General features: G+C 69.4%; 51 protein-coding genes and 1 riboswitch (2 of these 52 running past the window's edge). Of the genes, 15 read left to right on the top strand and 36 right to left on the bottom strand.

The genetic code is table 11. The annotated features are described in order from the left end of the window. Together HRC28_RS10670 and HRC28_RS10660 are read right to left on the bottom strand one after the other, a co-directional pair. Positions 1-1,224: the 5' portion of a trypsin-like peptidase domain-containing protein gene (locus HRC28_RS10670; RefSeq protein WP_237111788.1), read on the bottom strand. It extends 195 nt beyond the left edge of the window; only the first 1,224 of its 1,419 coding nucleotides appear in the window; it begins with the start codon at positions 1,222-1,224; the stop codon falls past the left edge of the window. A gap of 423 nt (positions 1,225-1,647) precedes the next feature. Then, the gene (locus HRC28_RS10660) at positions 1,648-2,976 is read right to left on the bottom strand and encodes a serine/threonine protein kinase (RefSeq protein WP_182380056.1); all 1,329 of its coding nucleotides are present in this window, start codon (positions 2,974-2,976) and stop codon (positions 1,648-1,650) included. A 181-nt stretch (positions 2,977-3,157) separates the two neighbouring features. Here HRC28_RS10660 and HRC28_RS10655 point away from each other — a divergent pair, with 181 nt between their 5' ends. Next, on the top strand, positions 3,158-3,859 hold the full coding sequence (locus HRC28_RS10655) for a VWA domain-containing protein (protein ID WP_182380055.1): 702 nt from the start codon (positions 3,158-3,160) through the stop codon (positions 3,857-3,859). Further along, on the top strand, positions 3,856-4,731 hold the full coding sequence (locus HRC28_RS10650; RefSeq protein WP_182380054.1) for a protein phosphatase 2C domain-containing protein: 876 nt from the start codon (positions 3,856-3,858) through the stop codon (positions 4,729-4,731). Before HRC28_RS10655 ends, HRC28_RS10650 begins: the two co-directional genes overlap by 4 nt. An 11-nt stretch (positions 4,732-4,742) precedes the next feature. On the opposite strand, the gene HRC28_RS10645 is transcribed toward HRC28_RS10650, so the two are convergent. Continuing rightward, complete coding sequence (locus HRC28_RS10645; RefSeq protein WP_182380053.1) at positions 4,743-6,341, bottom strand: hypothetical protein; 1,599 nt, start codon at positions 6,339-6,341, stop codon at positions 4,743-4,745. 17 nt (positions 6,342-6,358) lie between these two features. Beyond that, positions 6,359-7,171 carry a protein kinase gene (locus HRC28_RS10640; RefSeq protein WP_182380052.1) on the bottom strand — a complete coding sequence of 271 codons (813 nt, stop codon included), beginning with the start codon at positions 7,169-7,171 and terminating at the stop codon, positions 6,359-6,361. Positions 7,172-7,350: 179 nt separating this feature from the next. On the opposite strand from HRC28_RS10640, the gene HRC28_RS10635 reads away from it, so the two are divergent. The 3 genes from HRC28_RS10635 to HRC28_RS10625 are packed head-to-tail and all read left to right on the top strand — an operon-like array spanning position 7,351 to position 10,809. Next, the gene (locus HRC28_RS10635; RefSeq protein ID WP_202033295.1) at positions 7,351-8,967 is read left to right on the top strand and encodes a hypothetical protein; all 1,617 of its coding nucleotides are present in this window, start codon (positions 7,351-7,353) and stop codon (positions 8,965-8,967) included. Between the two features lie 46 nt (positions 8,968-9,013). After that, positions 9,014-9,439, top strand: coding sequence for a hypothetical protein (locus HRC28_RS10630; protein WP_182380051.1), 426 nt, complete (start codon positions 9,014-9,016; stop codon positions 9,437-9,439). Beyond that, positions 9,439-10,809 carry an FHA domain-containing protein gene (locus tag HRC28_RS10625; RefSeq protein ID WP_182380050.1) on the top strand — a complete coding sequence of 457 codons (1,371 nt, stop codon included), beginning with the start codon at positions 9,439-9,441 and terminating at the stop codon, positions 10,807-10,809. Before HRC28_RS10630 ends, HRC28_RS10625 begins: the two co-directional genes overlap by 1 nt. A 41-nt stretch (positions 10,810-10,850) precedes the next feature. On the opposite strand, the gene HRC28_RS10620 is transcribed toward HRC28_RS10625, so the two are convergent. Both HRC28_RS10620 and HRC28_RS10615 read right to left on the bottom strand, forming a co-directional pair. Next, positions 10,851-12,920, bottom strand: a complete 2,070-nt coding sequence (locus tag HRC28_RS10620; protein WP_182380049.1) for a cation:proton antiporter — start codon at positions 12,918-12,920, stop codon at positions 10,851-10,853. Between the two features lie 92 nt (positions 12,921-13,012). Further along, entirely contained in the window at positions 13,013-17,959 is a 4,947-nt protein-coding gene (locus HRC28_RS10615) for an NAD-glutamate dehydrogenase (RefSeq protein WP_182380048.1), read from the bottom strand. A gap of 91 nt (positions 17,960-18,050) precedes the next feature. Between HRC28_RS10615 and HRC28_RS10610 the strand changes: the two genes are divergently transcribed. After that, positions 18,051-18,533: a DUF2505 domain-containing protein gene (locus tag HRC28_RS10610; protein ID WP_182380047.1), complete on the top strand. Its 483-nt coding sequence runs from the start codon at positions 18,051-18,053 to the stop codon at positions 18,531-18,533. 1 nt (position 18,534) lies between these two features. Beyond that, a complete protein-coding gene (locus HRC28_RS10605; RefSeq protein ID WP_182380046.1) occupies positions 18,535-19,017 on the top strand; it encodes a DUF2505 domain-containing protein in 483 nt (160 codons plus the stop codon). Here the strand turns inward: HRC28_RS10605 and HRC28_RS10600 are convergent. After that, complete coding sequence (locus tag HRC28_RS10600) at positions 19,007-19,180, bottom strand: hypothetical protein (protein WP_182380045.1); 174 nt, start codon at positions 19,178-19,180, stop codon at positions 19,007-19,009. The two genes, HRC28_RS10605 and HRC28_RS10600, sit on opposite strands and share 11 nt — an antisense overlap. Positions 19,181-19,183: 3 nt before the next feature. Continuing rightward, the gene (locus HRC28_RS10595) at positions 19,184-20,656 is read right to left on the bottom strand and encodes a wax ester/triacylglycerol synthase family O-acyltransferase (RefSeq protein ID WP_182380044.1); all 1,473 of its coding nucleotides are present in this window, start codon (positions 20,654-20,656) and stop codon (positions 19,184-19,186) included. 149 nt (positions 20,657-20,805) lie between these two features. Between HRC28_RS10595 and HRC28_RS10590 the strand changes: the two genes are divergently transcribed. Next, positions 20,806-21,162 carry a hypothetical protein gene (locus tag HRC28_RS10590; protein WP_182380043.1) on the top strand — a complete coding sequence of 119 codons (357 nt, stop codon included), beginning with the start codon at positions 20,806-20,808 and terminating at the stop codon, positions 21,160-21,162. Then, a complete protein-coding gene (locus tag HRC28_RS10585) occupies positions 21,159-22,493 on the top strand; it encodes a hypothetical protein (protein ID WP_182380042.1) in 1,335 nt (444 codons plus the stop codon). Before HRC28_RS10590 ends, HRC28_RS10585 begins: the two co-directional genes overlap by 4 nt. Positions 22,494-22,891: 398 nt before the next feature. Here HRC28_RS10585 and HRC28_RS10580 read toward each other — a convergent pair whose 3' ends face one another. Beyond that, positions 22,892-23,353 (bottom strand): DUF4279 domain-containing protein, encoded by a 462-nt coding sequence (locus HRC28_RS10580; protein ID WP_202033294.1) that lies wholly within the window; start codon positions 23,351-23,353, stop codon positions 22,892-22,894. A 256-nt stretch (positions 23,354-23,609) separates the two neighbouring features. Here HRC28_RS10580 and HRC28_RS10575 point away from each other — a divergent pair, with 256 nt between their 5' ends. Further along, positions 23,610-24,023 (top strand): PaaI family thioesterase, encoded by a 414-nt coding sequence (locus HRC28_RS10575; RefSeq protein ID WP_182380040.1) that lies wholly within the window; start codon positions 23,610-23,612, stop codon positions 24,021-24,023. Here HRC28_RS10575 and rodA read toward each other — a convergent pair. The 8 genes from rodA to HRC28_RS25140 all read right to left on the bottom strand — a co-directional run bounded on the left by rodA (position 24,020) and on the right by HRC28_RS25140 (position 32,246). Beyond that, positions 24,020-25,258, bottom strand: coding sequence for a rod shape-determining protein RodA (gene rodA / locus HRC28_RS10570; protein WP_182380039.1), 1,239 nt, complete (start codon positions 25,256-25,258; stop codon positions 24,020-24,022). The genes HRC28_RS10575 and rodA overlap by 4 nt on opposite strands. Before the next feature lie 2 nt (positions 25,259-25,260). Further along, entirely contained in the window at positions 25,261-27,390 is a 2,130-nt protein-coding gene (gene mrdA, locus HRC28_RS10565; protein ID WP_182380038.1) for a penicillin-binding protein 2, read from the bottom strand. Further along, positions 27,390-27,983: a rod shape-determining protein MreD gene (mreD, locus tag HRC28_RS10560; RefSeq protein WP_182380037.1), complete on the bottom strand. Its 594-nt coding sequence runs from the start codon at positions 27,981-27,983 to the stop codon at positions 27,390-27,392. The genes mrdA and mreD overlap by 1 nt, the downstream gene beginning before the upstream one ends. Then, positions 27,980-28,936, bottom strand: a complete 957-nt coding sequence (gene mreC / locus HRC28_RS10555; protein WP_182380036.1) for a rod shape-determining protein MreC — start codon at positions 28,934-28,936, stop codon at positions 27,980-27,982. Before mreC ends, mreD begins: the two co-directional genes overlap by 4 nt. After that, positions 28,936-29,967, bottom strand: coding sequence for a rod shape-determining protein (locus tag HRC28_RS10550; RefSeq protein WP_272902675.1), 1,032 nt, complete (start codon positions 29,965-29,967; stop codon positions 28,936-28,938). Before HRC28_RS10550 ends, mreC begins: the two co-directional genes overlap by 1 nt. 216 nt (positions 29,968-30,183) lie before the next feature. Beyond that, complete coding sequence (gene ndk / locus HRC28_RS10545; RefSeq protein WP_182380035.1) at positions 30,184-30,591, bottom strand: nucleoside-diphosphate kinase; 408 nt, start codon at positions 30,589-30,591, stop codon at positions 30,184-30,186. Positions 30,592-30,646: 55 nt separating this feature from the next. Beyond that, entirely contained in the window at positions 30,647-31,483 is an 837-nt protein-coding gene (locus HRC28_RS10540) for an oxygenase MpaB family protein (protein ID WP_202033293.1), read from the bottom strand. Between the two features lie 4 nt (positions 31,484-31,487). Further along, positions 31,488-32,246, bottom strand: coding sequence for a MerR family transcriptional regulator (locus HRC28_RS25140; RefSeq protein ID WP_202033292.1), 759 nt, complete (start codon positions 32,244-32,246; stop codon positions 31,488-31,490). Between the two features lie 182 nt (positions 32,247-32,428). Between HRC28_RS25140 and HRC28_RS10530 the strand changes: the two genes are divergently transcribed. Next, positions 32,429-34,351, top strand: a complete 1,923-nt coding sequence (locus HRC28_RS10530) for a long-chain fatty acid--CoA ligase (RefSeq protein WP_182380034.1) — start codon at positions 32,429-32,431, stop codon at positions 34,349-34,351. On the opposite strand, the gene HRC28_RS10525 is transcribed toward HRC28_RS10530, so the two are convergent. Beyond that, positions 34,342-35,547, bottom strand: coding sequence for a crosslink repair DNA glycosylase YcaQ family protein (locus tag HRC28_RS10525; RefSeq protein WP_182380033.1), 1,206 nt, complete (start codon positions 35,545-35,547; stop codon positions 34,342-34,344). The two genes, HRC28_RS10530 and HRC28_RS10525, sit on opposite strands and share 10 nt — an antisense overlap. Positions 35,548-35,652: 105 nt before the next feature. On the opposite strand from HRC28_RS10525, the gene HRC28_RS10520 reads away from it, so the two are divergent. Then, a complete protein-coding gene (locus tag HRC28_RS10520) occupies positions 35,653-35,955 on the top strand; it encodes a helix-turn-helix transcriptional regulator (RefSeq protein WP_182380032.1) in 303 nt (100 codons plus the stop codon). Here HRC28_RS10520 and HRC28_RS10515 read toward each other — a convergent pair. The 9 genes from HRC28_RS10515 to ahcY form a co-directional block, all read right to left on the bottom strand. Continuing rightward, positions 35,915-36,529, bottom strand: a complete 615-nt coding sequence (locus tag HRC28_RS10515) for an ATP-dependent Clp protease proteolytic subunit (RefSeq protein WP_182380031.1) — start codon at positions 36,527-36,529, stop codon at positions 35,915-35,917. The two genes, HRC28_RS10520 and HRC28_RS10515, sit on opposite strands and share 41 nt — an antisense overlap. Continuing rightward, entirely contained in the window at positions 36,526-37,149 is a 624-nt protein-coding gene (locus HRC28_RS10510; RefSeq protein WP_182380030.1) for an ATP-dependent Clp protease proteolytic subunit, read from the bottom strand. Before HRC28_RS10510 ends, HRC28_RS10515 begins: the two co-directional genes overlap by 4 nt. A 75-nt stretch (positions 37,150-37,224) precedes the next feature. After that, entirely contained in the window at positions 37,225-37,884 is a 660-nt protein-coding gene (locus HRC28_RS10505) for a response regulator transcription factor (RefSeq protein ID WP_237111787.1), read from the bottom strand. Positions 37,885-38,032: 148 nt separating this feature from the next. Next, positions 38,033-38,659, bottom strand: coding sequence for a ribosome-associated translation inhibitor RaiA (raiA, locus tag HRC28_RS10500; RefSeq protein WP_182380029.1), 627 nt, complete (start codon positions 38,657-38,659; stop codon positions 38,033-38,035). A gap of 449 nt (positions 38,660-39,108) precedes the next feature. Continuing rightward, positions 39,109-39,840, bottom strand: coding sequence for a phosphoribosyltransferase family protein (locus tag HRC28_RS10495; protein WP_237111786.1), 732 nt, complete (start codon positions 39,838-39,840; stop codon positions 39,109-39,111). A gap of 77 nt (positions 39,841-39,917) precedes the next feature. After that, positions 39,918-41,666 (bottom strand): LpqB family beta-propeller domain-containing protein, encoded by a 1,749-nt coding sequence (locus HRC28_RS10490; RefSeq protein WP_182380028.1) that lies wholly within the window; start codon positions 41,664-41,666, stop codon positions 39,918-39,920. After that, positions 41,663-43,357 carry an MtrAB system histidine kinase MtrB gene (gene mtrB / locus HRC28_RS10485; RefSeq protein WP_182380027.1) on the bottom strand — a complete coding sequence of 565 codons (1,695 nt, stop codon included), beginning with the start codon at positions 43,355-43,357 and terminating at the stop codon, positions 41,663-41,665. Before mtrB ends, HRC28_RS10490 begins: the two co-directional genes overlap by 4 nt. Positions 43,358-43,367: 10 nt before the next feature. Then, complete coding sequence (gene mtrA, locus HRC28_RS10480; protein ID WP_182380026.1) at positions 43,368-44,078, bottom strand: MtrAB system response regulator MtrA; 711 nt, start codon at positions 44,076-44,078, stop codon at positions 43,368-43,370. Positions 44,079-44,228: 150 nt separating this feature from the next. After that, complete coding sequence (gene ahcY, locus HRC28_RS10475; protein ID WP_182380025.1) at positions 44,229-45,680, bottom strand: adenosylhomocysteinase; 1,452 nt, start codon at positions 45,678-45,680, stop codon at positions 44,229-44,231. 171 nt (positions 45,681-45,851) lie between these two features. Then, positions 45,852-46,021, top strand: a riboswitch (FMN riboswitch). Between the two features lie 52 nt (positions 46,022-46,073). Here ahcY and HRC28_RS10470 point away from each other — a divergent pair. Beyond that, on the top strand, positions 46,074-46,511 hold the full coding sequence (locus HRC28_RS10470) for a 6,7-dimethyl-8-ribityllumazine synthase (protein ID WP_182380024.1): 438 nt from the start codon (positions 46,074-46,076) through the stop codon (positions 46,509-46,511). Between the two features lie 261 nt (positions 46,512-46,772). Continuing rightward, positions 46,773-48,092 (top strand): HNH endonuclease signature motif containing protein, encoded by a 1,320-nt coding sequence (locus tag HRC28_RS10465; protein WP_182380023.1) that lies wholly within the window; start codon positions 46,773-46,775, stop codon positions 48,090-48,092. A 54-nt stretch (positions 48,093-48,146) separates the two neighbouring features. On the opposite strand, the gene HRC28_RS10460 is transcribed toward HRC28_RS10465, so the two are convergent. The 7 genes from HRC28_RS10460 to HRC28_RS10430 form a co-directional block, all read right to left on the bottom strand. Continuing rightward, complete coding sequence (locus HRC28_RS10460) at positions 48,147-48,518, bottom strand: hypothetical protein (protein WP_182380022.1); 372 nt, start codon at positions 48,516-48,518, stop codon at positions 48,147-48,149. 29 nt (positions 48,519-48,547) lie between these two features. Then, entirely contained in the window at positions 48,548-49,549 is a 1,002-nt protein-coding gene (locus HRC28_RS10455; protein ID WP_182380021.1) for a DUF808 domain-containing protein, read from the bottom strand. A gap of 50 nt (positions 49,550-49,599) precedes the next feature. Continuing rightward, positions 49,600-50,673, bottom strand: a complete 1,074-nt coding sequence (locus HRC28_RS10450; protein WP_182380020.1) for an acyltransferase family protein — start codon at positions 50,671-50,673, stop codon at positions 49,600-49,602. A gap of 83 nt (positions 50,674-50,756) precedes the next feature. After that, positions 50,757-51,782 carry an SIS domain-containing protein gene (locus HRC28_RS10445; protein ID WP_182380019.1) on the bottom strand — a complete coding sequence of 342 codons (1,026 nt, stop codon included), beginning with the start codon at positions 51,780-51,782 and terminating at the stop codon, positions 50,757-50,759. Between the two features lie 15 nt (positions 51,783-51,797). Beyond that, on the bottom strand, positions 51,798-51,977 hold the full coding sequence (locus HRC28_RS10440) for a Trm112 family protein (protein WP_182380572.1): 180 nt from the start codon (positions 51,975-51,977) through the stop codon (positions 51,798-51,800). 11 nt (positions 51,978-51,988) lie between these two features. Continuing rightward, complete coding sequence (locus tag HRC28_RS10435) at positions 51,989-53,404, bottom strand: phosphomannomutase/phosphoglucomutase (RefSeq protein ID WP_182380018.1); 1,416 nt, start codon at positions 53,402-53,404, stop codon at positions 51,989-51,991. Between the two features lie 58 nt (positions 53,405-53,462). After that, the gene (locus HRC28_RS10430; protein WP_237111850.1) at positions 53,463-53,834 is read right to left on the bottom strand and encodes a DUF3499 domain-containing protein; all 372 of its coding nucleotides are present in this window, start codon (positions 53,832-53,834) and stop codon (positions 53,463-53,465) included. A 60-nt stretch (positions 53,835-53,894) separates the two neighbouring features. On the opposite strand from HRC28_RS10430, the gene HRC28_RS10425 reads away from it, so the two are divergent. Next, positions 53,895-54,368 (top strand): metallopeptidase family protein, encoded by a 474-nt coding sequence (locus tag HRC28_RS10425; protein ID WP_182380016.1) that lies wholly within the window; start codon positions 53,895-53,897, stop codon positions 54,366-54,368. Positions 54,369-54,381: 13 nt separating this feature from the next. Here HRC28_RS10425 and HRC28_RS10420 read toward each other — a convergent pair whose 3' ends face one another. Further along, on the bottom strand, positions 54,382-55,842 hold the full coding sequence (locus HRC28_RS10420) for a DUF5719 family protein (RefSeq protein ID WP_182380015.1): 1,461 nt from the start codon (positions 55,840-55,842) through the stop codon (positions 54,382-54,384). Next, a protein-coding gene (locus HRC28_RS10415; protein WP_182380014.1) for a glycosyltransferase family 2 protein crosses the window boundary here: on the bottom strand, positions 55,835-57,671 show its 3' portion. Its footprint extends 1,049 nt past the window's final position; the window shows 1,837 of its 2,886 coding nt (coding positions 1,050-2,886); its start codon lies beyond the right edge, outside the window — the gene reads right to left on this strand; its stop codon occupies positions 55,835-55,837. The genes HRC28_RS10420 and HRC28_RS10415 overlap by 8 nt, the downstream gene beginning before the upstream one ends.

Here is a 57,671-nt window from a genome sequence, read left to right as displayed (position 1 = left end):
CGGCCCCAGGTCCGGGTCGTTGAGCACGGTCGAGATGACGCCCGTGGTCACGGTGATGGACTCGCCGGCACCGGCAACGGCCGGGAAGCCCAGGACCGTCACGTCGTCGCCCGCTCGCAGTTCGCCGGAACTGCCGATCGGCACGGCCGGCAGGTCGAGCTTGCCGTCGAGGTCGCTGCCGTCGGCGTTCGCGTAGATCTGGATGACCGCGACGTCGAGGTGGCCATCGGCCTCCACAACCCGGGCGCGGTACGCCGCGGGGGCGTTCGTGTCGGTCATGCCGTCAGTCAGGGAGACTAGCAGGAACTCGGGATTCGCGATCTCCTCGCCGGAGTACTGGTCGTTGAGACCGTCGGCCTCCGGCTCAGCGACGTGCGCGTTGGTGAGGATCAGGCCGTCCTTGCGGATGATGGAGCCCGACCCGTGGTACTCGCCCGTGCTGCTCGGGTCCGACAGGAGATGAGTCTCTGCCGAGATCTTCACCGTGGCGGCCTTGGCCGCGTCGAGTTCCTCCCCGGTCAGCACCCCCATCGAGTTGGAGCCCCCGGACGGCGAGCCTCCGTCAGCAGAGTTGTCACCGTCGTCGTCGCGGCCGACGAGAAGCGCGATACCGAGCACCCCGGCAATCAGGACCAGGACGGCGGCGGCCGCTCCACCGATCACCAGGCGCTTGCCCCAGCGGCGTCGGGCGATCCGCTTCTCCTCCTCCGCCGAGGACAGGATCGGGACGAGAGTGAGTTCGGGGCCGGCCACGGGGTGACCGAGCCGCAGGGTGATCCGCTCGTCGAACTTGCGGGTCGTGACCCGGCGGCCCTCGGCGAAGGTCCCCTCGTTGGACAGGTTGGTGTAGGTCCAGCCGCCCGGGAAGGGATCGATCCGGCCGTGCACCCGCGAGCACGCGGGGTCGCTGATCACGACCGTCGAGTCGCTGCGACGCCCCACCGTGATCTGGGTCGGGTGGCGGAAGCGGTGCTCGCGCCCCTCGGCCACCAGCAGCAGGTCCGGGCCGGTGCGCTGGGCGGGCGGTCCTGCATGACCCTGCGGGCCGACCTGGGGACGCGGGGCAGCCGCCAGGATCTGGGTGGCGTCGTTGCCCGGGATCGCAGCCGGCAGACCCGGCGCGCCCGGCGGACGCGCGCCCGGCGGTGCGACCCGCGTCGACGGGTCGGGGGGTGGCGCCGACGACATCGGCGGCATGGTGAGCTCGTCGGGCAGGCTCGGCATCGGCGGGATACGCGACGGGGTCCGGGCGCGGGCATCGGCGGAGGCGGGGGTGCGGCCAGCGGAGGGGCCATCGGTGGGACGGGCGCCGGGGCCGCAAGGGCCGCTGGCGCGTCGTACTGCTCGGCCGGGATGATCGTCAGCGATGCGCCGGCGGCCGGTGGGCCGCAGCGCACCGAGATCCGCCGCTCGATCGGATAGTCGGTCACCCGCTCGTCATCGACGTAGGTGCCGAACTGGCTGTCGTTGTCGACCAGGACCCACCCGAAGTCCGAGGACTGCAGTTCGGCGTGCTGGCGCGACACCGAACCGGCGGTGAGGACGACATCGGCCTCGATGGCCCGGCCAATGCGATAGACGGGCTTGCCTTCGAGACGAAGGACTCGTCCGTCGACCTCGACCACGAGAGCAGACATGGCCGTCACCCTATGCGGTCGCCCCGGGCGTCGACCCGCTCGGTCGACGCACCTGAACGGTGGAGTTGCGGATCTGGATCCGGGCGCCGTTGACCAGTTCGATCGTCCGGTCCGGCTCGAGCAGGAAGTTCTGGCCACCCGGGTAGGAGACCGGCCACGAGAAGTCCGACGCGTTGTGCAGGCCCCAGCGATCCCTGGCCTCCGGGTGCTGGCGCACCTGGGCGAGCACGGTCGGATGGTCGATCCCCGAGGTGAGGTGGTCGGACCGGACCGTGGTCTGGGGGCCGACGGCCACCGTGCGGCGACCGATCTGCAGGACGTACGGCGGCCGGACCTCGGTCTGGTCCTGCCAGCAGGTGACGCTGTCGTCCTCGGGGCTCCAGAAGTTCGTGGTGCCGCAGGTCGGGCACGCCAGCAGGCCGTCACGCAGCCGGTCCATCGCCTTGATCCACTGGCCCTCGGTGACCCGGGCGCCCGCGTGGTCGAGCCCTTCGGCGAAGGCCTGGATGAACAGGTCACGGAGGAACTGCGGGTAGATGTTCCAGTACTGCTGGACGATCTGCGCCGGCCGGTTCTCGGCCCGGTCCGGATGCATGCAGAACAGCGGCTCGGTCCCGAAGTGCGTCATCAGCCAATGGGCGTCGCGCATGCCCGCATCGGTGCGCGCACCTTCGAGTGGGTGACCGAGGAACAGCGCGTAGAACAGCAGTACGGCGAGTGAGTGCCGGTCGGTGTCGGTGTTCGGGAGGGTGCGGTACGTCGTGTCACGCACGACCTCCGGTGCCATGAAGTACGGCGTCCCGAGGACCCGACCGGTGCCGTTGTCGATGCCGACGTTGTCGTTGTCGCAGATCAGGACGTCACCGTTGGACGGGTCGAAGAAGACATTGCCGAAGGAGATGTCGCGGTAGCAGAGGCCGCGCGCGTGCAGTCGCAGGAAGCTGTAACTCAGCTGGCGACACAGCTCGATGATCGAGGAGAAGGAGACGTCGAGGGGGTTCCCGTCGCGGTCCGCGTTGAGCAACAGGAAGCTCAACTCGAGGAAGCGCTGGTGCCGCAGGTGCATGACGTAGCCAAAGCTCGGCTCCGTCCCGACCCGGGCCATGCTGAGCGGCCAGAGGAAGCGCTGGTGCGGCGAGCCGATCTCGACCAACTGCTGCATTTCGTCGTACTGCTGCGAGGTCGCGCTCTCGGGTTTGTACCACTTGAGGGCGAGTGGCTCGCCGGTCTCGCGACGGACCTCGAAGACGTAGCCCTGTCCGCCCTGGCCGAGAAGTGAGGTCACCCGGGCGCGTCCCAATGGGCCGAGATCGACCTCGACGCCCTCTGCCAGCACCATGGGTGTGCCCGACCTCCGTAATCGCTCTGCTCGACCTGCGTGACAATGTATAGCCTCAACAGATTCGGGCACCTTGAAACACAGCCCGGCCGACCTGTTCAGCGTTAGCGTTGTTCGAAACGCCCCGGCAGGGCCAACCCGACCACACCGACCACCCCGACCCATCGGAAGGAGGGCCCCGATGAGCGACAGGCTCGGCGGTGCGCTCGCGCGCAAGCCGCTGCACTTCATCTTCGTTCTCGACGTCTCGGGCTCCATGATGCGGGGCGGCCGTATCCAGGCGCTCAACAACGCGATCACCGAGGTCCTCCCCCACCTGAAGGACGAGGCGCGCGCCAACCCGCACGCCGAACTGCTGGTCCGGGTCCTCGCGTTCGCCAACGAGCCGCAGTGGATCATCGAGGAGCCCACCCAGGTCGACCAGATCCACTGGAAGCGCCTCGAGGCGGTGCCGCGTGGTTTCACCGAACTGGGCAGTGCCCTGCAGACCCTGGCCGGCGCACTCGAGCACCTCGACGAGAGCAACAGTGCCTTCCCACCGGCGATCATCCTCGTGTCTGACGGACGGCCCACCCAGAGCAGCGGCGTGACCTTCGCCGAAGGCCTGCAGGCGTTGTTGAACAACCGTTGGGGTGCCACCGCTGTCCGGTTGGCCCTCGGCGTCGGCCGCGACGCCGACATGCACTCGTTGCGCCGCTTCATCGGCGACGAGGACGTCCCGTTGCTGCGGGCCGACAACCCCGAGCAACTCGTCGAATACATCGTGTGGGCCTCGAAGGCCGCCAGCAAGGTCGCCTCCCGGCCGGTCGTCGGACCGGGCACCGGTGTCACCGCCGCGCCTCCGAGCCCGATCGGTGACCCGATCTGGAGCACCCTCGGATGACCCACCGCTGGACAACGCTGTCCGGCACCACGATCGGTTCGGTCCACGTTCGCGATCAGTTGCCGCTCCAGGACTCGGTCCTGACGTGGACTGACCACGAGAACGGCCAGGCCGTGATCGCTGTCGCGGACGGGCACGGACACAAGTTGCACTTCCGCAGCGACATCGGCTCCGCGCTCGCGGTCCTGTGCGCGGTCGAGGAGTTGCGGCGCACGCTGACCGCCGTCGCCGCACTTGGCGACGGTGTCGACCACGCCGTTGTCGAGGACCTGCTCAGCACCGCCGGTGCCGCCCTCGTGGCGAACTGGGTGGGCAAGGTCGAGCATCACATCGCGGCCCACCCGTACTCCGCGGCCGACGACGCGCTCGGCGCGAGCGCCGATCCCTTGCGGGCCTACGGCTCCACGGTGCTCGCCACGGCTGCCGTGGGCGACCTGGTCGTGTTCCTCCAGATCGGCGACGGCGACTCCGTCCTGGTGTCCGCCAACGGAGAAGCGTCCCGGCCGTTGCCGGAGGACCCCGACCTCGACGGCCTGCACACCAGTTCGCTGTGCCAGGCCCGACCGGTCGACGCGCTGCGCGTCGCGGTCGTGGACGCACGGGTCGACGACGTCGCGCTGGTCTTCCTGTGCACCGACGGGTTCGGGCGCTCACGCGTCGACGCCGACGGCTGGTGGCGCCAGACCGGTGAGCAGCTGCTCGAGTTCAGTCGCAGCCGCGGCCTGGTCTGGGTGCGCGAGCAGCTCCCTGAATGGCTCGCGGAACCCGCCCTCATCGGCGGCGACGACACGACGATGGCGCTCCTGGTGCGCACCGACGTCGGAGGGATCAGCCGACCGGACCTGGCCGACACGATTCCCGTGCCGGAGTGATCAGTCGCTGATCACTCGCTGGGCCACCAGTCCTCGAGCTTCTTCAGGTCGCCGTCGAAGCTCCAGGCCACGCCGTAGCAATAGCAGTCGGACAGGTTGTAGTCCCAGTACAGCGTGGCTGTGTCGCCTTCGCCGTTCCGATAGGCGTAGTAGGCACCCTCGGCCTTGCCCTCGCCGAACTTCCAGGTGCCACCGCCGCCCTGCTTGCCGCCTCCCTTGGCGGCCTCTTCGAACTTCCCCTTGTAGTACTTGCGGTCCAGGCTCAGCGCCTTCCGCGTGGTGTACCGCCCCACCGTGACGACGATCCCGTCGATCGCCGTGCAGGAACTCTCCTCGGAGGCTCCGACGAAGAAGGTCCGCTGCCGGGTGCACGTCGAGACGTCCATGTTGATGTTGATGAAGTCACGCAGCACCGGGTGCTGGGGGTTCGTCGGCTCCGAGACACGTGGCGACGTCGCCTTGTAGTTCGTCGTCACGGTGTCGATCTTGACGCTGCCCTCGCCCGTGATCGTGGCCGACTGGAGCGCCGAGGTGCTGTCCCAGTAGACGATCGCTGGGGCCGAACTACCGCCCCGCTCCGGGTCGAACTCGTAGAGCGCCGTCGTACCGTTGTCGGCCGTCAGCGTCCCGGCTCGGTAGTCCAGTCGCGCCTTGCGTGCAGCGGTCAGCGACGCCTCGTCGAGGTACGTGATCAGCTTCAACTTGCCGGAACTGACGACACAGTCGACGACCTCGGCCTGGCCGGTGGTCGGGGTGCCGCCGACGCAGTCGCTCGTCCCCGCGCTGATGGTGGAGGCCAGTGCGTTGTAACGCCCGTCGAGCGCCGCCGCATCGACGTCCACCTCGGGGGTCTCGGAGGTCTCTGCCGACTGGCCGCCGTTGCCCTTGCTGGACTTGTCGTCGCCGCCACCGGCGATGACCAGCCCGGTGATCCCGCCACCCACCACGACGACGCCTGCGACGGCCGCCGCGATCCAGATCACGGGGCTCTTCTTCTTCGTGGGCTGCTGGCCGAAGCCGGGGGCCGGCGGGTAGCCGCCCGCGACGCCGTACGCCGGGGCGCCGTACGGCGCTCCCTGGGGCGCGGACTGGTAGCCGGGCATCACCGTCGGCGGGCCCTGCTGGCCCGGCTGGCCCGGTTGGCCCGGCTGGCCTGACTGGGGTGGCCAGGTGGTCGCCGGCGACTGGAACGGCGCCGGCGGGGACTGGAGGGGCGGACCGGAGGGCGGCGGCGCCTGCGGAAGGTGGGACGACGGCGGTCGCTGCGAGCGGTAGCGCAGGATCACGTCCGGCGGGACCTTGCCGATGGCGTACCCGAGGACGGCCGCAGCCCAGCTGGACGCCGCCTGGTCGTCGCCGCCGCGATCGCGGGCCAGACGCTGGCCGGCGGCCTCAACCGCACGGACCGGGTCGGCACCGCCGTCGATCATCGCCGACAGCGGGGTCAGGACATCGAAGCGAATCGCGTCGACGAGCAGGTTGATGTCGCCGGTGCTGGCCTGGTCCTCCTCGAGGACGTCGTCCAGGACACCGCGGAACCCGTTCGCGTCGGCGAAGATCGATGTGCCGTGGGCAGCAACGAGTTCCCGGATCGCTTCGTGCAACTCCATGCCGTGGACCTCAGCCCTCAGACCGCGGAACCGAGTTCGCTGGCGAGGCCCGATGCACTCGCGGCAACCTCGGCAGCGGTACGCGGGCGGGCCGCGACGTCGGCGTTGAGGCACGACTCGATCAGGGTGCGGGCGGCGGACGGCAGCGAATCCGAGAGCGTCGGCTGCGAAGCCAGGATCGAACGTACGAGCAGGAGCGGCTCGGTGCCCTTCAGGTCGCCGTAGACACCCTTGCCGGTGATCGCGAAGTGCAGGGAGGCGCCCAGCGACCAGATGTCACTGGCGCGCGAGGCCTGCGCCCCGAGCATGATCGCGGGGTCCGTGAACTCCAGGCCGATCTGGCCCAGGCCCGTGGTGACCATGCCCGGCGAGAGCAACTGCGAGAGCCCGAGGTCGGCGAGCCGGCCGCCGTCGTCGGCGAGCAGGATGTTCGCGGGCTTGATGTCGCGGTGCGCGATCCCGCGCTCGTGCAGGGCATGCGCGGCCAGCGCGGCGTCGCGGACGGCCGCGACACGACGACCGGTGCTGATCTCCACGTGCGGGTTCTCGAGCGAACCGTGCGGGAGGTACTCCATCGCGTAGTAGAACGCTCCGCCGTGGCGGCCGGCGTCGTAGACGGCGACCAGACGGTCGGAATCCGCGACGCTGAAGTGCTTGAGCTCGCGGGTGGCGCGCCGGAACGCATCGTCCGAGGTCGGGCCGGCGATCACCTTGACCACGACTTCCCCAGCACCGATGCCCAGACGCGCTGGAGCCTTCGAGAGGTAGTTCGTGCCGTAGTTCGACTCGCCCAAGGGGCGCACGAACTCGTAATCAGCGATTCCCTGCACTCGATCCTCCATGACTGGTCGGGCAGGCCGCGGCGCGACCGGACTCCAGCATGGCACGATGCCACGGGACCTTCACCCCGAAACCCCCCACAGCGACGCGGAAGTGCAAGGATTCAGCAAGCGCCGCATCGGGTAGCGGGTGTAGCGTTCCGCACGCATTCAGCGATCTAGGAGGCACGTTGATCGAGCCCTCTGCAGCATCCGTGGTCCCCACGACTGACCCCTCGACCTATCTACCGGCGCAGGCCATCACGGGCGACCTGACCGACCAGATGCTCGAGACGGACTTCTGGACCGACGACCTGGTGGCAGCGGCAGGCATCCCGATCGTCGACGTCCCCTTCGTGACCGTCGGTTCGGGCATCGGCAGCTTCGTGACCGTCGACTACCTGCGCATCGCCGGCGTCCCGACGTCGCAGATCCGGGTCCTCGGCACGCTCGACAAGCCGTGGCAGACCTACGAGTACCTCACCCGGGTCTCCCAGGTCCCGCGACCCGAGCGCCTGCGGTCGGACTCGGCGTCCCGTCCCGACAACATCTGGGGCTTCCCGTCGTACGGCTTCGCCGAAGGCGTGCGGAAGTTCAACATCAAGGTCCTGTGGCAGCTGTTCAGCGAGCCGATCTTCGCGGACTACTACACGCCCAAGGCCGGCAACGTCTTCGAGCAGCTCGAGCGCGAGTCCAACCGCATCGGGTACGACGAGATGCTGGTCAAGGGCCTGGTCCGCATCGTGCGCCGGCGGTACGGCGGCGGGTACTTCACGATCCTGACGCCCCCCGAAGGCGCGTCGGCCACCAAGCGCGTGGCCTTCCGGTCGCAGTACGTCCACGTCGCCGTGGGCTACCCGGGACTGAAGTTCCTGCCCGAACTCCAGCGCTATCGCACCGAGAACAACGACTACCGCCACATCGTCAACGCCTACGAGGCGCACGAGCACGTCTACGAGCGGCTCATGCAGGTCCCGAGCACCGTGGTGGTGCGAGGCGGCGGCATCGTCGCGTCGCGCGTGCTGCAGCGACTGATGGACGACCGGCTGCTGCACGGTGCGCAGACCAACATCGTCCACCTGTTCCGGACCTACATCAACGGCCCCAACGACGGTTACGGCAACGAGGGCGACGCGCGTCCCGGCGGCGGCAAGCCCCGGATGTTCATGCGCCGCCGTGGCGGCGACGGGTGGGCCTACCAGGGCTTCAACTACCCCAAGTCGGTGTGGGGCGGGCAGCTCAAGGCCCAGGTCCGCAAGCTTGAGGGCGAGGAACGGGCCGAGCTCTACAAGCGGATGGGTGGCACCAACACCCCGTGGCGCAAGCTGTGGCAGAAGCAGATGAACCAGGGCCGTCGCGAAGGCTGGTACACCCCGGTCGTGGGTGCGGTCGAGGACATGCAGCCGAGCGGAGAGCGGATCGTGAACCACGTCCGCACCGCCCAGGGCACCGTCCCGATCGAAGCCGACTTCGTCATCGACTGCACCGGGCTGGAAGCCGACATCGCCGAGCACCGGCTGCTGAAGGACCTGCTCGAGCACGGCGGCGTCACGCGCAACCCCGTCGGCCGGCTCAACGTCGACCGCTCGTTCGAGCTGATCGGCACGGCCTCCGGGTCCGGCGCGATGTACGCCTCCGGCTCCTCGACGCTGGGTGGCTACTTCCCGGGCGTCGACACATTCCTCGGCCTGCAGGTCGCCGCCCAGGAGATCCAGGCCGACCTGCGCAAGCGTGGCTTCGGCAAACGGATCGGGCCGGTGCGCTCGACCCTGCAATGGTGGAAGTGGCTGGCAGGGAGCGCCCCGTGAGCGAAGCTGCCCACCCGACCCTCCAACTCAGCAAGGGAGTGCGCTGATGTTGCCCACCCTCAACGGCCGGCTGCAGACCCGCATCTTCATGCTCGTCGTGTTCGGCAGCCTGATCACCCTGGTGCTCACGCCGATCCTGCCCGGCGACCCGGACTACAAGACCACCTTCATCATCCTCGCGACGGTGCTGGTGCTCGGGATCGTGTGGGAGTTGATCTACCACGTCATCCAGCAGTTCCGGTGGGAGAAGGACTGGCCGACGATGTTCGGCCTCATCACCGCGCTCAACGAAGGCGCGCTGGTCTGGCTGCTGCTCGATCTGGAACTGGTCCCCGGCATCGACGGTGTGCCTGACTTCTGGGCCTTCCTCATCGACTTCTCGGTCATCTGGTTCGTGGTCTGGATCTGGACCAACGGGCCCATGCGCGTTCCGTTCATCCGGTGGCGCTTCTTCGGTGGAAGGATCATTTGATGCCCATTCCCGCCACATCTGCAGAGGACTGGTCGAGCGCGACCGTCGTCCCCGGTTCCGGCGAAGGCACCCTCGCCCGGATCGGACCGGTCGTCCTCCTCGTGGGCTCCGACCAGCCCACGGTGGTCAAGCCCTACCTCGAACACGCCCAGATCGTGGCGGCCAACGGCGGCCAGGGCCGCCAACTGGTCCGGGGCTACGCCCTCATGCTGTCGACCGCGGTGGAGCAGTCCCCCGGCTTCGCAGCGCTCGCGCCGCACGCCACTGGCCTGGCCGTGTTCGTCGACGGCGACGTCACGGTCACGATCAACGACCAGACCATCTCCGGCGCCGACTCGCTCGCGTGGGTCGAGCGACTGATCCCGTGGCCGATTGAGTCGGTGACCGTCACGCTGCCCGGCGCTGCCACGCCGACGGACGGATCGACGTACCGCCTCGACGGCGGCGTGATCCCCGCGGGCTCCTTCACCATGCCCAGTGGCGCCGGCGACGCGATGATGGTCGTCGCCCCGCCCGTCGTGACCGACGAGCCGATGATGGCTGCGGCCGAGCCGGCCATGAGTGATGACGCCAGCCACGCTGGCCACGATCATGGCCCCGATCATGGCCACGGGCACGGCCACCCGGAGACCCCGGTCTCCGACGCCGCGGCCGCGATGGTGGTCCCGCTCGCAACTCCGCCGGCTGCCCCGGCCCCGCCCGCGCCGCCTGCACCGCCGGCACCGGTTGCCCCCGCCGCACCGCCCGCAGGTCGCCCGCTGCCGCCCGTCCCCGCCGACGAGCACGTCAACTTCCAGTCCGTGCTGATCAGCGACGTCGACGACGACATGGACGACTTCGAGCCGCTCCCGATCGTCGAGAACGCCGCCCAGGTCATGGAGGACAGTCCCAGCGAGCAGGTCCGGGGCGTCTACTGCAAGAACCGCCACTTCAACGACCCGCGCGTGCTGTTCTGCGCCGTGTGCGGCATCAACATGGTGCAGCAGACCCCGGTCCTGGTGAATGGCTCACGGCCGCCGCTGGGCGTGATCGTGCTCGACGACGGCTCCGTCTTCCAGCTCGACACCCCGTACCTCCTCGGCCGGGATCCGAGCGGCGACGAGCGCATCCACGGTGGCGACTTCCGGCCGTTGCCGATCATTGACCAGTCCAACCAGGTTTCCCGGGTGCACGCGCGCCTGGAGATGCGCGGCTGGGACGTCGTACTGATCGACAACAACTCGACCAACGGCACCTTCGTCCACGTCCCCAAGACGCCGGACTGGGTGCGGATGCAGCCCGGTGCCGAACAGATTCTGGTCCAGGGCACGCGCGTGCGCATCGGTCACCGGACGCTGGCCTTCAACACCCACGCCGGCGCCTCGGCTTAACTGCGCGAGACGCGTCTCCGCTCCGGCGGGGGCAGCAGTGGTCAGGCCGACGCCACCGTGGCGCCCAGCGGTACGACGGCGAAGTCCACCGGAGCGGCGTCGAGCTCGGCACGCACCCGGATACCGGGCGTGCCCGACGCCGTGAACGAGCCGAGCTCGGTCGGTGCGGCGGCGAGCGGGCCCGCGTCGACATCCGGCTCGGCCAGCCGGACCCCACGCTCGGCAAGGGCGTCGCGGACGCCCGCCTGCCGGCGACCACCGCCACCGCGCACGTCGAGTGTCGTGCCGCGCGAGACGGCGATGCGTGCACCGAGAACGACGGCTGCCTCACCGTTGACGTCGCCGGACCAGTGCACGATGACCGGAGCGTCGACGTCCTGGGCCGGGGTGCCGGCAGGCACCACCGCGACCGGCGAGTCGTTGGCGGCCACAACGCCGTCCAGTGACGGGTCGTCGGACCACGCGACGAGGCCCTGCGGCTTGAGCACGGCGACGAGTTCGACGAGGTCCTGCTCGACGTCGGCGCTGGCGTGGGCGATCACGCGCACCGGGATGCCGATCTCCTCTCCGCGACGCACCAGCACCTGCTGACGCTCCATGGCCGAGGCCATTTCGGCCAGCTCCAGCGACAGTCCGCTGCCCACTTCGAGTGCGCGTCCCTGCGGCTGCAGGTCGGCGACGACGATCTCGGCCGGCTGTGCGCCGGCGAGCTGGGCGGCTGCGATCTCGATGAGGACGGAGTCGTCCTGATCGGTGCGGGACAGCACCAGGATGCGATCGACGGCTTCGGCGCCCAGCGCCGCGCGCTCGGCTTCGGCGATGTCACGCGCCACCCGGCGCTGCGGGTAGGTGAAGCCGAGCAAGGGCCCCGTCATCACCGTGGTCACCAGCGCCATGATCACCATCATCGTGAAGAGTTCCTTGCTGAGGAGGTCCTTCTCGAGGCCGACGTTGAGGATGATCAGCTCAGTCAGGCCGCGGGTGTTCATCAGGAGGCCGAGCGAACTGGCCTGCCAGTGCGGCACCTTCTGGAGCCGCGCGCCGACGTAGGCGCCGACGTACTTGCCGACGATGGCCACGGTGAGGATCGCGAACATCGGAAGGATGTGCTCGGTCCCGAGGCCGCGGATGTCGACCTTGAGGCCGGAGATCAGGAAGAAGACGGGCAGCAGCAACAGGACGCTGATCTGTTCGAGTCGGACCAGCACTTCGTGCCGCATGGCGGCTGCCTGCTCGTGCGGCATGATCGCACCGAAGAGGAAGGCGCCGAAGATGTAGTGGATACCGATGACGTCGGTCGTGGCGGCGAACAGCACGAGGCCGACCAGCACCACGGACATGATCGTCGGAGTCAACTCCCCCGCCTTCTGGTAGGCCGTGGTCAGCCGCTTCAGGGCCGGGCGCACCAGGAAGATCGCGAACAGCACGAACGGGACCGCAAGGTAGATCGCCCACTGCGGCAGATGGGCGTGCTCGCCCTCGACTCCTGCGATCGCCAGCACGACTGCCAGCAGGGTCCAGGCGATGATGTCGTCAGTCGCAGCGCACGCGAGCGCAAGGCCGCCGGTCTCGGTGCGGTGCATCCGGCGATCCGTCAGGATCCGCGCGAGCACCGGGAACGCGGTGATCGACATCGCCGCGCCCATGAAGAGGGCGAACGGCCAGAAGTCCGCCTTGTCGGGCTTGAGGGCCTCCGTCGCGGCGGTGGTGACGAAGATGTGAGCCAGCGCGATGCCCAGCGTGAACGGCAGGAGGATCGAGCAGACCGACACCGACCCGGCGACCTTCTCGCGGCCCTTGATCAACTTGAGGTCGAGTTCGAGGCCGACCACGAACATGAACAGAACCAACCCGACCCGGGCCAGGACGTCGAGGAATCCACGCTGGTCCATCGGGAAGAGCTGTTCGCTCAGCTCCATCCCCAGCAGGCTGGGGCCGAGGAGCACGCCGGCACCGATCTCGCCGACCACCGGCGGCACGCCGATCCGGGCGACGGCCTTGCCGGCCAGTCGCGCCACCACGATGATCAGCGCCAACTGCGCCAGGATCACGGCGAAGTCGAGGGCAGGCCCCTTCGCGGGCTCGGCCAGCAACACGGTGACGTCGTACAAGGGAAAGCCTCCTGGGTCCCGGGGGATGCGCGGTCAGACTATGGGCTTGTCCCCCGAAAGTGCAGGGCTGCACCCCTTGCACACAGGAAATCTCAGGCCAGCAGGCCGCGCACCACGCGCAGGCCGACCGACACCTTGGCGATGTCACTCGGCTCGTCCGTGCAGACCGCGGTGAGCGACGTGATCGCCCGCTCCACGACGCCGCCCGTCTCGGCCTCCCACGCCGCGACCCGGCGGTCGGCGGCCTCGTGCGGGTCGGCAGCTTCGTCGTCGACCGAGTCGGCGGTCGCGGCGAGCACCTTCCCGGTGAGCTGGGCGTGGACGGCATGCAGGTCGTCGCGCAGTGCAGCCCGCGCCATGGTCTGCCACTGGTCGGCCCGCGGCAGGTGGACGATCTGCTGCTGCAGCGCCACCACCCCGAGCCGCTCGCCGAGGACGAAGTGCACCCGGGCCACGTCGGCCGGGTCCAGGCCGTCGCGGACCGCGATCTCGACGACATTGAGCAACGCATACGCGACGTCGTACGACGCCACGCGGGCCGCGAGCTCGGCCGGCACCTGCTGGGTCTCCAGTGCGCGCCGTCGAGCTTCGTAGGCAGCGAGTTCGGCGCCGGTCAGCAGGTTCGGCAGTTCGAGCATCGTGGCCTGGACCGGTGCGGCGAACATGTCGACGGTCGCCTGGCTGTCGAGGGGCGGTCGCCGGTTGGTGAGCAACCAGCGCGAAGCACGCTCGACCAGGGTGCGCATGTCCACACGCATCCGGGTCTGGACCGCGGCGTCGAGCACGTTGTCGAACTCCTCGAGCTCCTTGCGCAAGGGCAGTGACCCGTAGATCTCGCGCGCAACGAAGTTGGCCCGGGTCAGCTCGGCAGCACTTGCGCCGGTCTCCCCCGCCAGACGAGGCCAGTAGGTCATGCCGGCACCGTTGACCAGGTCGTTGACGACCTGGGTCACGATGATCTCCCGGCGCAGCGGATGCGCCCCGACCTGCTCCCGGAAGCCCTTCTGCACGGGCTCGGGGAAGTAGGACTCGAGGTCGAGGGTGAGGTACGGGTCCTCCGGCAGGTCGGAAGCCAGCAACTCCTCTGCGAGCACGATCTTCGTGTAGGCCATCAGCACCGACAGCTCGGGCTGGGTCAGCGCACCCTGGGCCTCCAGTCGGCGCTTCACCTCGCGGGTGGCGGGCAATGCCTCCAGGTCACGGTCGAGCAGGCCCTCGGTTTCCAGGTGGTGCATCCACTGCTCGTGGACGTGCAGCAAGGAAGGTGCATTGCGCGCCGCGTTGGCCAGCGCGAGGTTCTGGTCGTAGTTGTCGCGCAGCACGAGAACAGCGACCTCGTCGGTCATCGATGCGAGCAACTCGTTGCGCTGCTTGCCGGTGAGGTCACCCTCGAGCACGATCCGGTCGAGCAGGATCTTCAGGTTCACCTCACGGTCGGAGGTGTCGACCCCGGCCGAGTTGTCGATGAAGTCCGTGTTGATCCGGCCGCCGTCGACGGCGTACTCGATCCGGCCGCGCTGGGTGCAGCCCAGGTTGCCGCCCTCCCCCACGCACCGCACGCGCAACTGCCCACCGTCGACGCGGATGGCGTCGTTGGCCTTGTCGCCCGCGTCGGCGTTGGTCTCGGTGGACGCCTTGACGTAGGTGCCGATGCCGCCGTTCCAGAGAAGGTCGACCGGCGCGAGCAGGATCGCCTTCATCAACTCGGCGGGCGTCATCTTCTCGACGTGGCCGGCGATCCCCAGGGCTGCGCGGATGTGGTTGCTGATCGGAATCGACTTCGCACTGCGCGAGAAGATCCCGCCACCCTCGGAGATCAGCGACTTGTCGTAGTCCTGCCAGCTCGACCGTGGCAGCGCGAAGAGCCGCTGCCGTTCGGCGAACGACGTTGCTGCGTCGGGCTCGGGGTCGATGAAGATGTCGCGGTGGTCGAACGCGGCCACCAGGCGGATGTGCTCCGAGCAGAGCATCCCGTTGCCGAACACGTCGCCGGACATGTCGCCCACACCGACGACGGTGATGTCCTCGGTCTGGCAGTCGACGCCCATCTCGCGGAAGTGGCGTCGTACGGACACCCAGGCACCCTTGGCCGTGATGCCCATCGCCTTGTGGTCGTAGCCCACCGAGCCGCCACTCGCGAAGGCGTCGCCCAGCCAGAAGCCGTACTCCTTCGAGACGCCGTTGGCGATGTCGGAGAAGGTCGCGGTCCCCTTGTCGGCAGCGACGACGAGGTACGAATCGTCAGTGTCGTGGCGCACCACCCGCGGCGGCGGCACGGTCTCACCACCGACGAGGTTGTCGGTGAGGTCGAGCAGGCCGCGGATGAAGGTCTTGTAGCAGGCCACGCCTTCAGCCAGCCACGCTTCGCGATCGCTCGAGTCCGGCAACTGCTTGGCGTAGAAACCACCCTTCGCGCCGACCGGCACGATCACGGTGTTCTTGACCATCTGCGCCTTGACCAGACCGAGGACCTCGGTGCGGAAGTCGTCGCGCCGGTCGGACCAGCGCAGGCCACCACGGGCCACCGCACCGAAGCGCAGGTGCACACCTTCGACGCGGGGCGAGTAGACGAAGATCTCGAACTTCGGGCGCGGCGACGGCAGGTCGGGAATGGCCGACGGCTCGAGCTTCAGTGAGAGATAGGGCTTGGGCGTCGGGCTCGGCGTCGCCGCTCCCGGGTCGCCGGCTGACTGGAAGTAGTTGGTCCGCAACGTGGCCTGGATGTGCGTGAGGTAGGAGCGCAGGATCCGGTCGTGGTCGAGACTGACCACCTCGTCCAGGGCGGTGCGCACCTTCGTCACGAGGCCGGCCTCGCGCTCGGCGCGACCGTCGTCGGCGCCCGGATCGAACCGGGTCTCGAAGAGCAGCACCAGCAGCCGAGCCAGGTCGACGTTGTCGACGAGCGCCTGCTCGATCGAGTCGACCGCGAACGGGCTGTTGCCCTGCTTCATGTACTTCGCATAGGCGCGCAGCAGCATCGCCTGGCGCCACGACAGCCGCGCGCGCAGGACCAACCGGTTGAACCCGTCGGTCTCCGTGTAGCCGTCCCACATGGCACGCAGTGCGTCGGCGAAGAGTTCGCGGGCGTGGTCGGGCAGCGCGCCGGCGTACCGCAGGCCGAAGTCGTAGACGTGGGTACGACGATCGAGGCCGCCCAGCGAGTACGGCCGCTCGTCGACGACCTCCACCCCCATCGAGGACAGCATGGGCAGGACGCCGCTCAGCGACAGCGGTTCCCCGACCCGGAACACCTTCAGTCGGGCTTCCCCCTCATCGGCGTCGACGTCGGCGTACAGCGACTGGTCGATACCAGTGTCACCGGTGATGCCCTCCAGGCGACCGAGGTCGACGGCGGCGGTGCGGGGGTTGAAGTCCTCCTTGTACGCCTCGGGGAAGGCGTCGACGTACCGGCGGCCCAGCAGGCCGCCCGTCTCCTCGCCGTACTCGGCGATGACGGCCTGGAGGAAGTCCTCCTGCCAGGACCGCGACGCCTCGACCAGACGACGTTCGAGGTCGGTGGTGTCGATGTCGTCGGGAATCAACTCACCCTTGGGAAGGTGGACGACGAAGTGGACCCTCGCTGTGGTCGACTCGTTGATGCTGACGTTGAACTCAATGTTGTCCGGACCGATCCGGCCCTTGCCGATCTGTTCGATGAGGATCTTCACGAACTTGTGGCGGACGCCGGTGTTGTAGCGGTCGCGCGGGAGGTAGACCAGCACCGACAGGTAGCGCGCGTAGGTGTCGCGCCGGATGAACAGGCGCACCGCTCGCCGCTCGCGCGCCTGGCTGGCGGCCTCGACGATCGGGGTCAGTTCTTCGACCGGTGTGTGGAACAGTTCGTCGCGCGGATAGGTCTCCAGCGTGTCGAGCAAGGCCGAACCGTCGTGGCTGCGCGCGTCCTGGCCGCTGCGACGCAACACTTCGGCTGCCTTCTCGCGCAGCAACGGGATCCGCAGCAGCGACTCCGTGTAGGCAGCACTCGACAGCAGTCCGAGGAAACGTCGCTCGCCGACCACCTCGCCATCGGCGCCGAAGGTCTTGACGCTGACGTAGTCCAGGTACGCCGGTCGGTGGACTGTCGAACGGGAGTTGGCCTTGGCCAGCACCAGCACCGTCTTCTCGCGGGCCTTGGCCTTGACGGCGTCGGGCAGGCGCCCGAAGGCGACGGAGGTGTCGCCCTCCTCCGCCTTCTCGCGCAAGATGCCCAGTCCGGTGCCGGGCACGGGACGCAACACGTCCTCCTCGCCATCGCCACTCTCGGCGGGCTCCTTGGCCAGGACGTACTCGCGATAGCCGAGGAAGGTGAAGTGTTCATCGGCCAGCCACGACAACAGTTCGGCGGCCTGTCGGACCTCGTCCGGGTCGACCGGAGGGGCCTCGTCGGCCAGGGCGGCGACGATGCTCGCCACCTGCGCCTGCATCTTCGGCCAGTCCTCCACCGAGGCCTGGACATCGAGGAGTACCCGGCGGCACCCCTCGGCCACCTTCTCGTCCTCGCCTCCGCCACCGAGGCGGCCGATCTCGACGTGCATCCACGACTCGCGGGTCGCGCCGTCGGGCGGAGACACCGAGCCAGGGGTCACGGGTTCGGCCGAGAGCAGGTGCCCCGCCTCGTCCCGTCGTACGTCGAAGGTCGGGTGCACCACGGCCCGGATGTCACGAAGGTGCTGACCGAGCTCCATGGTCAGCGAGTCGACCAGGAACGGCATGTCGTCGAACACGACCTCGACGACCGAATGCCCGGCCGCGGACCAGCCGTGTTCGGCCACGGTGGGCGTGAAGACCCGCACCTTCGGCGTACCCGGTGTGCGCTCGAGCGCCAGGTGGTGGTGCGAGGCGAACGCACCGTAGATGTCGACGTCGCTGCGCGACGCGAGTTCCTCGGTGTCGATGTGCCGGTAGTACGCCGGCAACAGCACCGGAAGCGCATCACGAGGTGGACCCCCGCCGCCCTTCGGTGGTCCGGCCGCGGCAGCGGCCTGCTCGAAAATACGGTCTCGGTCTGCCCCGGAAGCGGAAGCCTTCAGCGTCGTCATTGACACCGTCTCAACGTAGGCCGTCGGACGTGACCACGACAACATCGCGCGGTGACCCGTGAGTAACGATCCGGTGCGCCATGATGACGCCATGAAGTTTCACCGTGAGCTCGCGTACCAGGCCGGGGCGGAAGAAGTGTTCGCCATGCTGGCCGATCCTGCGTTCCGCAAGAAGGTCGCTGCTGCCCAGGACGTCGTGTCGATCGAGGTGACCAGCACGCCGAAGGGCGACGGGATGAGCATCCTGATCGACCAGGTGCAGAACACCGCCGGCCTGCCCGCGCTGGCCAAGAAGATCACTGGCGAGACCACGCAGGCCATCGTGCGCGAGGAGTGGGCCGATGCCACCTCCGGGACGTACGAGATCGTGGCGCCGGGCAAGCCGACGAAGGCGCTGGGCACCGTGACGCTGACCGAGGACGGCGGGATCACCCGCCACGTGTTCGATCTCGAGGTCACCGTCAAGGTTCCGCTGATCGCGGGCAAGCTGGAGAAGCTGATGGCCGACAACATCGACGCAGGCATGACCCTGGAGCACTCCGTGGGCGTGGCCTGGCTGAAGGGAAACCGCTGACATGGCGACACGACTGCTCCACACGATGGTCTACGACGCACCGGCCGACGCCGTCGCGGCGATGCTGTCCGACGCCTCCTTCCGTGAGGAGGTGTGCACCAACCAGCGCGCGACGGCGTTCAACGTCAAGGTCGACGGCGACGTCAACAGCAAGGACGTCCGGATCGAGATGACCCAGCCGACCGACCGGATCCCGTCGTTCGCGAAGAAGATCGTCGGCAACGAGACCACGATCGTCCAGACCGAGAAGTGGTCGAGCCCGACACAGGGCGACATCCACGTGACGATCCCGGGCAAGCCCGGCGAAATGATCGGGACGGCCACGCTCGTCGAGGTCGACGGCGTGACCACCGAGACGGTCGACCTTCAGGTCACCGTCAAGATTCCGCTGGTCGGCGGCAAGATCGAGGAACTCCTGGCCAAGCTGCTCGGCAGCGCCATGCGGGCCGAGGAGCGGACCGGCAAGGCCTGGCTCAGCCGGTAGTCCGGTCGGCGGCTTCGTCTCGCCTCTCCTCGGCGCGCTCAGCGCGCCGACGGAAGGCGATCACGATCCCGAGCACGACGAACGGACCGAAGGCGAGCACGATCGTCAACGCCTGTTCCATCGGGTGCAGCGTCCCGAGGTGCTGCGCAACCAGGGCACCCACGGGTCAGTCCCGCCCCTTGGCGCCGGGCTTCGGGACCGAACGCACGCCACGGCGACCACGGGGTGCCCGCTGCCGGGTCGGCGACGACAGGTCGAGCAACTCGTCGAGTGCCTCACGGATGCACACGCCGAGCAGGTCGACGTCGGGGATCCAGTCCCGGTCCGCCGTGAGGCCGTAGTAGACCCCGCCGTCGTACGACGTCACGCCGATGGCGAGCGGGTGGCCGGCCACCAGCGGCGGCACGGGGTAGCTGGCGAGCATCCGCGCGCCGGCTGCGAACAGCGGCGCCTGCGGGCCGGGCACGTTGGTGACCGACAACTGGTAGCCACGACGCAACTCGGTAGCGGCGACCCGGGAGCCGATCGCGTGGAAGGTCGTCGGCGCGAAGCCGGCGATCCCGGCGAGCCGGTTGGCGGCGACGCTGCGGCCGGTGTCCTTGTGGGCCTGGAACGAGTAGGAGACCTGGTGCAGTCGCACGACGGGGCTCTGCTCGCCGATCGGCAGGTCCACGAAGTGCGCGGCAATCTGGCTGCCCAATGAGGTGGCCTCGAGTTCCTCGTCGATGACCGAGACCGGCACGACCGCGCGGATCTGGCGCATGCCACCGAGGGACTCGGCGCGCGTCATCAGCCAGGAACGCAGGGCACCGGTGAGGGTCGCGAGGATGACGTCATTGATGGTGCCGCCGTGGACCTCACGGATCCGCCGGTAGTCGGAGAAGCGGGTCTCGACGGTGACGATGCGTCGCTGCTGCGACAGCGGACCGTTGATGACACCGCGGTTCTTCGGGCGACGCCCGGTCGCGGCACCGAGGAACGCGCGCGCCGGCGCCGAGCGACGGTCGGCCGTGCGCGCCACGGCGCGGGAGCCGGTACGCACGGTGTCGAGGAGCGCGGTCGTGTCGAGCAGGTTGTCGCGCACAGCACCGGCGAGGAGCTTGCCCGGCTTCGGTGCCCGCTTCGGGGTCCAGTCGTCCGGATCGAGCGCCCGCGCCTCGGGCTGCAGGTCGAGCAGCAGCTGGCCGAGGTCGACGGTGTGGACGCCGTCAACGAGCGCCTGGTGCGTCTTGGAGAGCAGCGCGACCTTGCCGCCCTCGAGTCCCTCGACGAAGTAGATCTCCCACAGCGGACGGGTGCGGTCCAGGGGCCGCGACACGATCCGCGAAGCGAGCTCGAGCAGCTGCTCGGAGGTACCGGGGCGCGGCAGTGCCGAACGTCGTACGTGAAAACCGAGGTCGAAACTCTCGTCATCGATCCAGACCGGGTTGGCCACGTGGCCGGGGACGCTCTGGAGACGCTGGCGATAGCGCGGAACGAACGCGATCCGGTCACGGATCAGGCGCACCAGACGGGCGTGGTCGAAGGCGTCCTCACCCTCGCCCGGATCGAAGATCTCGATCGTGACGTTGTGCAGCGGCGTCTCCGGCGTCTCCTCAGCAAGGAACGTCAGGTCGCGCGGTCGCACCCGATCCACCACGGTCGTTTCTCCAGCCTCTGTGTGGACCCACCAGCGCTACGACGTCCGGCCCCATTCCGGACGCGTTGGGGTCACCGTGAGATTCTGACAGAGAACCCGGAGCAGGACCTGCTCGGTCCACGATCGACGCTCCCTCACGAGGAGGATCCATGCGGCTGCGAACCGCCAGCACGGCCATCGCGACCATCACCCTGCTCGCCGGCCTGACGGCCTGCGGCGAGGACGACAAGACGAAGACCGACGAGGTCGTCGTCGTCGACATCACCCAGAAGGACGGCACGATCGAGCCCAGCGGTGACCGGGTCGACGTGAGCGCCGGTCAGCCGATCGACCTCGTCGTCACGTCCGACGACGCAGGGACCCTGCACGTGCACTCCGATCCCGAGCAGGAGTTCGCCTATCAGGCGGGCACGGAGACGTTCGAGATCCAGATCGACCGCCCGGGCGTGGTGGCGGTCGAGTCGCATGAACTGGACCAGGTCATCGTCCAGCTCGAAGTCCGTTGATCAGCTCGCCCGAGGCGCACGGCATCGGCGGACAGGCCGACCTGCCGATCTCGCTGGAACTCGCCGTCTCCGGCGCGGTCGCCGCCCTCGTCGTCTCGTTCACCGTGCTGATCGTCGCCTGGCGGCGGCCCCGGTACGACGACACCGGCCGCATCGGAAAGCCCGGACGTGCCGCGCTGCCGGTCCTGGACCAGATCACCTCGTCGTCGTACTTCCGGGTGGGGCTGCGGGTCCTCGGACTCCTCATCGCGGCGTTCACCGTCGCGTGCGCGGTCGGCGGCCAGAACACCCTGACCAATCCGTTCTTCGGCATCGTCTACGTCTGGTGGTGGGTGGGCCTGGTCATCGCCTCTGCCCTGCTCGGCCCGGTCTGGCGCGCCATCAGCCCGGTGCGGACGATCAACGCCGGCATCGCCAAGCTGGCCGGGAGCGATCCCGACGTCGGACTGTTCACCTATCCCGAGCGACTCGGCAACTGGCCGGCGGCACTCGGCCTCTACGCCTTCGTGTGGATGGAACTGGCCTACCGCTATCCGACCGAACTCGGCTCGGTCCGCCTCTGGTGTGCCTTGTACGTCGGCGCGATGCTCGTCGGCGGTGCCGTCTTCGGCAACCGCTTCTACGAGCGCGCCGATCCGTTCGAGGTCTACTCCTCGCTGATCGCCAAGCTGTCGCCGTGGGCGCGCGTGGACGGTCGTCTGGTGCTGCGCAGTCCGCTGGCCAACCTGTCCACGATCGAGCCGCGCCCGGGCATGGTGGCGGTCGTGGCGGTGCTCTTCGGCAGCACGGCCTTCGACTCCTTCCGGGAGTCGTCGTTCTGGGTGAAGACCTACCAGGACGCGAGCGTCAGCAAGGTGCTGCTCGACAACCTCGCGCTGCTCGGCTTCTGCCTGACCGCCGGTGTGCTGTTCGCGATCGCCTGCGCCCTGACGTCCTCGAAGGGCGAAGTGGGCCGGCGTGACCTGCCCTGCCACTACGCCCACTCGATCGTGCCGATCATCTTCGCCTACATCCTGGCGCACTACCTGACCCTGTTCATCGACGTCGGCACGCAGACGCTGGCGCGGGCCAGCGACCCGTTCGGCAAGGGCTGGGACATCCTCGGCACCGCGAGCATCGAGCCGTCGTACTGGTTCTCATACCACCCGTCCGTGCTCGCCAGCATCAAGGTGGCCGCGGTCGTGATCGGTCACGTGGTGGCGGCGATCGCTGCGCATGACCGGGCCCTGACGCTGCTGCCGAAGCGTGAGCAGGTCACCGGGCAACTGCCCCTGTTGTTCGTCATGGTCGGCTTCACGGCCGGAGGGTTGTTCCTGCTGTTCAGCGCCTGAGCGAGTCGGCCCGTCGGTCGAGGAGGTTGCGCAGCAACCGTCTCGAGACCGCCAAGGTCGTCGAGTAGCGGCGAGCGCCGACGGCACCAGGGCACTCGACCCACCCCGGTCACCCGACCCCGCCGAATAGCTCCCCGCCCCGAACCCCGCCCACCAGCGGGGCCAGCGGCATGCCTACGGGCGAGTTGGTCACTGCACACGGACGCCCACCCATGTCGAGAGTCGGGCGGTCCGGGATCGGGCGCGGCCATTCAGTGAGGCGACGCGGTCATTGTGGGGTTGTGCAGGCACTGGGTGAACGCCGGACCACACAATCATTGGGACCAGCGTTCAGAGATCGCCCGCACCTGCCGCTGTTCGAGCGGACTGACAGTGGCAGCACCAGGTTCGAGATCACATCAGCCGTACTCATCTGCGTCGATGTCCGCGCCCATGGCCACGAGCAGCGCAAGCTGTTCGCGCTCCATGGACCATCCCAGCAACTGATGCTGGCCGGCCATCTTCTCCCACTCGTGCCCGTCGTCATCCATGATGGGCTCACCGAGCGACTCCTCCTCACCGTCCTCATCATTGAAGTACCGCACGATCTGAAGGTGCGCGTTGACGCCGCCGCCCTCGACAAGCGCACGAACGCGATCCGCGGCCGGCGCGATGCGATCGAGCACCTCGGAGATCTGTTCGTCTAGCCGAAGTCCGGGCGTTTCGCACGAGATCTTCCAACCGTGGTTCGCGGGGCGGAGCGGATCGGTGCTGTCGCTTCCCTGAACCTTGACCTCATCGGGCTCGACGCCGAGGTGAGCGGAGATCTCGGCCGCAGTCGTCTCGTCGCTCCCCAGCGCAAAGTAGACGTACTGGCTCATCCGCATGGGCTGAGTATCGCAAGACAAGTGTCACCGCCCGATCATGACTGCGGGTCAGGGAGGAACGTCCGGAGCTGCCCGCTTTCCGTGCGCGCCCGAGATGCGTGGGCCGACCATCGCGGTGCAGCCCGGGGAGCGGACGGCTTCGCCTGACCTCGAGAGCCCCACGATGCCGCGTTCCGCGCGGTCCTGCCGCCGATCGGGCATGACCTCCGGGGTCATCGCTTCACGGCCGCGGAGCGCCGAAGGTGGAGGCATGCACTCCATCGCTCAGCAGTGGATCGACGGCGTCCTGCTCGCCTCCCCCGTCGCCAAGGCCCTCGGGTTGACCCTGGCGGCCGCCCAGGTTGACGAGGTCACCCTCGCCCTGTCGTACGACGACGACCTGACCACCGTGCCCGGCGTGATCCACGGCGGCGTGGTCTCGGCCCTCGTCGACACAGCCGGTGCTGCAGCGTCGGCGTCGGGCCTTGGCCCGGACAACGAGGCAAGCGGCGGCGCGACCACGCACCTCGCCGTGAGTTACCTCGCCCCAGCGCAGGCGGACCTCACGGCCACGGCCACCGTGGTGCACCGCACCCGGTCGACCACGCTCAGCGAGGTCCGGGTCCGCGACGCGCACGGGACCCTGGTCGCGACCGGGCAGGTGCACAGCCGGTTGTTCCGCTAGGAGCGGACCAGCACCCGCTGCTGGGGGGCCATCCGTGAAGCGGGCGCGGTCAGCGTCCGCAGGTGGATGTTCTGCAGCAGGCCGATGGCCAGCATTCCGGCGAACATCGAGGAACCGCCGTAGGAGACGAACGGCAGCGGGACACCCGTGACCGGCATGATGCCGAGGCACATCCCGATGTTCTGGAAGGCCTGGAAGCCGAACCAGCAAGCAATCCCGGCGGCCGCGATCCGGCCGAACACGTCGTCGGTGCGCGAGGCGATCCGCAGCGCCCGCCAGATCACGACACCCAGCAGCGCGACGATCACGGCTGCGCCGACCAGGCCCAGTTCCTCGCCGGCCACGGTGAACACGAAGTCGGTGTGCTGCTCGGGCACGAAGCCGGACTGGGTCTGCGAGCCCTCGAAGAGGCCCTGACCGAAGAGCCCGCCGTTGCCGACCGCGATCCGGGCCTGCTCGACGTTGTAGCCAGCTCCCTTTGGGTCGAGTTGGGGGTTCGTGAAGGCGAGGAACCGGTCGACCTGGTACTCCTCGAGGAAGCCACTCATCACGGCGAACGCGCCGGCGGCGAGTCCACCGCCTGCGAGGAGGGCGAGCCAGCGACGGTGCGCGCCCGACGCGGCGATCACACCGAAGACAGTGGCGGTCAGCACGAGCATCGTGCCGAGGTCGGGCTGCGCGAGGATCAGGACCGCAGGCACGCCGGCCACCAGCAGCATCAGCAGGACGTCGACGGTACCGACCCGATCGCGCCAGCGACCTTCACTGCGTTCGGCGACGACCAGAGCCATGCCGACAACGACGGCCAGCTTGGCCAGCTCCGCAGGCTGCAAGGACATCCCGCCGATGATCAGCCACGAACGGGATCCGTTGATGGTCGAGCCCATGACCAGCACCAGCACGAGGCCGCCGATGGCGACCAGATAGCCGATGGGAGCAAGGATCCGGACCCAGCGGTGATCGGTCATCACCACCATCGCCATCAGGCCGAGGCCGATGCCGACGTTGATGACCTGCTTGACCAGGAAGGCGCGGGTGTCGCCGCCCGTGAGGTCGTTGCGTTCGAGCGTCGCCGACCAGATCAGCAGGCAACCGAGCAGGGAGAGCAGGACGACGGCGCCGAGCAGCACCCGGTCGATGTCGCCCCAGCGCAGGAAGGAGACGCGCCGCGACGCGGTCGTGCGGTGGGGACGGCTGCCGGCCGATGCCCGCGTGGCCTGGATGCGGTTGCTCATCGTCAGTCCTTCCGGGCGGGCGGCAGGATCGAGCCGTCCTCAGCGAACGTGGGGAGTGCGGTCGGCGGCGTCACGCCCGGGATCGCGGCCTTGCCGGGCTTCACCTTCTCGCCGTCGACGCCGTACAGCGCCTCCCAGATCGCACGCACGCCGTCACCGGTGGATCCGGATCCGGTGCCGCCCTGGGTCATCATCATCACGACGACGTAGTCCTTGGTGTACGACGCCACCCAGCCGGTCGACTGCTTGCCGTAGACCTCAGCGGAGCCGGTCTTGGCCCGGATCTTCACCTTGTCGATCGGGAAGCCGCCGAGCTTCCAGGCCATGGTGCCGCCCGGCAGCGCGACGCTCTTGAGCGCGTCGTCAAGGTACTTCAGGACCTTGGCCGGGATCTTGAGCTTACGGTCCTTCTTCGGAGCGATCTCGCGGATCACCTCACCCTCGGGCGACACGATCGCCTTGGCGACGCGGGGCTCCCACAGCGTGCCGCCGTTCGCGATCGCGGCGTAGCCGCGGGCCAACTGGAGCGGCGTGACGATGGTGTCGCCTTGCCCGATCGCGAAGTTGGCGGCGTCGGGCAGGCGATACTTCCAGCCCTCGACGCAGAACTCGCGGGAGAACTTGTAGACGAAGTCGGAGGTCTTCTTGGTCTGCGGCTTGGCCGCAATGTCGCAGTAGTAGTCCTTCATCGACTTGTAGTAGGCGAGCTTCCATTTGCGGTCCGCCACCCGGCCCGACGCCTCGCCCGGCAGGTCGACCCCGGTCTGGTCGCCGAAGCCGAACGCCTCGGCCTCCTCGACGAGCGGGTCCTTCGCGTTCACGTTGTCGGGATCGGACCCGAACTTCTGCCAGAACTTCATGCCGACCTGGAAGAAGAAGGTGTTGCACGAGACCGCGATGGCCTGCGCGAACCCGATCGCGCCGTACGCGTGCGACTCGTGGTTGTGGAAGGCGCGGTTGCCGATCTGCACGGCCGAGGGGCAACTGAGGACGGTGTCGCGGGAGTAGCCGTTGGTCAGCGCGCCGACGGTCATGAACGGCTTCCACGTCGAACCGGGGGCGAACTGGCCCTGGAAGGCCCGTGAGAGCAGCGGCGTGCCGGCCGCCTCGGAGTAGAGCCGCTCGAGCTGCTTGTCGGTGATGCCGCCGACCCAGACACCGGGGTCGTACGTCGGCTGGCTGGCCATCGCGATGATCCGGCCGGTCTTGGCCTCCATCACGATCGCCGCACCCGAGTCGGCCTCGAACTTGCGCTTGGTGACCGGGTCCAGGGTGTTGCGCTGCGTCTTGATCATCTTCGCGAGCTGCTGCTCGACAATGCCCTGCACCCGGGCGTCGATCGTCGACACGAGCGTGTCGCCCGGCTGCGCCTCGAGGTCGGAAACGTCCTCGCGGACCCGGCCCTTCGAGTCGACCGCGACCTGCTGGTAGCCCGGTTGCCCGCGCAGCCACTCGTCGTACTCCTTCTCGACGCCGGCGCGGCCGACGACCGAGGCACCGTTGACCGAGCTGTCGCCGGAGTCCTCGGCGTCGTCGAGTTCTTCCTTGGTGATCGGGCTGACGTAGCCGAGCAGGTGCGCCGCATTGATGCCGTACGGCGACGGGTACTGCCGCACGCTCTGCCGGTCGACGACGACGCCCGGGAAGTCCTCGGGCTGCTCCAGGATCCGCAACGCGGCGGCTTCCCTGACGTCGAGCGCGACGGGCACGGCCTGGAAGGGCGACCCGTTCCAGCACTCGCCGGCGATCGAGCCGCTCTGTCCGCACAGCAGCAACTTGCCCTCGATCGCCGCGACCGGCACGCCGATCGCCTTGCCGGTGCGGCGCAGCAACTCGGTGCGGTCGGCCTCGGACATCTTGCCGAGGAGGGTCCGGTCGAGAGAGACCACCCAGGTGAGGCGGTTGGTGACCAGCGGGCGACCCATCGCGTCGACGACGAGGCCGCGCTGGGGCTGGACGACGATCTCGCGCACCGACTGCGAGGCGGCCTGGCCCTGGTACTGCTCCCCCGAGATGACCTGGAGGTAGTAGAGCCGCGCTCCGAGTGTGCCGAGCAGGGAGAAGACGAGGGTCTGGATGACGATCAGCCGCAGCCGACTGCGATGCGAGGCGCCGCCCGAGGTTGCCGCCATCAGGCCCGCGCCCACTGCGTCTGTTGTGCGGCCCGGTCCGCACCCAGTCGGCGCAGCAGCCACCACACGGCGGGGACGACCACGAGGGCGGCGATCACATCGAGCACCAGGGCGACCAGCGCCACGGGGAGCAGGTCACCGACACCGGCACTGGCGTCGTTGAGGAACACGCCCGTGAGGGCGAAGACGGACGTCCCGACGAAGGACGCGCCGGCAGCAGCGGCGAGCACGAGGGTCAGCGGCGGGCGCCGGGCCCCGTCGGGCTCGAACCGCGCGACCTCGGCGGTGTTGTCGTGGGCGAGCCGACCGATGACATAGCCGACGACGGTCAGCGCCAGCGCCCAGCGGCCCGCAAGATGGTCGGCAGGGGGTGCGATGTCGAGCACCAACCCGGCGAAGAACCCGGTCAGGGTGGCGTAGCGCGTGTCGGTGGCCAGCGCCGTGGCAACGACGACGAGCAGTACGAGGTCCGGGACGACGCCCAGGCCGCCGACCCGCCACGCGAAGTGCGGCAGCACGGTCACCTGCAGCATCAGCGCACCGACGACGGCGACGATGACGGCGAGCAGCCGTCCGGCGGAGTTGGTCCTCATCGCAGGCTCCCGTCTGCCTCGATCACGCGGCCGGGCGTGCCGGACGGAACCACCACACCCACGAGGTCGAGTGCCGTGAAGTCGACGTTCGGTGCGATCACCGAGCGGTAGGAGGTCTCGCGGAGCGACTCGTAGACCTTGGTCACCTTGCCGATCGGCACGCCGGCGACGTACGGCGAACCGCCCTCGCTCCCCCACGTGACGATCTGCTGGCCGACCTTCGGGACGACGTTGCGGTCGGCGAGCTCCATCTCGAGGCGGTCGTCCTCGCCGAGGGTGCCGTGGCCGTTGACGAAGCCGAGCTCCTTGTTGTCACCGATCCGGCCACCGACGGCCGAGGAGTTGTCGACGATGAGCAGCACGGTGGCGGTGTGGCTGGTGACCGACGTGATCCGGCCGACGAGGCCCTCGGCCGCGACCACGGTCAGGTCGGGGCGCAGCCCGGCGTCCGAGCCCGCATCGAGGGTGACGGTGCTGGAGAACGACTGGGCGGCGCCGATCGCGATCACCCGGGCCGGCACCAGGGCGTAGCCGAGGTCACCGGCCATCGCACGGAGTCCTTCGAGGTCCTGCAGACGCTGGTCGTCGTACCCGGCCTTGCCGAGCTGGTTGCGCAACGCGGAGTTCTCGGCCTCGAGCGCGGAGAGGTCGTCGCGGAGCGAGTCGTTGGAGCGGAAGGCGCCCGGGATGCCGGCAACGGGACGAACCACCGTGGCGACGCCGGCCTGGACCGGTCCGATGACCTCACCGACGACGCGGCGTACCGGTGCGATCGGCGAGTCGTCGCCGCCCGCCTTGTCCACGACCATCAGGGCAGCGCAGGCGAGAACCAGCGCCACCACCAGTGATCGGGACGGTCGACCGCGGTCCACCGCCTCCCGGGCAGGAGTACGACGGCCGCTGCTGCCCGGCGCAGGGGCAGTCGAACGCACAGGGCGGGTGTCGAGGGTCATCAGAAACGCCGGGGGTTGGTGACCAGCACCTGCTGGAGGGCTTCGAACTCCTCGACGCAGCGACCTGCACCCATGGCGACCGAGACCAGCGGCTCGTCGGCGACGTGCACCGGCATACCGGTTTCGTGGCGGATCCGCTCGTCGAGGCCACGGAGCAACGCTCCCCCGCCGGTGAGCACGATGCCGCGGTCCATGATGTCGCCGGCGAGCTCGGGCGGGGTCTGGTCCAGGGTGACGCGCACGGCGTCGACGATCGAGTGCAGCGGCTCCTCGAGGGCCTGACGGATCTCGGCGCTGGAGACGACCACGGTGCGCGGCAGACCGGTGACCATGTCACGTCCCCGCACCTCGCCCTCGGGCTCGCCCGGTCGCGGGAACGCGTTGCCCAGGGTGATCTTGACGTCCTCGGCGGTGCGCTCGCCGAGCATGACGCCGTGCTCCTTCTTCATCCACGCGATGATCGCGGCGTCGAGGTCGTCGCCGGCGGTGCGGATGGACAGGGACGTGACGATGCCGCCCAGGGAGATCACGGCGACCTCGGTGGTGCCGCCGCCGACGTCGACGATCATGTTGCCGGTGGCCTCGTGAACAGGCAGTCCGGCGCCGATGGCAGCGGCCATCGGCTCCTCGACGACGTAGACCCGGCGGGCGCCGGCCTGGTAGCCAGCCTCCTTGACGGCACGCTGCTCGACCGGCGTGATCGAACTCGGCACGCAGATGACCATCCGCGGCTTGGCGAAGTAGCGGCGACGGTGCACGCGCGCGATGAAGTGGCGCAGCATCTGCTCGGTCGCTTCGAAGTCCGCGATCACGCCGTCACGCAGCGGTCGCAGGGCGGTGATGTTGTCGGGGGTGCGGCCCAGCATCTGCTTGGCCTGGTGTCCCACGGCGATCACTTCGCCGGTGGTGTCGTTGAGCGCGACCACACTGGGTTCATCCAGCAGGATGCCCCGGCGGCGGACATAGACGAGCGTGTTCGCGGTACCGAGATCCACGGCCATGTCCCGACCGATGATGGAGTTCGCCCTCACGATTCCTCGCAACGTCGCCGAACCAGCCGGAATCGACCAGTCCGCTCGTGCGCATTAGGGGAAGCCGGTCGAAACCGGGGCGGCCACCGGGCGCACGGTCCGATGGTCTCCGCTTGTGAGAGTAGGTAAGCGGAGGCCGATCAGAGCGGAGGCACGCCGGTGCGGCGCGCCTCAGGAGTCACATCCGTCACACGGGACAGGCGGTCCCTGCGGTGATCAGAGCGCGGGGAACCAGAGCGCGATCTCGCGCTCTGCGGACTCGGGTGAGTCCGAGCCGTGCACGAGGTTCTCGCGGTTGGAGAGCGACAGGTCCCCGCGAATGGTGCCGGGGGCGGCCTTGCGGCCGTCGGTGGCGCCGTTCAGCCCACGCACGACCTCGATCGCTTCGTCGCCTTCGAGGACCAGTGCCACGAGCGGGCCGCTGGTGACGAAGTCGCGCAGCGGCGGGTAGAAGTCCCGCTCGACGTGCTCGGCGTAGTGGGCGTCGGCCTGCGCGGCGTCGATGTGGCGCTGCTCGAGGGCGACGATGGTGAGGCCCTTGGCCTCGAACCGGGCGAGCACGTTGCCGACCAGGCCACGGCGGACCGCGTCGGGCTTGAGGAGGACGAGAGTGCGTTGGGTCACGCGTCTGACCCTAGTAGGTCAGGTCCGGCCGCCGACCCCTGCCTCAGATGACACCTCAGATGACGCGGCCACCCTTGCGCATCCGCCGACGCATGTCGCGCAGGATCAGGTGGGCGTGCAGGTGCCGCAGGCGCCGGGGAATCAGCCGGTAGAACCGGGGGAAGACCTTCCAGAACAGGTCGTAGCGGCGCTGCTCCTTCGCCGACCAGGTGAGCCCGAGGATCTCGCGTGTGTGCGGGTCGAGGTTCCCTCGGGTCATCAGGTCCTGCAGCGGCAGCACCAGCTTGCTGAACAGCGGCGCGTCCTCGGTGGAGAGCAGCCGTCGGGCGTAGTCCTGCACCGACGACTCACTCTCGAGCCCGGCGATCGTCGCGTCCCAGTAGACCTGGAAGTCGGCCCGGGTGGGCGGCCACTGCTCGTCCTTGACCTGCAGCGCGGTGCCGTAGATCCATGACGCGCGGTAGTACCCGTCGCGCAGCTCGTCGGCCATCGGGCCGAACAGCTTCTCGTAGATGAACTCACCCTGCTGATAGAGCGTCGCAGCGACCCACAGCTGCAGGTCGGGATCGAACGCGCTGTAGCGGCCCGCGGCCCGCACCGGCCCGTGGGCCTTGTTGACCATCCGCGCGATCGCCTGCTGCTCCTCGGGAGTGCCGAGGGTCATCGCATAGACATAGGTGAGTGTGGTGCGCAGCCGGTCGACCGGCCGCTCCAGGGTCGTGCTGTGCTCGGCGACGCCGAGACCGACCCCGGGAACCGCGAGCTGGTACATCACGGCCGACCCCGCCGCCAGCAGCATCCCCTGTTCCGAGGCGATCGCGGCGTACGCCGACGGGCCGGTGTACGGCGACCGGGTACCGGACGGCTGGGTGTCATGAGGCTGGGCAGTCATCGGGTTACCTCCGGTGGAGCGATCGGGCGATCACGTCGTTGGCGGAGCGGCGGAAGGCGCTCACGATCGCGTCGAGGGTGAGCTGGCGCAGCCGGGCGAGCGTGCCCTCGAGCTGGGCAGCCTCGTCGCGCGAGTGGTTCTGCTCGCGACGCCACGGCTCGATGACCTCGTCGCGAAGGATCACGGTCAGGTCGCCGGCGAGAGCCGACATGTGGTGCGAGATCGCCTCCCCCGCGAGGCGCATCCCGCTCACGGGGATGTCGAGGTCGAGGAGCGCGACGGCCACGTCGAACCCGTGAACGGGCGTGAACCGCTCGGCGCCCTCGTCCCCGGAACGGTGGACCATGCCGAGTTCCTCGATGAGGGCGATCTCGTCGTCGCTCAACCGGCGACCGGCGTGCTGGTCGAGCTGTCGTCGGCTGAACTCCTGGGGAGCGCCCACGGTCCACGAGGTCAGCATCGCGCGCTGCACGGCGAGTTCCTCGACACCGGCGTCCTCCGGCAGGGATGAGAGGAATCCCTCGACGGCCTGCAACGAGAAGCCGTGGCCCTGGAGCGCCCGGATCATCTCGAGGCGCGCGAGATGGGTGTCGTCGTACCAGGCCATCCGGCCGCGGCGGGCCGGCGGTGGCAGCAGGCCGAGGCTCGCGTAGTAGCGCGTGGTCCGGACCGTCAGACCGGCAGCCGTGGCCAGTTCGTCAATGGTGCGCAGACCGGTCCCCTCGGGGTCCCGATCCGCATCAACCACCGAAACAGCGCTCATGACTGTCACAGTACAACTGTCATTTCAGTCTGGCAATGTCGGGGTTGACGTGGATCTCCGTCTATTGGACAGTAACGAGTGTCACAGTAGAACTGTCATCAATCGCCAGTCCGCCCCCTCCAGACGCAACCGCGGGTCCGCCAACGTCCCCCAGCAGCAGCGATCCGCCCGAGAGGAAACCGATGACCACCCCGATCAGTACGCCGATCAGCACCGAGACACTCGCCGTGCGCGCCGACATCGAGCACGAGATCGCCGGACTGACCCTGCCGCTGGCACTCCAGCGCACCGTCGATGCGTACGGCGACCGGCCCGCCTACTCCGACAAGGTCGGGATCGACGTCCCTGCCGGCGGCTACGCGCCGGGCTGGCGGACCGTGACCTGGGCCGACCTGCGCGAGCAGGCCCTCGACGTCGCCGGGGCCCTGCTCGCGGCCGGCGTCGAACCCGGCGACCGGGTGGCCCTGATGGCGTCGAACCGGATCGAGCACGTCGTTGCCGACCTCGGCGCCGTCCACGCGGCCGCGGTCTCGATGTCGGTCTACAACACGCTGTCGGCGGAGCAGGTGGCCTTCGTCGCCGGGCACGCGGAGCCCGCGGTCGTCGTACTCGAGAACGCCGATCACCTCGCCCGGTGGCAGCGGGCGCTCGCCGAGACCGCTGCGATCAGGCGGGTGGTGCTGATCGGGGTCGAGGCCCCCGAAGGAGACGACCGGTTCGTGGCGTGGGAGGACTTCCTCGCCGCCGGTCGGTCGTGGCGGGCTGACAACCGGGCTGGCAACCGGGCTGACAACGCTGCGGCCCTCGAGTCCCGGACGGCAGCGATCACCCCTGCCGACCCGCTGACCATCCTGTACACGTCCGGCACCACCGGGAACCCCAAGGGCGTGGTGCTGACGCACCACAGCGTGCTCTTCGAGTGCGCCAGTTCGCTGCGGGTCTCGGTGCCGAGCCAGGACAACGAGTTCATCTCGTACCTCCCCTTCGCCCACATCGCCGAACGCACCCTCGGGATGTACGTCCCCGAGATCAATGGCGGCCACATCCACCTGATCGCCGACCCCGCCCAGCTGCTCGGTGCCCTCGGCGAGGTGCGCCCGACGCGCTTCTTCGGCGTCCCGAGGGTCTGGGAGAAGATCCGGACCGGCGTGTCCGCGAAGCTCGCGGCCGAGACCGACCCGGCGAAGCGGGCGCAGGTCGAGCAGGCCCTGGCCGTCGGCCTGGAGTACGTCGAGGCGCAGCAGTACGGCGCCACCCCTTCGCCCGACCTCGAGGCCCGGTACCGGGCCGTGGACGAAGGCCTGCTCGGCTTCCTCCGCGCGCTCCTCGGCCTCGACCGATGCGAATGGGCGGCCTCCGCCGCGGCACCCATGCCGATCGAGGTGGCCCGCTTCTTCGCTGGTCTCGGTCTGCCGATCTACGACGTCTACGGCATGACCGAGACGTGTGCCGCGGTCACTTCGTGCGGACCGGACCAGTTCCGCCTCGGCACCGTCGGACGCGCACTCCCGGGCATCGAGATCGCGCTGGCCGAGGACGGCGAGATCCTCGCCCGGGGACCCGTCACGTCGTCGGGCTACTACCGCCAGGACGAAGCGACCCGCCAGCTGATCGACGAACAGGGCTGGGTGCACACCGGTGACATCGGTGAACTCGACGACGACGGGTTCCTCAAGGTCGTCGACCGCAAGAAGGAAATGATCATCACCTCCTCGGGCAAGAACATCGCACCCTCCAACATCGAGAACCTCCTCAAGGAGAGCCCCGTCGTCGGACACGCCCTGGTCTTCGGCGAGGGCCGTCCGTACGTCGTCGCCGTCATGACGCTCGACGCGGAGATCGCACCGCTCGTGGCCCAGAAGGTCGGCATCGAGTACGGCGGCGACCTGGCCGAACTCGCCCAGCACCCGGCCATCCTCGCCATCGCCCAGCAGGCCGTCGATGCAGCCAACGAGCGCCTCTCCCGGCCCGAACAGGTGAAGTCGTGGGCGCTGCTGCCCGTCGAGTGGACCGCGGAGTCGGAGGAGCTGACGCCGACGCTCAAGCTCAAGCGGCGCGTCGTCCATGCGAAGTACGCCGACGTCCTCGACCGCCTCTATGCGTGAGCGCTGACCTCGGCCGCCAGCGCGGGGGCGAGGTCTCCCTTGGGCGCCACCAGGATCTGGTCCAGCCCGAGCCAGCCGGCGAGCTGGCCCAACTCGGCGGCCAGCTCGGCCGCGGTGTCGGCAGGCGCTCCGGGCTCGGACCACGCCGACTGGACCAGCAGTCGCGACCGCGCCCGGTCGGCCTTGAGGTCGACCCGACCGACGATGGCGTCTCCGAGGAGGAACGGCAGGACGTAGTAGCCATGTACCCGCTGGGCAGCGGGGACATAGATCTCGATCCGGTAGAAGAAGTCGAACAGCGCCTCGGCACGGTCCCGCTCCCACACGACCGGGTCGAACGGACTGAGCAGGGCACGCGCGCGCACGCGTCGCGGGAGCCGCGCTTCGTGATGGAGGTACGCAGAACGCCCCCAACCCTCGACCTGCACGGGCTCCAGTTCACCGGCGTCGACGAGCGACTCGATGGCCACGCGGGCTTCGCCGATCCTGATCCGGTAGTAGTCGGCCAGGCAGTGCGCCGAGCCGACGCCGTGCGACCGCGCCGCGCGACGGACCAGCTCGACGTGCGCCTCCGCCTCGGACAGGGCCGGCGCGTCCAGGGCAGTCGCAGGCAGCACCCGCCCGGGCAGGTCGTAGCGGATCTCGAACTGGCTGTTGCGGCCCGCGATGGCCAGGTCGCCCACGGTGAACAGGTAGTCGAGCATCCGGCGGGTTCGCGACCAGTTCCACCCCCAGTGGTCCTTGCTGCGCGGCAACCCGTCATCGAGTTCGCGCGCGGTACTCGGGCCCCGGTCGGCGATCTCGGCGATCAGCGCCGCCTCGAGCGCATCATCCTCAGCCACGAAGGACCACTTGCCCCGCTTCAGCCGATGGGCGTCCATCCGGTGCCGCATCGCCGGCCACAGGTCGACCGGCATGAAGGCCTGCACGTGCGCCCAGTACTCCACGACCCGGCGCTGGTTGCCCGCTGCCGCCCGCGCGAGCAGGTCGACGTCGTACGGACCCATCCGGGAGTAGAGGGGCATGAAGTGCGCCCGCTGCAGGACGTTGACGCTGTCGACCTGGAGGACGCCGGTCCGGGCCAGGGTGCGGTCGAAGGTCCGCAGGGTCGGCGTGGCATGGCGCGCGTCGAGGAAGCCCTGTGCCCCCAGTGCGATCCGGCGCGCCTGCGCGCGCGACAACGTCTGGGTGCTCACGCCGCCACCCTAGGGAGCAGCGCCGACAACCACGGGTGGAGTGGCCGTTCTGCTCACAGCAGATCCACTCGTCGTGGCGGGCGTCATCGAACTACCGTGGCCGACATGGGCCAGGTCATCGCGTTCCAGCCGAACTCCCCCGAGCCGAACACCCCCGAGCCGCTGTGGCGTGAGCAGGTCGGCCAGCAGTTGCGCGAGCAGCGCGTCGCCGCGGGCTGGCGCCTGCGGGACGTCGCCGAACGCGCGGGCGTCTCGATTCAGTACCTCTCCGAACTCGAGCGCGGCCTCAAGGACCCCAGTTCGGAACTCCTCGCGGCGATCGCCGGCGCCCTCGGCAGCACCGTCCGCGAGGTCGCCTCCCGGGCGATCAGGAGTACGCCGACCGGACCGGTCTGCCTCGCTGCGTGATCACCGCGTCGACCAGTCCGTAGTCGACGGCCGCCTGAGCGGTCAGGACGAGGTCGCGCTCGGTGTCCTCGCGCACCTGGAGCGGCGTACGACCGCTGTGCGTGGCCAGCAACTCCTCGAGCAGGGACCGCACCCGCTCGATCTCCTCGGTCTCCAGGATCAGGTCCGGGATGGTGCCGCGGGACTCGGCCGCGGGCTGGTGCAACACGACCCGGCCGTGGCGCAGGATCTGCCGGTGGCCGGGCTCACCGCCGGCCAGCAGCACGGCGGCAGTGGCCACTGCCTGACCCACGCACGTCGTCTCGACCGGCGGCCGGACGAACTGCATCGCGTCGTACACCGCCAGCATCGCCGGGATCGAGCCACCGGGCGAGTTGATGTAGAGGTTGATCGGGGCGTCCGGGTTCTCCGACTCCAGATGCACCAACTGCGCGATCAGGGCGTTGGCGACGCCGTCATCGATCGGCGTACCGAGATAGACGACGCGGTCAGCCAACAGGCGCGAGTAGATGTCCGTGGTGCGCTCGCCGCGCGGAGTCTGGGTCGTGACGTAAGGGATCGGGTACGACGTCATGCCGACACCGCCTGACGAAGTCCCAGGCCCAGGGGTCGCTGCGGCGCGGGCCTGATCTGCGCGAGGGACTCGACGACGTGGTCAGCGAATCCGTAGGCGATGGCTTCCTCCGCGTTGAACCAGCGGTCGCGACGCGAGTCCTTCTCGACCATCTCCACCGGCTGCCCGGTGTCGGCGGAGATCAGGCCCAGGACGGTGTCTCTGTTGTCGCGCAGGGTCTCTGCCTGGATGGCGATGTCGCCCGCCGTACCGCCGAAGCCCGCCGACCCCTGGTGCAGGAGCACCTTGGAGTGCGGCAACAGGTAGCGGTGGCCGGGCGTACCCGCGCTGAGCAGGAACTGGCCGGCGCTGTAGGCCATGCCGAGGTTGACGGTCGAGACAGTGTTGGGGATCAGTCGCATGGCATCGCGGATGGCCAGCATGCCCGGGACCGAGCCACCGACCGAGTTGATCCAGATCGAGATGGGCGTCTTCTCGTCGTCGGCGGCCAGCATCAGCAACGCCGTCGTGAGGCGGTTGCTCAGGGTCTGGTCGAGCTCGGTGCCGAGCAGGATCGTGCGCTGGTCGAGAAGGCGTCGGGCCAGGTCGTCGTCGAGGAAGCTCGGGGTGGGTGCGTTCATGCTCCCGAGCGTGGCAGCGCGCGGGACGCCGCCCAAGGGCGTGCTGCTGGGGGCAGATCTGCCCTCAGCGGAGCGTCAGTCCAGATTCACGAGCTTGGCGCGGACGGCGTACATGACCGCCTCCATGCGCGAGTGCAACTGCAACTTCTCGAGGATGTTGCGCACGTGGTTCTTGACCGTGTTCTCGCTGATCGCGAGTTGGGAGGCGACGTCGCGGTTGCTCAGGCCCCGCGCCACCAGGCGCAGCACCTCGAGCTCGCGCTCGGTCAGCTTCAGCGCAGTGCCTGCGGTGCGCTCGGGCGCCGACATGGTCTTGAACTCGTCGATGAGCTTGGCGGCCATCGAGGGACTGATCAGGGACTGGCCGTCGGCCACGACCCGGATGCCCTGGGCAACCTCTTCGATGGAGGAGTCCTTGAGGAGGTAGCCGGACGCGCCGCTCTTGACGGCTTCGTAGAGGTCGGCCTCGTCGTCGGAGACGGTCAGCATGATGATCTTCGTCGTCGGGACCGCTTCCTTGATCGCGACGCACGCCTCGATGCCCGACTGCTTGGGCATCCGGACGTCCAGCAGGACGACATCGGGAACGGTGTTGATCGCCAGGGCCACGCCCTCGGCACCGTCGCCGGCCTCACCGACGACCTCGATGCCGGACTCGATACCGAGCAGCATCGTCAGGCCGCGGCGGAACAACTCCTGGTCGTCGACCACTGCCACGCGAACCGGTCCGCTCACCCGTTGCCCCCCGTTGCGCTCGGCGTTGCCCCACTCGTCACTCAGGCATCATGGCACGACTTCGCGACGCAACGCCGGTCTAGCCCGGGAGCGAGCCGAATGGCCGGCCCCGAAAGCAGCGGGCCGGCCATCGGATCTGCGGACTGGGTCAGCCTTCCTGGGCCCCGAGGTCGAGGGAGATCACGCCGTAGTCGTAGCCGCGACGGCGGTAGACGACCGCCGGCCGCTCGCTCTCCTTGTCCACGAAGAGGTAGAAGTCGTGACCGACCAGTTCCATCTCGTAGAGCGCCTGGTCGAGCGTCATCGGGCTGGCGGGGTGGGTCTTCTCCCGGACCACGAGCGGGCCGTCACCGGTGACGGTGATCGGGCCGACCTGGCGCTCGATGGACGCGTCGTCCTCGACCTCCTCGTCGGTGGCGATCTCCAGGTCCGACAGGGCCCGGCCGACGGAGATCCGCTCAGGTCGTCCCTTGTGCACCCGCCTTCGATCAGCGGCCTTCCGCATCTGGGCCGCCATCTTGTCCATGGCGAGGTCCAGCGCCCCCATCTTCTCGTCGGCGGACGCTTCGGCCCGGATCACCGGCCCCTTGGAGTAGGCGGTGAGCTCCACATGAACGGCATGGTCGTGCTGACGCGGATTGGGTTCGGAGTCAACCTCGACATGCACCCGCATGATGCGGTGGTCGTGCTTCTCCAGTTTCGCGAGCTTCTCGGTTGCGTGCGCCCGGAAACGGTCCGAGATCTCGCAGTGCCTACCGGTGACCACAACGTCCATCAGTACCTCCAAGGGGAATCGGTGATGGGTGCTCCCGCCACGTGGGGCGGGACGTTTGATAGCGCGGCAGCGCGGCGAGAGCCGTCGGCGGCAGCTTGCTGCCCGCGCTGCGGCGAAGCCGCACTCGCGCCAAACCAGAACAGAGGAGTCCGCCCGGCCGACCTGGTCTTCGACCCCACAATCGCCTGCTGAGGCTTCCGCAGCTTGATGCCACTACCGGCCTTCTCCCGGATTCGGACGTATCTGACGTCCGGTCCGAGGCAGGACTTACGACTAAGCCGCACCGTGATCGTCGACCCGAAGGCCGTCTTACGTGGACCGTTTCGCCTGCGACTGGCATCGGCTTGCCGTACCCGGTCGGGCGCCTGCCCCACCTGTACGACGCAACCACGGACCCGGGCGGACTCCATGATGAGACGTTAGTCCGTTGTCGAAGCGGACGAAAGGCTTCACCCGAAGTTGGGCCTTCGGTCACGCAATTGCGTCGCCCCGACGACGGCCGCAGCCAGCACCGGGACCCCGGCCACCTCGAGCGCCCGTTGCGCCTCGCGCAGCGTCGCTCCGGTCGTGAGGACGTCATCACAGAGCACGACGTGGGCGTGGGGGAACCGCTCCCCCAGACGTCGTACGGCGGCGGAGGGCGCGGCCATGGAGCCCGCAAGGTTCGCCGCGCGTCCGCGCGTGTCGAGCCCGGCCTGGTCGACCACGCCGGGCCGCAGGCGCAGCACCGGGACGGCGGTGACGGGCCTGCCGTCGGCAACGAGGCGCCGCGCGGCAGCCCGGGTCATGGTGAACGTCGGGTCGTGGCCGCGCTGGCGCACCGCGGCCGGCCGGGACGGCACCGGCACCAGCACGACGGGCACAGGAAGGGGGCAGCGTGCGTCCTCCAGCGCTGCGCTGACCGAGGCTCCCAGCAGGTCACCGAGCGGGCGGGCGAGGGCGAGCACCCGCCGCTCCTTGTGGGCGAGCACCATCGCCCGCAGCGCACCGTCGTAGGCGCCCACCGCGTACGGCGGCGCCAGGCCGGGCGGCGTCGGGGTCGGCCAGCGCACCACCGCGTCGGCGGGCAGTGCGGCGCGGCAGCCCGGGCAGAGCGGCCGGCCGGGCCGGTTGCACACCACGCACGCCGATCCGAGGACCAGGTCGACGAAGCCGTCGGCGAGCATGGGCAGCAGGCGCACCGCCCCACCCCATCAACCACGTCGCCACCGGACAACTGCCCGGCGCGGCGCTGTGGAGAACACGGCGAGCCGCGCCCCTACCCGGCGTAGTCGAGTTGGGTGAGCAGGTCGTCCGCGGAGTCGTACTCGTCCTGCTGCACGATGTCGACGTACCGGTCGGGGTAGACCGCCAACATCTGCGGGCCCGGGGTGGGCGTGCCGGCGAGGCCGATCAGGTCACCGGACACGATGGTCGACAGTTCGTCGACCCCGACGGTCGCACCGTCGGCGGCGATCACGTCGACCTCGGACAGGGTGCCGGGGGCGGTCGGCGTCAGCAGACCGACACGGATCGGACTGGTCCATGCCATGTCGATGATCTGCCCGTCGCTCGCCGCGTGGACGAGGTACGGCGCCCGCGCGCGAGCGATGCCGCCGCGGCCGTTGATCACCACCCGGGCGCCCACGACCTCGTCGCCCCGACTGGTGCGCACCACCGCGACGAGGCGGGTGCCGTCGCGCGACACCATGAGTTGCTGGGCCTGGAGGCCCGTCACGCCCGGCACGTCCACCTGGCGCACACCGTCGCCGTCGATGAGCCACACGACCGATCCGGCGCGGCGCCGCTCGAGGACCCAGAGCCGCCCACTGGCGTCCCACGACGGCCGGGCGTACGTCCCGCCACTCAGCACCGTCCGGGTCGGTACGGCGTCGGCGGTCTCGCGGACCGACCCGACCCGCACACGCCGGCCACCGCCGTCGACCACGGCAACCTGCTCGGCGTCGGGTCGGGCAGCGGCGATCTCGATGCCGGCGCCCTCGTCACCGAACGGCCCCGTGGCGGGCACCAGGTTCCCGGCCGTACCCCAGACCAGGCGGCCCCGGGTCAGGCCGAAGAGCAGCGTGGTCGCGTCGGCACCAGCCGGATCGAAGCCCTGTCCACCGTTGACGGGGTACGTCGACGCACCACCCGGCAGCGGCAGGTCGAACCCGCCCACCGTGACGCGAAGCGCGGTGATGTCGCCGTCCTGGCGCAGCGTCCAGGCCAGCTGGGCGAGCATCAACTCGGCTTCCTCCGAGGTCACCCTCGGGGCGTCACCGACGAGCGTGATGTCGGCGACGCCGTTCTTGTCGACGGGCACGGAGAGGCCGACACTGAGGCCGGAGGGGAGGAACGAGCGGACCACGCCGCGTGCGAGTGGCGGAGGTCCGGCGAGCAGTCCCGAGACCAGGCTGGTCGCGAGCTGATCGCCCTCCGGCACGAACACCGGCTCCGGCACGAGGATCTGCGCGAGCGGGTCGAAGTAGTAGAGCGACACCTGGCGATAGCGCTGCTGGAACCAGGTGGCCGGGACCACCAGCGCGTCCTGCGGGTCGGCGATGCGGTACTCGCCGTCCTCGACGGTGACCCGGAATCCCATCGTGAGCTCGTCGGACGGCATCGGGCCACGCCAGCCACCGACGGCGTCCAGGCTGTCGGCAGCGGTCAGCTCGACGGAGACGGAGCCGCCGACTTCGCGGACCGGCAAGGTGTCGCTGTAGACGATGGTTTCCTGCTCGGGATTCCACTGCGTGGCGGCGGCGTCGGTGAGGTACTTCTTCGCGACGCTGGTCTGGATCGGCCACGCGGTCATCGCGTCGAGGAATCCGGCGACGACCTCGGTGCGCGACGCACCGGCGGTCGGCGGGCGGGCGTCGATGTCGCTGGCCTGCCGCACGTCCTCCTGGTCGGTGACGCTGCGTTCCACGATCGGCCCGTCGGTGGGCAGCGCGACGCAGCCCCCGAGCAGGACGGCGGCGAACAGCGCGATCGCGACCTGGCGGGCGACTGCTGCCGGGCGGGTCATCGGGTGCCCTCCTGGGTCGGCACGGCGACGGGGCCGGTCACGACCCCGGCGTCGGTGGACGACGCGTCCTCGGGGACCAGCGACAGCGGGCTGTTGCGCAACGTCGCTCCGGCATGCCGCGGGACGGTCAGCCGGAACTGGGCGCCCTGGCCGGTGCGACCCCAGGCCTGCAGCCAGCCGCCGTGCAGGTGGGCGTCCTCCTGGGCGATCGCCAGGCCGAGTCCGGTTCCGCCGCTGGTACGGGCCCGCGCCGGGTCCGAGCGCCAGAACCGGTTGAAGACCATGGCCGCCTCCCCCGGCGCCAGGCCGACGCCGTGGTCGCGGACCGTGATCCCGGCTGCCTCCGAATCGGAGGCCAACCGGACGATGACCGCCTCGGTCGGGTCGTCCGCCTGGGCGTGGTCGATCGCATTGGTGACCAGGTTGCGCACGATCCGCTCGATCCGTCGTACGTCGACCTCGGCTCGCACCTCGTCGTCGGGCTGCTCGATCACGACCCGCACGCCTCGCTGGTCGGCCAACGGCTGCGCAGCAGTGACCACGCGCTCGACGACCTCGACCAGGTTGACGTCTTCGGTGGCGAGCCGCGCGGCACCGGCATCGAAGCGGCTGATCTCGAGGAGGTCGACCAGGAGGTTCTCGAACCGGTCCAGCTCCGCCTGCAACAGTTCGGCTGAGCGCGCGGTGGTCGGGTCGAAGCCGTCGCGAGCGTCGTGGAGGACGTCCGAGGCCATCCGCACGGTGGTCAGCGGCGTGCGGAGTTCGTGCGACACGTCGGACACGAAGCGGCGCTGGACCCAGCTCAGTTCCTCCAGTTGGCGGATCTGGCGTTGCAGGTTCGTGGCCATCTGGTTGAACGAGTACGCCAGCCGCGCGATGTCGTCCTCGCCACGGACCTGGAGTCGTTCCTGCAGGCGCCCGGCGGCGAGTCGCTCGGCCACCCGGCGAGCCATCCGGATCGGCGTCACGACCTGCCGGGTCACCAGCCAGGTCAGGCCCGCCACCAGGACGAGCAACAGACCCGCGGCCGTGAGCAGCGCGCGAGTGACCAGGTCCAGGGTCTCCTCCTCCTCGGTGAGCGGGAAGAGGAAGTACAGCGTGTAGGTCTTGCCGTCCGACGGCAGCGGCACCTGCGCGCCGACGATGATGCCAGCGCGGGACTGGCGCCCATCCGGGCCGTTCTGCACGATCTTCGTGTAGGTCCAGGCGGTCGAGCGACCGAGACCGTCGAAGTGGGCCTCGAGACTCTCCGGGACGCTGACCAGGTCCAGGCCGCTGGTGTACTCACCGCCCCCTTCGCGCAGGGGCACGTCCTCCCCCTCCGGTCCGGCCAGGACGACGCTGTATCCGCGGCTCAGCCCGCGATCGATGATCGGGTCGACGAGGTCCCGCTGCTGGCGGCTGGCATTGACCTCGGTGCCCGACGCGGCGGCGAGTCGGCCATTGGCGTCGCTCACCTCGGCGTCGACCTCACCGAGGACCACGTCCACCCGGTGCTCGAGCAGGCCGCGTTGGGTCTGCTGCAACAGGATCCAGCCGACCGCACTGACGGTGAGCGCCGACAGGACGACGGTGCTGACCACGACCCGCGCCTGGATCGAACGGCGCCAGAAGGTGAGCGCCCGTCGTACCTCCGGCGCGACCCGGGCCCAGAGGCTGCGCAGCCACCGGGACAGGTCGGATCCGTCCATGTCGATCGGCCTAGACAGCGCCGGCCTTGTAGCCGACGCCCCGCACCGTCAGGACGATCTCGGGGTGTTCGGGGTCGTGCTCCACCTTCGAGCGGAGGCGCTGCACGTGCACGTTGACCAGACGGGTGTCGGCCGCGTGGTGGTAGCCCCAGACCTCTTCGAGCAGCAGTTGCCGGGTGAAGACCTGGCCGGGCTTACGGGCCAGGCACAGCAGCAGGTCGAACTCCAGCGGGGTCAGGAAGATCTCCACGCCATCGCGGGTGACCGAGTGCCCGGCGACGTCGATCTCGAGGTTCTTGACCGTGAGCGTCTCCTGCGGGACCGCGTCGGTACGACGCACGCGGGCACGGATCCGCGCCACGAGCTCCTTGGGCTTGAACGGCTTGACGACATAGTCGTCAGCGCCGGACTCCAGTCCGACGACGACGTCGACGGTGTCGCCCTTGGCGGTGAGCATCACGATGGGGACGCCGGACTCGGCCCGGATCTCCTTGCAGACGTCGATGCCGTCCTTGCCGGGCAGCATCAGGTCGAGCAGGACCAGGTCGGGCCGGTAGTCCCGGAAGTCGGCGAGCGCGAGGTCGCCCCGTGGGCACACCCGGCTCTCGAAACCCTCCTGGGACAGGACGATGCCGAGCATCTCCGCCAGCGGTGCATCGTCATCGACGACAAGCACCCGTCCCCGAGTGGGGTAGGACGGTGCGCCGGCGGGAGGTGTCATGTGTCGATCCTAGGCGGGAGGACGGCAGAAGCCCCGCACCGTGACGGTGCGGGGCCCCTGCGTGCTGAACGCGCGGCAGCGCGGCGGGAGGCGTCGATGGGCAGCTTGCTGCCCCGGATCAACGCCGGAGACGCGCTCGCGCCAATTCAATCAGTAGCGGTAGGCGTCAGCCTTGAACGGGCCCTCGACCGGAACGCCGAGGTAGTCGGCCTGCTCCTGGGTGAGGATCGTCAGCTCGACACCGAGGGCGTCGAGGTGCAGGCGTGCCACCTCTTCGTCCAGGTGCTTCGGCAGGACGTAGACGCCGACGGGGTACTCCTCGACCTTGGTGAACAGCTCGATCTGAGCCAGCACCTGGTTGGTGAAGGAGTTCGACATGACGAACGACGGGTGGCCGGTCGCGTTGCCGAGGTTCAGCAGACGGCCCTCGGACAGCACGATGACCTTCTTGCCGTCGGGGAAGATCCACTGGTGGACCTGCGGCTTGATCTCGTCCTTGACGATGCCCTCGATCTTCGCGAGGCCAGCCATGTTGATCTCGTTGTCGAAGTGGCCGATGTTGCCGACGATCGCCTGGTGCTTCATCTTCTCGAAGTGCTCGACACGGATGATGTCGAAGTTGCCCGTCGTGGTGATGAAGATGTCGGCGTACTCAACGACCGACTCGAGGCGCTTGACCTCGTAGCCGTCCATCGCTGCCTGCAGCGCGCAGATCGGGTCGATCTCGGTGATGATCACGCGAGCGCCCTGGCCGCGCAGCGACTCGGCGGAACCCTTGCCCACGTCGCCGTAGCCACACACGACGGCAACCTTGCCGCCGATCATGACGTCGGTGCCGCGGTTGATGCCGTCGATGAGCGAGTGGCGGCAGCCGTACTTGTTGTCGAACTTCGACTTGGTGACCGAGTCGTTGACGTTGATCGCCGGGAAGAGGAGCGAGCCCTCCTTGAAGCGGTCGTACAGGCGCAGCACACCGGTGGTGGTCTCCTCGGAGACTCCCTTGATGTTGTTGGCGATGTTGGTCCAGCGCGTCGAGCTGGTCTCGAGGGACCGGGCCAGGACGCGCAGCACCTCCTTGAACTCCTCGTTGTCGGTGGAGTCCTGGCCGGGAACCGCGCCGGCCTTCTCGAACTCGACGCCGAGGTGGACGAGCATGGTGATGTCGCCACCGTCGTCAAGGAGCATGTTCGGGCCGATCAGGTTGCCGGCCTCGTCCTTGAAGTCGAAGACCTTCTCGGCTTCGTCCCAGTACTCCGCCAGCGACTCGCCCTTCCAGGCGAAGACAGGGGTGCCCTTGGGGTTCTCGACGGTGCCGCCGGTCTCGGGGCGGCCGACGACGACGGCAGCGGCCGCGTGGTCCTGGGTCGAGAAGATGTTGCAGGTGGCCCAACGGACCTCGGCGCCGAGCGAGACGAGGGTCTCGATGAGCACGCCGGTCTGGATGGTCATGTGCAGGGAGCCGGCGATCCGGGCACCCTTCAGCGGCTGGGCGTCGCCGTACGACGTACGCAGCGAAACGAGGCCGGGCATCTCGTGCTCGGCGAGGGTGAGCTCCTTGCGGCCGAACTCGGCCAGGCTCAGGTCAGCAACCTTGTAGTCCATGAAAAGGGGTCCTCGAGGATCGAGTGTTTCGTGGTCAATGCGGCGCATCTGCGCTCTGCCGGGGTCTCCCGCGCATGACGTAGGACACCTTACAAGCGGGATTCCGTGCGCGGGGAATCATCAGGGAAGGGACTTCATCCCGACTCGGCGCCGGAGCGGTACGGTTGATCCGTACGTTCTCAGGGCGGGGTGGAAATCCCCACCGGCGGTAAGGAGCGTCCCGGCAGATCCGGGGCGGTCGAGCCCGCGAGCGCCACACCGATCCCCTGGATCGGGGTGGGTCAGCAGATCCGGTCCAACTCCGGAGCCGACGGTCACAGTCCGGACGAGAGAGAACGCGACGGGCCTCGTGCGCGTCGTCACGCCCTGGGTGACACGCAAACAGGAGGAACCATGTCACCCACCGCTCCCCGCATTGCCATCATTGCCGCGCGCTGGCACGCCGACATCGTCGATGTCGCCGTGACGACGTCCACCGAAGAACTTCGTGGCCGCGGCTACGAGGTCGACGTGGTGCACGTGCCCGGCGCCTTCGAGATCCCGCTGCAGGTCCGCCGCCTCGCGCAGTCCGGCCGGTACGCCGGAGTCGCGGCCGCCGCGCTCGTCGTCGATGGCGGCATCTACCGCCACGACTTCGTCGCGTCCTCGGTCGTCGACGCGCTGATGCGCATCCAGCTGGAAACCGACGTCCCGGTGTTCTCGGCAGTGCTCACCCCGCACCACTTCCACGAGCACGACGACCACACGGGCTACTTCCGCGCGCACTTCGAGACCAAGGGTCGCGAGCTGGCCAACGCGGTCGACGCCACCGTGCGCCCGCCGACCAGCTGAGCGAGGCCGCCTGCCGGTGGTTGAGGTGCGCTTCGACCTCAGGCGGGCCTGGTGGTTGAGGTGCGAGCGAACTCGGCAGGCCCGGTGGTTGAGGTGCGAGCGAAATCTGGCGAGCCCGGTGGTTGAGGTGCGAGCGAAGCGAGCCTCGAAACCCCCGGCCCTGACCACCAACTCTCCACAGGCTCGGTCGGGGACTTTGCCCTGTCCACAGGCGGGTTTGCGGCGCTTCGTCGTGTCGGAGGTCGGTGATCTAATACATGTATGGATCTCGGAACCGACACCCGCTCTGATCGGGCCTTGCTGTCGGATCTCAGCAAGGGCGTCAAGTCCCGCCAGGCTGCGCTGGTCAAGGAATGGATCGACATCGCGACCTGGGCCAGGCGCAACATCGTCACCAGCCCCGAGCAGGCCGCGACCATCGTCGACGGCGTCATCGACACCGGTGTCCCGATCGCCGGCGCCGGTGCACCGCTGGTGTCCGAGTTCAACCTGATGGAACTCATCGCGGTCCTCGGCAGGTCCCCTGATGGTGGCCGTGGGTACGTCGGGCGGATCATCGAGTGCGCCTGGCGCCTCCCCGGCATCTACGCGGCAGTGGTCGAGGGCAGGTTGGAGCCGTGGCGGGCCGAACGCATCGCCGACCTCACCCACTCGTTGAACGCCGAAGCGGCTGCGTTCGTGGACCGCCAGCTCGCTGCCGTCGGCGGCGTCGGCTGGGCTCAACTCGAACGCCTCGTCACCGAAGCGGTGATCCGGTTCGACCCCGAACGCGCCGAAGCCGAGCGCCAGGCCGCCGCCGATGCCCGCCGGGTCGACGTCGGTGAGGTCGACACGAACGGGCAGGTCGAGTCCCACAGCATCCTGGACGCCGCGGATGCCCACGACTTCGACATCGCGTTGTCGCGTCGAGCCAAGGTCCGCGGACAGCTCGGCGACACCGACTCCTTCGACGTCCGCCGCTCCAAGTCCGTTGGCGACATGGCCCGCCAAGACCTGTCCCTGGACCTGCTGTTCACCGACGAAGAGACCGGTGAAGTCGTGGCCCAGTCACCCGGCCGCAAGGTCGAACTGAGCGTCCACATCACCGACACCGCCCTCACCTCTGACGATGAGGACAACCCGTTCGCGAACCCCGTCGGCCGCTGGGACCAAGGCCGTGCACCGATCTCCACCGCGCAGATCAAGGAATGGCTCCGCGCAAGGGACACCACGATCATCGTGCGGCCCGTGATCGACCTTGCTGATTGCGTCCCGGTCGATTCCTACGAGATCCCCGACCGCATCCGCAGACGGGTCGAGCTCCGCGACCATTCGTGCCGGTTCCCCTGGTGCAGCCGGCCAGCGGCGAAGTGCGATCTCGATCATGTGGTCCCGCACAACAAGGGCGGCCCAACCTGCCCGTGCAACCTCGCCCCCGGATGCCGACGACATCACCGCGCCAAGACCTTCAGCAACTGGCGCTACACCGTGATCCACCCCGGCCTCTACCTGTGGATCAGCCCGAACGGCCACCACTTCCTCGTCGGACCCGACGGCACCCGCGCCCTCGACCCACCACGGCTCATCGACCCCGACGAATAACTCCCACCGCCCCGCACCCCGCCCACCAGCGGGGCCAGCGGCATGCCCGCGACCTCAGGCGGGGTCAGCCCTCGGCCCAGCAGCCGACCGCGGCCGCAGGGCCAGGAAGACGCCAGCCGCCAACGCCGCCAGCGCCAGCGCACCGGCACCGACGGCGACGCGGAACCTCGTCATGTTGGCTGCGTAGCAGGCGGCTCCCACTTCGACGAAGTAGTCGTGGGGGTGCTCGCCGCCGGGTCCCTCATCGTTCCCGTTGAGCCCGGCGTCCCAGGGCGCGATGCTGCAGCCCACCTCGCCACCTGACTCGCCGGTGAAGTCCGAGGCGCTGACGTCCACGGCGGGGTTGTCGAACCACAGCGTCACTGCCAGGAGGAGCAGCAGGCACGCCAGGAGCAGGCACGCCTTGGCAGGACGACGCGATCGCATGACCAGGCCCGACGGTCGGGGAGACGCGGTCAGTGCGATGGGTTCGCAGGGGCGTCGGAGGACTCATCCGTGTCGTAGTGCTCGATCGGGTCCTTGTCGCCGGTGAACGGCAGCACCCGGGTGATCGCGACCACGACGGAGCCGACGACAAGCCCGATCACGGCAGAGATGCCGGTGTTGGCGAGCCAGGCGAGGACGCCGCCGAGGAAGCCGTGCACGGCGTGCTTGATGTCGTGCTCGATGCCGTGGACCCATTCGTAGGGGGCATCCCACCAACCGACCTCGTGGATGTTCACGAGCAGGATGTGGCCACCGACCCAGAGCATCGCGACGGTGCCGACGATGGAGATGAACGACAGCAACTTCGGCATGCCGGCCACCAGGCCGCGACCGATCGCCTGCACGAAGGACGCCTTGCGCTGGGCGAGGTTGAGGCCGACGTCGTCCATCTTCACGATCAGCGCCACGACGCCGTACACAGCAATCGTGATGACGAAGGCGACCACCACGAGGATCGCGAGGCGCGCCCAGAAGCTCGCGTCGTCGTCGATGTCGGCGAGCGCGATCACCATGATCTCGGCCGACAGGATCAGGTCGGTGCGGACCGCACCGGCGATCATGGCCTTCTCGGCCTCCGGGCTGACCTCGCTCACGGGGGTGTCGTGGTCGTCGTGGTCCGACAGCATGTGCCAGACCTTGTGGGCGCCTTCGTAGGCCAGGAACGTGCCACCGGCCATCAGGATGATCGGCAGCAGGTCCGGGAGGAACTCGCTGAGCAGCAGCGCGGCCGGCAGGATGATCAGCAGCTTGTTGCGGATCGAACCGATGGCGATCTGCTTGACGATCGGGAGTTCGCGGTCGGCAGCCAGGCCGTGGACGTACTGCGGTGTCACGGCCGTGTCGTCGATGACCACACCGGCGGCCTTCGTCGTGGCGCGACCTGCTGCGGCACCGACGTCGTCGATCGACGCGGCCGCGAGCTTGGCGATGGCGGCGACGTCGTCGAGCAGACCGAAGAGTCCGGCGCTCACGCGGCCAGTCCAGTCACGGAGATGGTCGTGGTGATGGGCATGGCGGAAGGCTACCGGCCCACGGTGACCGGCTCCCCCACCAGTTCGCGCTCCTGCTCCTGTACGACGACCGCCAGTGCCACCGCGTCGTCGACCCTGCGGTCGGCGGAGGCGAACGGATCCACCACGTGCTGGAGGAGTCGTCGTACCGGCGTAACCGCCAGGCCGAGCGCGATACCGAGCCCCGCAACCGTCGCGGCGACCAGCCCGAGCCAGGGCCGGCCCTCGGCCCACTCGGGGAATCCGGCGTACTCCAGGCCCTTCACGGCGAAGCCGTGGAACAGGTAGACGACCATCGTGGCGGCGCCCATCCCGGCGAACCAGCCACCGACGCGCGGCACCACCGCCAGCCAGGCGACGGCGCCGGCCATCCCGACGCCGAGCACGAGCAGACGGGTCAGCACGGCGGTCTGGTCCGACGCGTCGACGTAGGCGTAGGGCTTGAAGTAGAGGTAGTCACCACTGGCCCAGCGGTCGAGCGTCAGGGCGAGCAGGCCGATCACGGCGAAGACCGCGGCACCCAGCACCCTGGCGGAGCGCGAACGCAGCGCCTCGAGTCGCTCCGGGGTCGCCTTGAGGCCGAGCACGAAGAACGGCAGCAGGCCCAGAATCCGCGCGAAGTCGAACAGTTGCGAGAACTCGCCGTCGATGAAGCCGCTGGCGAGGCTGACCGCCACCGCGACGACGACGCCACCCCACAACGGCCGGAACATCGGCGTGAGGAGACGCCACACGATCAGCGCGGGGAGGTACCAGAGCGGGAAATGCGGATCGGTGAACAGGTCGACGAGGTTCTCCCCGCCCACCTTGATCCGGAACAGCGCGAGCGCGGCCTCGAACACGAGGTACGGGACAGCCAGCGTCGTGACCAGTTGCCACATCCGGCCCGGCGCCCACGTGAACGCCCGCGACAGGTAGCCGGAAACGAAGACGAACGCCGGCATGTGCCACAGGTAGAGGAAGTCGTACAACGCCCCGCCGGGGCCACCCGGCGGCAGCAACGCCCACGTGTGGCCGAGTACCACGAGGGCGACCAGCGCCATCTTCGCGTTGTCGAGCCAAGGGTCCCGCGTGGTGGAGGGCATCACTCCTTGCTACCCGACCCACCTGAAGGAAGTCCAAGTGTCAGACAACCCGACAACCCCGTCCGGAGGCCCGGAAAGGGCGCTCAGTCCGGGACGAGGCCCAGGCGGAGGTACTCCGCGGCGTAGGTGCCGTTGAGCAGCAATGAGGCGTAGCGATCCACTTCGCCGGCCGCCTCGGACGCGACGTGCTCGATCCGCACGTCGTGGCCCAGGCAGGCCTCTTCGAGGCGGATCCGCTGGTCCCGGACCACCGGGTCATCGACCCCGTCGTCGAGGATCACCAGCACCGGACGCCGTTCGCCGTCGTCGTCGGCGAACGGGTCGGCGAACACGTTGCGCGCACGTGCCGCCTCGATCACGGGCAGCAGGTGCTCCGCGTCACCGGCAAGAGCCGTGCGTCCCGACGTACGACGAATCGACTCCGCGACGCGTCGGGCGGCCCGGGCAGCCAGGACCGACCCGCCCCAGACCAGCGGACTGGCGTCAGCCAGCGAGATGGCCAGCATCTTGGCGGGGTTGATCGAGATGTCGCGGTTCGGCGAACACGCGATGGCCACCACGTCGAGCGCGTCGGCAACGGCCTCGGGGTCGGCGTTCGGCCCGAGCTGGATCTGGCCCAGGAACGACAGCATCGCCACCGCGGTGGCCAACTGGTCGGCGGTGTCCGTGGGAAGGATGGTGGTCCAGCGGCCGGTGGCGTGCTGGGCAACCAGCGACTCCGACGGGGTGGCGACCACGAGCTGGCAGCCACGTCGGGCCGCTTCGGCGACCGCGGACGCGGTGCCGGGGTCGGAGCCCTCGGGCGCCAGCACCACGACCAGGTCGAGGCTGCCGGCCCAGCCGGGAAGTGCGGGGGCAGGCCAGGCAACGAACGGCACCGGGCAGAACGGCTCGAGGACCGCCCGCAGCAACCGGGAGTCCGGGCCGGCGGCGATCACCGCACGGGGACGGGTGTCACTGGCCCGTGAGACGGCTTCGGCAATCGCGTCCGCTGCGGCGCCCACCTCACGTCGTACCCGCGCGCCGGACTCGGCGAGCGTGCGCAACCGCAGGTCGGCGCTGCCCAGGGCGCTCTGGTCATCCAGGCGGGACTCGTCGAACCAGACCATGGCGAGGACCGGGCTCTAGGCCGGCGAACGAGCCTCGTCGACGAGCAGCACCGGGATGCCGTCGCGCACGGGGTAGGCCAGGCCGCAGCCGCCGCACACGAGTTCATCGGTGCCGTCGGCGGCAGCAGCGGGGGTCAGCGTCAGGTCGCCCTTGCAGGCAGGGCAGACGATGATCGCCAGCAGTTCGGGAGAGATCTCGGGGGCGCTCACTTGCCACCCCGGATGATCGCCAGTGCTTCGTCGCGGACTCGGGCCATGGTGGACTCGTCCTTTCCTTCGGCGTTGAGCCGCAGCAGCGGCTCGGTGTTGGAGGCGCGCACGTTGAACGCCCAGTCGGCGTGGCTGATGCTCAGCCCGTCGAGCTTGTCGATCGTGACGCCGTCGCGGGCGTCGTACTCCTTCTCGAGGGCAACCAGGACAGCGCCCTGGTCCTCGACCGTGCTGTTGATCTCGCCGCTGAGCGGGTAGCGCTCGTAGTCCTCCAGCAGGCGCGAGAGCGGTACGTCGGCCTCGGCGAGCGCGGCCATCGCGTGCAGCGCCGCGAGCATCCCGGAGTCGGCACGCCAGAAGTCACGGAAGTAGAAGTGGCCGCTGTGCTCGCCACCGAAGATGGCGTCGGTCTCGGCCATCTCGGCCTTGATGTAGGAGTGCCCCACACGGGTGCGGACCGGGGTGCCGCCGAGCTCGGTGACGATCTCCGGCACCGCTCGCGAGGTGATCAGGTTGTAGATGATCGTCGAGCCGGGCTCCTTGGCGAGCTCGCGGGCCGCGATCAACGCCGTCAGCGTGGAGGGCGAGACCAGCTCACCGCGTTCGTCGACGAGGAAGCACCGGTCGGCGTCGCCGTCGAAGGCCAGACCGATGTCGGCGCGCTCGGCGAGCACCCGCTTCTGAAGGTCGACGAGGTTGGCCGCCTCGATGGGGTTGGCCTCGTGGTTGGGGAAGGTGCCGTCGAGCTCGAAGTACATCGGGACCATGTCGACCTGGTCCGCGAGCCGGTCGAACACGGCCGGTGCGGTGTGACCGGCCATGCCGTTGCCGGCGTCGACGACGACCTTCAGCTTGCGGCCCGTCACCGGCGCCAGCGACAGCAGGTGCGCGGCGTAGGCCTGGAGCACGTCGAGGTTGCCGACCGCTCCCGTGCGGCCGTTGGTCGAGCCCGCCCCGTTGGTCGAGCCCGCCCCGTTGGTCGAGCCTGTCGAGACCGCGGCGACACGGTCGCGGATCTCAGCGAGGCCACTCTCCACTCCCACCGGCTGCGCGTAGGCACGGCAGAGCTTGATCCCGTTGTACTGCGCCGGATTGTGGCTCGCGGTGAACATCGCGCCCGGCAGGCCGAGGTGGCCCGAGGCGAAGTAGAGCTGGTCGGTCGAGGCGAGGCCGATCATCGTGACGTCGGCACCCGCGGTCGTCGCACCGTCGGCGAACGCGCCGGCCAGGGACGGGGAGCTGGGCCGCATGTCGTAGCCGATGACGAGGGCGTCGATCCCGAGCACCTCGACGTAGGCCGATCCCGCAGCGCGGGCCAACTCCTCGTCGAGTTGTTCACCAACGATGCCGCGTACGTCGTAGGCCTTGAAGACCTTGCTCAGGTTGTCCGGTGAGGTCGTGGCACTGGCCATGAACGGGACAGTAGTGCAACGGCTCCAACCAGCCGACAACTGGCAGGGAAGGAGTAACTCAGTCGTCGGACGTGAGCATCCGGAGATGACCCTTGCGGGCGGTCTCGCGCCCCGTCTCGCGGGGTTGCTCGATGACCGGACGACGGACCGGGCGCGCGGCCTCGCGGACGGCGTCGGCGAGCGCCAGCAGGTCGTCGCCGCTGGGACCGGACTGCTGGGTGCCGAGAGCGAGGCGCAGCACCTCCCAGCCGCGCGGGGCAGAGAGTCGTTCGCTGTGCGTCTCGCACAGGTCGTAGGCGTGCGGCTCCGCGAAGGTCGCCAACGGACCGAGGACGGCCGTCGAGTCGGCGTAGACATAGGTCAGGGTCGCGACGGCGCGCCGGGCGCAGGCCGTGCGGGAGCAGGTTCGGAGTCCCTGCTGGGCCGGAATCGCGCTCACGGCGCAGACGCTACCGTCCCAGGGAGGCAGCGGTGGCTAGGCTCGCGGATCGTGGAGCCAGAACAGTCAGACGACGGAGCGGGCCGCCCTCGTCCTCGCCGGGATCGCCGCGGCCGCGGTGTCCGGGGACCGGCCGTCCTCCCCCGCTCGGGGCCGCTCGGCTCGCCCCGACCGCCGCGGCCACGCAGCCGCCGCGAGACCTTCGACCGGATCATGCTCGACATCGTCACCGAGATCGACGGGCGCTGGTCAACCCGCCTCGGGCTGGTCGAGTACGCCGTCGAGGACACCCCGCAACTCCCCGACGACTGGGACTCCGGCCGCGTGCCGTTGTCCTCGCTGGTGCGGGGAACCGGCGCCACGCCGACCCGCCTGGTCGTGTTCCGGCGGCCGCTGGAGCATCGCGCAGCGGACCGCGCGGACCTCGAGGCGATCCTGCTGACCGTGGTGGTCGAACAGGTCGCCGAACTGCTCGGCATCGACCCCAGTGAGGTCGACCCGCGCTACCCGGCCGACACGGACTGATCCGGGCTGATCCCTACTGCGGGACGACCACCGGGATGCGCGAACGCAGCTCGGCTGCGCGGACCCGGATCGTGGCGAGCCCAGGCCCGCGTCCCGTTGCAGGGATCGAGACCACGGCACCGACCGTCGTGTTGCGTGCCTCGACGGTGATCGTCACGGCCTTCGGTGGCAAGGCCAGGCTCACCGCCCGATCCGGCCCGACCTCGACCGGCTTGTCGGCCAGCACCGTGCCGGCGGCGTCGTACGACTTCACGTGGACCACGCCGGTCCTGTCCGCACCGCCGAGCAGGAGCGTCTTCGCCCCCAGCGGCAGTACGGCGGCCGCGGGGTCGCGCAGCAGCGGCACGGGAGCGAGCAGGACCAGGTCGGTCTTCGTCAGCAGCCGCACCGAGGACGTGACCGGACCGGTTGACCTGAGTTCGACGCCGACGACACCCTTCGCGGCGTCACCGGAGAGGACGCTGGTCAGGCTGACCGTCCTGATCGAGTGGGGAGCGACCTTGATCTCCTCCGCACCGGCGGGGGTGAACGACGCGTCGGCCGTCACGAGACGGGTGGTCACCCGGATCTCGTCGGCGCCCGGGTTGGCCAGGAACAAGGTCGGACCCGCCCTCCGCTCCGGGATGCCGAGGATCAGGTTCGTGGTGGCGGGTTCGGCATGTGCCGGCAGGAAATCGGTGGTGACCCGTCCCCGACCCAGCGGGTCGCGGGTGTTGCGGGCCGTCGCCGTCACCCGTCCGCGGGTGACGGTGAGGTGGGCCGCGGCCACGTCGGCCATGGGCGCGACCTTCGCCAGTTCGAGCCGCTTGACGCTGTGCCCGGGCACCTGGATGCCCCGGAGACCCGGTTCGTCGATCGGTCCCGCAGGACCGAGGAGCTCGAGGTCGACGACCGCATCGCCGTCGTCGGGGTTCACGAGTTCGAGGGTCGTCGCGTAACGCGCCGACCCGCTGATCCCGACCAGCCATTCGTCGTACGACGGGGCACGGCACTCGGGCACGGCGAGCCGGTCGCCGCGGCCGGCCACCAGACCGGGCGCCGCGTCCCCGCGGCCGTCGAGCACGGTCGCTCCGCCGCTGGCGGGGACGACGACTCCGCCGCCGACGGTGACCGTGACCTCAGCGCCTTCCTTGGTCGTGCCCTGGGACGTGCCGCTGCCCTGGTCGACCGGTGTCGCACTCGTGCGGACCGCGACCTTGCCGCCGGGGACCCCTGGCGCACGGACCGCCCGGACCGGGCCACTGGTGCCGTCGAGGCCCGCCGGGCAGGCCAGGGTGGCGGCGGTCAGCGTCGAGGTGGTCGGCGGACGCAGCCCGGCAACGGGGTCGCCCTCGCGGCCGATCAGGGTGACGCACAGCGCGACCACGGTGGGCAGGACGATGGCCAGCGCGACGATGATGTCGATCCGACGCTCAGGGGTGACCGAGGAGCGTCGTCCGGCACCCGGGGTCGAGGACGTCGAGGACTCAGTCATCGCGACTCCTTCGCAACGGGGGCAGGGCAAGGACGACCAGCACCGGGATCGCACAGCCCTGGATGATCAGCAGCAGCCAGCGGAACCAGGCCTGGTGCCCGGGGAGCGGCTCGGGGCCGGGAGTGACCTGCCAGGCGCGGGTGCCGCGCTCGGAACTGGCCTGGTCGAGGCCGGACGTGGCGTCGAGGCTGGCCGCGACGGCGCCATCGGCCGGAGCGGCCTGGACGATGTAGAGGATCCCGTACTCCGCCAGCGCGTCCAGGGCCTCGCCGTCCGGCGACGTCACCAGCGAGCGGATGATCGTCGTGATCTCCGGGTCTTCCGGGGTCAACGCGGCGACTTCGTCCTCGCCCACCGTCGGACCGTCGCCGCGGTGCACGTCGTAACGGATGCCGTCGTCGATGGATCCGCGCAGCACCAGGACACCGTTCTCGGGGGCCTCCTGCGCACGCTGGACCATGTAGACGGGCACGTCGGACGGTGCGTCGTCGGTGAGCTCCTCCCCACCCCAGCCGGCGAACCACACCAGCGCGACGAGCGGCGCGACGACGGCAGCGACGCCGCCGATGGCCAGGCCCGCCTGCACCGGGCGGGTCTGGTCGCCGAGGTGGTGCAACGACAAGCCGCCGAGCACTGCAGCAGTGAGCCAGGCACCGTGCAGCAGGAGCAGGACCGCACCCACGCCGGGCTGCTGCTGCGCCGTACCAGGCAGGTCGATGGACGGCACCGTCAGCGGAATCGCCACGAGCGCCGTGACCGCGGCCACCAGCCAGCAGATGACGACGGGGATCCGGGTCTTGGTCGGGAGCAGCGCGAACAGCGCGAGTGCGGGCAGCACCAGTCCGGCCTCCGGCGGCGCGCCGAGACCAGCCAGTCGGCCAGCGAGCAGGTCCCAGCCGGACGTTGCCGCCGTCGGCCACCGGCCGATGTCGAGGATGGTCGCGGCGAAGGCGCCCTCGAAGAGCGCCGGCAGCCACCAGGGCAGCAGGACCACGAGCGGCACGACGAGGGCCGCGACCGGAGGACCCCAGACGGAGCGCTCCCGCACCTCGTTGGGGATCAGGCGTACGGCGCTGGCCAGCAGGACGCCGATCAGCACGGCCATCACCAGCCAGGACGACGGTGCGACAGCGGTCATCAGTGCCAGGGCCAGACCGGTGCGCAGCCCGGCGCGCCAACGGTGCTCGGGCTCCGGGTCGGCGAACCCGAGCGCCGCGTGGGCCAGCCAGGGCAGGACGGCCGCAGCCACGACGATGCCCCAGCGTCCACCGCCCCAGGCACCTGCGGCGAGCGGGACCAGCGCCCAGGTCACCGATCCCCAGAGCAGCAGCCAGCGGGGAGCGCCGTACGGCGTCGCGAGCCGGCTGACCACCCGCAGGAACCGCCACGCGCCCCACAGCGCGATCGGTGCCGCCAGGGCCATCAGCAGGGAGATCAGCAGGGACGGGCCGACCAGGGTGCCGAGCACCGCCAGGGGCAGGACGTACGGCGGCGCGGGCACCTCGCTGCCGAACCCGATCGGGTGCCAGCCCTCGAGGTGGAGGCGCCACCAGGCGCCCACGGAGTCGGGCGTCGGCGACAGCGCGCCGCCACTCAGACCACCGATCACGTCGCGGACACCGATCAGCAGCGCGAGCACCGTGATCGCCGTACCGACGGCCGTCGGGCTGGTGAAGAAGCGAACGACCAGGCCGGTGTCGGCGAACTCGTCGTCCTCGTCGCGGTGTCGGGCCGGCGGTGGCGAGTCGGAACGCTCGGCAGCGGCGATCCGCCGCCGTTCGGCGACGTCGGAGGCCTGGTTGGTCGCCGCGGCGACGAGGTCGCCGAAG

It is taken from the genome of Nocardioides sp. WS12, from assembly GCF_014108865.1.
Lineage (GTDB): Bacteria > Actinomycetota > Actinomycetes > Propionibacteriales > Nocardioidaceae > Nocardioides.
This window is presented reverse-complemented; position numbering and strand designations above follow the sequence as displayed.

What these genes read in the sequence shown, in the direction of transcription:
- HRC28_RS10660 (WP_182380056.1), bottom strand. Translation starts at nt 2,976, where the DNA reads ATGGTGCTGGCAGAGGGCGTCGAGGTCGATCTCGGCCCATTGGGACGC.
- HRC28_RS10655 (WP_182380055.1), top strand. Translation starts at nt 3,158, where the DNA reads ATGAGCGACAGGCTCGGCGGTGCGCTCGCGCGCAAGCCGCTGCACTTC.
- HRC28_RS10650 (WP_182380054.1), top strand. Translation starts at nt 3,856, where the DNA reads ATGACCCACCGCTGGACAACGCTGTCCGGCACCACGATCGGTTCGGTC.
- HRC28_RS10645 (WP_182380053.1), bottom strand. Translation starts at nt 6,341, where the DNA reads ATGGAGTTGCACGAAGCGATCCGGGAACTCGTTGCTGCCCACGGCACA.
- HRC28_RS10630 (WP_182380051.1), top strand. Translation starts at nt 9,014, where the DNA reads ATGTTGCCCACCCTCAACGGCCGGCTGCAGACCCGCATCTTCATGCTC.
- HRC28_RS10625 (WP_182380050.1), top strand. Translation starts at nt 9,439, where the DNA reads ATGCCCATTCCCGCCACATCTGCAGAGGACTGGTCGAGCGCGACCGTC.
- HRC28_RS10615 (WP_182380048.1), bottom strand. Translation starts at nt 17,959, where the DNA reads ATGACGACGCTGAAGGCTTCCGCTTCCGGGGCAGACCGAGACCGTATT.
- HRC28_RS10610 (WP_182380047.1), top strand. Translation starts at nt 18,051, where the DNA reads ATGAAGTTTCACCGTGAGCTCGCGTACCAGGCCGGGGCGGAAGAAGTG.
- HRC28_RS10605 (WP_182380046.1), top strand. Translation starts at nt 18,535, where the DNA reads ATGGCGACACGACTGCTCCACACGATGGTCTACGACGCACCGGCCGAC.
- HRC28_RS10590 (WP_182380043.1), top strand. Translation starts at nt 20,806, where the DNA reads ATGCGGCTGCGAACCGCCAGCACGGCCATCGCGACCATCACCCTGCTC.
- HRC28_RS10580 (WP_202033294.1), bottom strand. Translation starts at nt 23,353, where the DNA reads ATGAGCCAGTACGTCTACTTTGCGCTGGGGAGCGACGAGACGACTGCG.
- HRC28_RS10575 (WP_182380040.1), top strand. Translation starts at nt 23,610, where the DNA reads ATGCACTCCATCGCTCAGCAGTGGATCGACGGCGTCCTGCTCGCCTCC.
- rodA (WP_182380039.1), bottom strand. Translation starts at nt 25,258, where the DNA reads ATGAGCAACCGCATCCAGGCCACGCGGGCATCGGCCGGCAGCCGTCCC.
- mrdA (WP_182380038.1), bottom strand. Translation starts at nt 27,390, where the DNA reads ATGGCGGCAACCTCGGGCGGCGCCTCGCATCGCAGTCGGCTGCGGCTG.
- mreD (WP_182380037.1), bottom strand. Translation starts at nt 27,983, where the DNA reads ATGAGGACCAACTCCGCCGGACGGCTGCTCGCCGTCATCGTCGCCGTC.
- mreC (WP_182380036.1), bottom strand. Translation starts at nt 28,936, where the DNA reads ATGACCCTCGACACCCGCCCTGTGCGTTCGACTGCCCCTGCGCCGGGC.
- HRC28_RS10540 (WP_202033293.1), bottom strand. Translation starts at nt 31,483, where the DNA reads ATGACTGCCCAGCCTCATGACACCCAGCCGTCCGGTACCCGGTCGCCG.
- HRC28_RS25140 (WP_202033292.1), bottom strand. Translation starts at nt 32,246, where the DNA reads ATGAGCGCTGTTTCGGTGGTTGATGCGGATCGGGACCCCGAGGGGACC.
- HRC28_RS10530 (WP_182380034.1), top strand. Translation starts at nt 32,429, where the DNA reads ATGACCACCCCGATCAGTACGCCGATCAGCACCGAGACACTCGCCGTG.
- HRC28_RS10520 (WP_182380032.1), top strand. Translation starts at nt 35,653, where the DNA reads ATGGGCCAGGTCATCGCGTTCCAGCCGAACTCCCCCGAGCCGAACACC.
- HRC28_RS10515 (WP_182380031.1), bottom strand. Translation starts at nt 36,529, where the DNA reads ATGACGTCGTACCCGATCCCTTACGTCACGACCCAGACTCCGCGCGGC.
- HRC28_RS10510 (WP_182380030.1), bottom strand. Translation starts at nt 37,149, where the DNA reads ATGAACGCACCCACCCCGAGCTTCCTCGACGACGACCTGGCCCGACGC.
- raiA (WP_182380029.1), bottom strand. Translation starts at nt 38,659, where the DNA reads ATGGACGTTGTGGTCACCGGTAGGCACTGCGAGATCTCGGACCGTTTC.
- HRC28_RS10490 (WP_182380028.1), bottom strand. Translation starts at nt 41,666, where the DNA reads ATGACCCGCCCGGCAGCAGTCGCCCGCCAGGTCGCGATCGCGCTGTTC.
- mtrB (WP_182380027.1), bottom strand. Translation starts at nt 43,357, where the DNA reads ATGGACGGATCCGACCTGTCCCGGTGGCTGCGCAGCCTCTGGGCCCGG.
- mtrA (WP_182380026.1), bottom strand. Translation starts at nt 44,078, where the DNA reads ATGACACCTCCCGCCGGCGCACCGTCCTACCCCACTCGGGGACGGGTG.
- ahcY (WP_182380025.1), bottom strand. Translation starts at nt 45,680, where the DNA reads ATGGACTACAAGGTTGCTGACCTGAGCCTGGCCGAGTTCGGCCGCAAG.
- HRC28_RS10470 (WP_182380024.1), top strand. Translation starts at nt 46,074, where the DNA reads ATGTCACCCACCGCTCCCCGCATTGCCATCATTGCCGCGCGCTGGCAC.
- HRC28_RS10465 (WP_182380023.1), top strand. Translation starts at nt 46,773, where the DNA reads ATGGATCTCGGAACCGACACCCGCTCTGATCGGGCCTTGCTGTCGGAT.
- HRC28_RS10460 (WP_182380022.1), bottom strand. Translation starts at nt 48,518, where the DNA reads ATGCGATCGCGTCGTCCTGCCAAGGCGTGCCTGCTCCTGGCGTGCCTG.
- HRC28_RS10450 (WP_182380020.1), bottom strand. Translation starts at nt 50,673, where the DNA reads ATGCCCTCCACCACGCGGGACCCTTGGCTCGACAACGCGAAGATGGCG.
- HRC28_RS10445 (WP_182380019.1), bottom strand. Translation starts at nt 51,782, where the DNA reads ATGGTCTGGTTCGACGAGTCCCGCCTGGATGACCAGAGCGCCCTGGGC.
- HRC28_RS10435 (WP_182380018.1), bottom strand. Translation starts at nt 53,404, where the DNA reads ATGGCCAGTGCCACGACCTCACCGGACAACCTGAGCAAGGTCTTCAAG.
- HRC28_RS10420 (WP_182380015.1), bottom strand. Translation starts at nt 55,842, where the DNA reads ATGACTGAGTCCTCGACGTCCTCGACCCCGGGTGCCGGACGACGCTCC.